Below are 55727 nucleotides of genomic sequence, written 5' to 3' on the forward strand. Positions count from 1 at the left end.
AGGCCCTGACTCCCACCACGCGCCTGGGCGGGCATCTGGTCAGCGGTCATGTCGACGGTGTCGGCGAAGTGGTCTCGCGTCAGGAAAACGCCCGTGCGGTGGAATTCCGCATCCGTGCGCCCAAGGAATTGGCCAAGTACATCGCCCACAAGGGCTCGATCACCGTCGACGGTACCAGCCTGACGGTGAACGCCGTGGACGGCGCCGAGTTCGCCCTGACTATCATTCCGCACACGCTGAGCGAAACCATCATGGACGACTACCGTCCCGGTCGCCTGGTCAACCTGGAGGTCGATCTGCTGGCGCGTTACCTGGAGCGTCTGCTGCTGGGCGACAAGGCCAGCGAGTCGAGCCATGGCGGGATCAGCGAAAGCTTTCTGGCCGCCAACGGCTACCTGAAATCCTGAACAGCGCGCTGTTCTGAACACAAGGGGGTGCCGCGTGGCGCTCAACACGATCGAAGAGCTGGTGGAAGACATTCGCCAGGGCAAGATGGTCATCCTGATGGATGACGAAGACCGCGAAAACGAAGGCGACCTGATCATGGCCGCCGAATGCTGCAAGGCCGAGCACATCAACTTCATGGCCCGCCACGCGCGCGGCCTGATCTGCATGCCGATGACCCGCGAGCGCTGCGAGACGCTGAAACTGCCGCTGATGGCGCCGCGCAATGGCTCGGGCTTCGGTACCAAGTTCACCGTGTCCATCGAAGCGGCCACGGGCGTGACCACCGGCATTTCCGCCGCCGACCGTGCGCGCACGGTGCAGGCTGCAGCTGCACGCGAGGCCCGCGCCGAGGACATCGTCAGCCCTGGGCACATCTTTCCGTTGATGGCGCAGGCGGGCGGCACCCTGGCCCGCGCCGGCCATACCGAGGCCGCCTGCGACCTGGCGCGCATGGCCGGCTTCGAGCCCAGCGGCGTGATCTGCGAGGTGATGAACGACGACGGCACCATGTCGCGGCGCGCCGAGCTGGAAGTGTTCGCAGCCCAACATGACATCAAGATCGGCACCATCGCCGATCTGATCCACTATCGGATGATCCATGAACGTACCGTTCAGCGGATTGCCGAGCAGCCGCTGGACAGTGAGCTGGGCCAGTTCAACCTGGTCACCTACCGTGATTCGGTGGAGGGCGACGTGCACATGGCGCTGACCCTGGGCACCGTGTCGGCGGACCAGCCGACCTTGGTACGGGTGCACAACATGGACCCGCTGCGCGACTTGCTGATGGTCAAGCAGCCCGGCCGCTGGAGCCTGCGGGCCGCCATGAGCGCGGTTGCCGAGGCCGGCAGTGGCGTGGTGCTGCTGCTCGGCCACCAGCAGGATGGTGACGTGCTGCTGGCCCATTTGCGCGAAAGTGCAGGGCAGGCCACGGCGAAAACACCGACCACCTACAGCATCGTAGGCGCCGGTTCTCAGATCCTGCGCGACCTGGGCGTGCGCAAGATGCGCCTGCTCAGCTCGCCAATGAAGTTCAATGCGATATCCGGATTCGATCTGGAAGTTGTAGAATACGTGCCCTCCGAATAAACACAGGCTGCAAGGGTTGCGGCGGCGATACGCTGGCCGGCCCGTGATGTGCAGCCTCGATGTTCGTGATCCATTATCCGCAGAGGCCGCCTCCAGGCGGCCTGGCTCTTTAAGATGAGACAGACCCGAATGACCCTGAAGACCATCGAAGGTACCTTCATTGCCCCCAAAGGTCGCTACGCCCTGGTGGTTGGCCGCTTCAACAGCTTCGTCGTCGAAAGCCTGGTGAGCGGTGCCGTCGATGCCCTGGTTCGCCATGGCGTCAGCGAAAGCGACATCACTATCATCCGCGCGCCCGGTGCGTTCGAGATCCCGCTGGTGGCGCAGAAAGTCGCCCAGCAAAGCGAATACGCCGCGATCATCGCACTGGGCGCAGTCATTCGGGGCGGCACGCCGCACTTCGAATACGTCGCCGGCGAGTGCACCAAGGGCCTGTCCCAAGTGTCGATGGAGTTCGGCGTGCCGGTCGCCTTCGGCGTGCTGACCGTGGACACCATCGAGCAGGCCATCGAGCGCTCTGGCACCAAGGCAGGCAACAAGGGCGCCGAAGCCGCGCTGTCGGCCCTGGAAATGGTCAGCCTGCTGGCGCAGTTGGAGGCCAAGTGATCAACGACGAAAGCGATCGCTTCAATCCACGCGATCCCAAGCCTGCAGACGCCGGCAAGCCTTCGCGCAGCGCCAAGCGTCGCGAAGCCCGCCAGTTGGCGACCCAGGCCCTGTACCAGTGGCACATGGCCAAGCATTCGTTGAACGAAATCGAAGCGCAGTTTCGCGTCGACAACGACTTCAAGGACGTCGACGGCGAATATTTCCGCGAAATCCTCCACGGTGTGCCGGCCAACCTCGATGAAATCGACGGCGCACTGGCACCGTGCCTGGACATCGCCATCGACGAACTCGACCCGGTCGAGCTGGGCGTGCTGCGCCTGTCCACCTGGGAACTGCTCAAGCGCGTCGACGTGCCGTACCGTGTGGTCATCAACGAAGGCATCGAGCTGGCCAAGGTGTTCGGTTCCACCGACGGTCACAAGTTCGTCAACGGCGTGCTCGACAAGTTGGCGCCGACCCTGCGCGGTCCGGAAGTAGCAGCGCACAAGCGCTGATCGCCGACATGCAGCCCATGGGCGAGTTCGAGCTGATCCGACACTATTTCGCAGCGGCGGCCTGTGCCCGGGCTGGCGAGGGTGTCGCCCTGGGCATCGGCGACGATTGCGCCTTGCTGGCGCTGGCGCCTGGCGAGCAGATGGCGGTATCCACCGACACGCTGGTTGCCGGCGTGCACTTTCCCGAAGGTGCCGATCCCTTGCTGTTGGGTCAGCGCGCCCTGGCCGTTGCAGCCAGCGACTTGGCCGCCATGGGCGCCAGCCCCTTGGGTTTCACCTTGGCCCTGACCTTGCCCAGCGTTTCGGCGCAGTGGCTGGAAGGGTTCGCCAGCGGCCTGGATGCCATGGCCGAGCGCTGTGCGCTACGCCTGGTTGGCGGTGACACCACGCGTGGCCCGCTGAGCCTGACCCTGACCGTGTTCGGCAGCCTGCCCCAAGGCCTGGCCCTGACCCGCAGCGGCGCCCGGCCAGGTGATCTGCTGTGCGTGGGTGGCCGCTTGGGCAACGCCGCAGGCGCCCTGCCGCTGGTCCTGGGCCAGCGTCGCGCCGCGCCGGACGTGGCCGGGCCCTTGCTGGCTCACTACTGGTCACCCTTGCCCCAGTTCGTACTGGGTCAGGCATTGCGCGGCAGGGCCAGCGCCGCGCTGGATATCTCCGATGGACTGTTGGCCGACTGTGGCCATATCGCCACGGCGTCGAAAGTCGGCCTGCGGGTGGAACGCGAGCGGCTGCCGGTGTCCAATGCCCTGCAGTCGCTGCTTGGCCTGGAAGGTGCCTGGGCGGCAGCCCTGAGCGGCGGTGATGACTATGTACTGGCTTTCACCCTGCCGCCTGAAGAAGAAGCCACCCTGCGCGCCGAAGGTGCGGTGTTTTTCGTCATCGGCCAAGTGAATGCTGGCGAGGGCGTCACGCTGGTCGATCGTCATGGCCAGGACATCACCCCGACGATCCGGGGCTACCAACATTTTGCGGAGACACCGTGACAGACCATCCCAACCAGGTTCCAGCGGAGTTCGTGCCCCCTTCGGTGTGGCGTAATCCATGGCATTTCCTGGCCTTCGGTTTTGGCTCCGGAACCTTGCCCAAGGCGCCGGGTACCTGGGGGTCGATGGTCGCCGTGCCGTTCATTCCGCTGTGGCAGATGTTGCCCGACTGGGGCTATTGGCTGATGCTGGGCGTAAGCATGCTGTTCGGCATCTGGCTGTGCGGCAAGGTTGCCGACGACTTGCGCGTGCACGACCACGAAGGCATTGTCTGGGACGAGATGGTGGGCATGTGGATCACCCTGTGGTTGGTGCCTGAAGGGTGGGTGTGGCTGCTGGTGGGGTTTTTGGTATTCCGCTTCTTCGACATTCTCAAGCCGTGGCCGATTCGCTGGATAGATCGCCATGTGCATGGGGGTGTGGGTATCATGTTCGACGACGTGCTGGCCGGGGTGTTCGCCTGGTTGGCCATGCAGTTGCTGGTGTGGGGCTGGAGCTTTATGTGAACCGGCTTCGTGCGAATCGGTCTTGAGGACACGGCAGATGGGTCGGTGGCGATGGTTGCTGGGGACAGCGGTTTTAGCGTGCTGGGCAGCCAGTGCAGGCGTGTTACCGCAGCGTGCGCACATCGATCTGGTCAGCGAGGCCTGGGAAGACTATACCAATGCCGATGGCAGTGGCCTGGCCTGGGATGTGCTGCGTGAGGTGTTCCAGCCAGCGGGCGTTGCCGTGGTCACCCGCACCGAGCCCTATATCCGTTCGGTTGGGCTGGTCCAGCAGGGCCAGGCCGATGCCTGGGTCGGTTCCTACCAGAACGAGACGCACGCCCTGTACCCGCGTTGGCACTACGACACCGACCATATCTATGCATTGAGCCTGGCCGACAAGCCTCAGGTCGATTTCTCCAGCCTGGGCCGCTATCGCCTGGCCTGGGTACGCGGTTACCAGTTTCAGAAATACCTGCCCGACGCGCGGACCTATAACGAAGTCCAGCGCCGAAATGGCATCCTGCCGATGCTTGAACACGATCGTGCCGATTACTACGTCGATGCCCTGACCGAAATCGAAGTGATCCTGCGTCAGGCAGCCGATCCCGGTCGTTTCAAGCGTGTACACGTGGCCGAGTTGCCGCTGTACCTGGGGTTCAGCGACAGCCCGCGCGGCCGAGCGCTGCTCGCGGTCTATGACCAGCGCATGGAGCAACTGGTCAAGGCCGGGCAGCTGCGTGAGATCTACCAGCGCTGGGGCCAACCCTACCCATTCGACCCTCCGCGGCCAGCGCCTTGATCATCCGCTGAGCAGGCCCGCAGAGCTGCTGTTACAATACTGCCCTTGTCAAGTTCATCAAGAATCAGGAGCACCCGGTGCCCGTCGTTTTTGTCGCTGCTTCTCAGCTTCCTACGCCTTTCGCTTTGTTCACCATGCATGGTTTCCTCGATGAGGCCACAGGCCGCGAGCATGTCGTGCTCAGCCTGGGCGATGTGGCTGACGGTGCGCCCGTATTGGGGCGTCTGCATTCGGAATGCCTGACGGGGGATGCGCTGTTCAGCCAACGCTGTGACTGCGGATCGCAGCTCGAGGCCGCGTTGCAGGCCATTGCCCGGGAAGGCCGTGGCGTATTGCTGTACCTGCGTCAGGAAGGTCGGGGTATCGGCTTGCTGAACAAGATCCGCGCCTATGAGCTGCAGGACGGCGGCGCCGATACGGTCGAGGCCAACGAGCGCCTGGGCTTCGCTGCCGATCAACGCGACTACGGCATGTGCGAACCGATGCTCGAGCATCTGGGTGTCAAGGCCCTGCGCCTGATGACCAACAACCCGCGCAAGGTCAAGGCCTTGACCGACATGGGCATCAACGTTGCCGAACGCGTGCCGCTGCACACTGGGCACAATCCGCACAACAAGTACTACCTGGCGACCAAGGCCGGCAAGCTTGGCCACATGATGGGCAACGAGCATCAGGGCGAAGTGGTGGGAACGATCCGCAAGGGTAGCGAAGGGGTGTAGCGCGCGTGCAGGGCTGACGGCGTCAGCTCTGCACGGTAAGGTCGTCAGCCTTGCAGAAAGCGCTGACGCAGGGTGATGGCCGCTTCGATGCCCACCGCATCCAGCCCGCATTCGGCCAGCATCTGCGCCGGCTTGGCGTGTTCCACGTAGGCATCCGGCAGGCCCAGGTGCAGCACCGGCTTGAGCACGCCTTCGCGAGCCAGGAACTCACTGACCGCCGAACCGGCGCCACCCATGATGGCGTTCTCTTCCAGGGTAACCAGCAGATCGTGGCTGTCGGCCAGTTCACGCACCAGTTGCTCGTCCAGCGGCTTGACGAAGCGCATGTCGGCGACCGTGGCGTCCAGCTTTTGCGCCACCGTCAGGGCCTCGGCCAATTGCACGCCGAACACCAGAATGGCGATTCCACGACCCTGCCGACGTACCACACCCTTGCCGATCTCGATGCTGTCCAGCCCTGGGTGGATCACCGCGCCCGGACCATTGCCGCGCGGGTAGCGCACAGCTGCCGGGCCCGGATGATGGTGGCCGGTGCTGAGCATCAGGCGCAGCTCGTTTTCGTCGCTGGGCGTCATCACCAGCATGCCGGGGATGCAGCGCAGGTACGAGAGGTCGTAGCTGCCAGCGTGGGTCGGGCCGTCTTCGCCCACCAGGCCGGCGCGGTCGATGGCGAACAGGACGTCGAGGTTCTGCACCGCCACGTCGTGGATCAGTTGATCGTAGCCGCGCTGCAGGAACGTGGAATAGATCGCCACCACCGGCTTGGCGCCTTCGCAGGCCATGCCAGCCGCCAGGGTTACCGCATGCTGCTCGGCAATGGCGACGTCGAAGTAGCGCTCGGGGAAACGCTCGCTGAAGGCGACCAGGTCCGAACCTTCCTTCATGGCCGGGGTGATGCCGACCAAGCGAGGGTCGGCCTCGGCCATGTCGCACAGCCATTGCCCGAACACGCCCGAGTACTTCGGCCCGCTGGCCTTGGTCGGGGCTGCGACGGGTGCGTCGAGAGGGTCGAGCTTGGTGATGGCGTGATAGCTGATCGGATCGACTTCGGCCGGGGCGAAGCCCTTGCCCTTCTTGGTGACCACGTGCAGGAACTGCGGACCCTTGAGGTCGCGCATGTTGCGCAGGGTGGCGACCAGCGTCGGCAGGTCGTGGCCGTCGATCGGGCCGATGTAGTTCCAGCCCAGTTCTTCGAACAAGGTGCCGGGAACCAGCATGCCCTTGGCGTATTCCTCGGTGCGGCGGGCGATTTCCCAGGCACCGGGCAGGCGCGAGAGGACCTTCTTGCTGCCTTCGCGCATGCTGGTGTAGGTGCGGCTGGAAAGAATCTTGGCCAGGTAGTTGGACAGGCCGCCGACATTGCGCGAAATCGACATGTCGTTGTCGTTGAGGATCACCAGCATGTCGGCGTTGACTTCCGGCGCATGGTTGAGCGCTTCGAACGCCATGCCTGCTGTGAGCGCGCCATCGCCGATCACGGCAATCGCCTTGCGCCCGCTGTTTTGCAGGCGCGCGCCGATCGCCATGCCCAGCGCGGCACTGATGGACGTGCTGGAATGACCGACGCCGAAGGTGTCGTATTCGCTTTCGCTGCGGCGCGGGAAGGCGGCGATGCCGTCCTTCTGGCGCAGGCTGGCCATGCGTTCGCGGCGACCGGTGAGGATCTTGTGCGGATAGGCCTGGTGGCCCACGTCCCAGACCAGACGATCGTCGGGCGTGTCGAAGACGTAATGCAGGGCGATGGTCAGCTCGATGACGCCCAGGCCGGCACCGAAATGCCCGCCGGTCTGGCCGACCGTATAGAGCAGCTCCTGGCGCAGTTCGTCTGCCAGTGTTTCGAGCTCGGCTTCGCCCAGACGGCGCAGGCCGGCAGGAGTGTCAGCACGGTCGAGCAATGGCGTCGCCGGGCGTTCGCGGGGGATCTCTTGAAACGTCGTGGGCATCAGGCGAATCGTTATGAGTTTTAAGAATGAAGCAGTTTACCTGATGCGGCGTCGGCTGCGCACGCGCTCGTCAGTTGCATGGCGTCACAATGTCAGTTGCGGCGCGTCACAATGTAGCGTGCCAGCTCGCGCAGCGGCTCGGCTGCGGCATCGAAAGGCTGCAAGGCGTGCAAGGCCTGGTCGCGCAGCTCCAGGGCATAGAGCTTGGCCGCTTCCAGACCAAGCAGGGCTGGATAGGTGGGTTTGTTCAAGGCGATATCGGCACCTTGGCGTTTGCCCAGGGTGGCCGTATCGCTTTCGACATCGAGGATGTCGTCCTGCACCTGGAAGGCCAGCCCCACTGCCTGGGCGTAGTCCTGCAGGCATTCGAGCTGCGCGGATTCGGCACGTGCGCTGGCCAGCGCGCCGAGGCGTACGCTGGCTTCGATCAAGGCGCCGGTCTTGTGCCGATGCATGAATGCCAGCGCGTGCTGGTCCAGTTGCAGGCCTACCGAGCCCAGGTCGATGGCCTGGCCGCCGACCATGCCGGCCGGACCGGCGGCCTGGGCCAGTACCTGGACCATGCTCAGCCGGATGGCATCGCTCTGCGGGCTCAGGAGCGGGTCGAGCAGCGCGGTGAAGGCCAGGCTCTGCAGGCCGTCGCCGGCGAGGATTGCGCAGGCTTCGTCGAACGCCTTGTGGGTGGTCGGCTGGCCCCGGCGCAGGTCGTCGTCGTCCATGGCCGGCAGGTCGTCGTGCACCAGCGAGTAGGCGTGAATCAGTTCAACGGCACAGGCCGCACCGTTAGCCTGGCGCGCGTCGGCGCCCAGGGCCTCGCAAGCGGCATAGGCCAGCAGCGGGCGGACTCGCTTGCCACCGTTCATGACGCTGTAGCGCATGGCCTGGTACAGCCGGGCCAGTTGCGCCGAGGGCGGCACGAACAGACCTTGCAGGGCGCCATCCACGCGCTGTTGGCAGAGAGCCTGGTAGGCAGCGATCATTCAGGCTGTTCCGTTTCGAAGGGTTCTTCGGTGAGTTCGCCGTCCTTTTCCAGCAGGACCTGCACTTTCTGCTCGGCCTGGGCCAGGGCGCTCTGGCAGTCGCGGGTAAGGCGGATGCCGTTCTCGAAGGCGCTCAGCGAATCTTCCAGCGAGAGCTCGCCGTTCTCCAGGCGTTCGACCAGCGTTTGCAGGTCGGCAAGGGATTGTTCGAAATCCAGGGAGGCTTTTTTGCGGGCCATGGCAGCGGTCTCGGCGAGAGGGATTGAAACCGGGCGACGTTAGCAGACAGGCGGCCGTGGGGCAAATGGGAGCGCCGCCACGGCGCTTAGCGCCTACAGCCTCTGGACCTGCTCGTCGGGGACGTGCATCACCGCGCGATAGCTCACGCGGCCTTTTCGCAGTTGACGGATGGCATGGTTGACGTCTTCCAGCGGCCAGGATTGCACCCAGGGTCGCACCTGGCGCGCCGCCGCGAAGGCCAGGGTATCGAGGATGTCCTGGCGACCACCGACATTGGCGGTGGTGATGCTCAAGGTCTTGTACATCATGGCCGCAATGTCGAATGTCACCGGCGGGGGCATGCCGGCAAAACACAGGACGCCGTGGGGCCTGAGCATGGCGACGATGGCCGACCAGTCACAGGCGACCGCGCTGGTCACCAGAATGTAGTCCAGGGCATTGTTCACCTGATGGCACTCGACGCTCTGGCTCAGGTCGACGAAACGATTGGCGCCCAGGGTCAGGGCGTCGCGCTGCTTGTGTGCACTGCTCGACAGGGCGGTGACGCGACAACCGCGCTTGGCTGCGAACTGGACGGCCAGGTGCCCCAGGCCACCGATACCGACGATGCCCACCGCCATGCCGGGCCAGGTGGCGCGCTTGAGTGCCGTGTAGACGGTAACGCCAGCGCAGAGCAGGGGCGCGGCGTGTTCACTGCTCAATTCATCCGGTATGGGAAACACGAAGCGGCTGTCGCAGTACATATAGTCGGCCAATCCGCCGCGCTCACCGTGGGTGCAGGTGGCGATCAGGCAGGGGCAGTGCTGCTCTTCGCCGCGTAGGCAGAATTCGCAGGCCAGGCAGGCGCTGCGGTACCAGCCAACGCCCACACGCTGGCCGAGGCGCAGGCCGGCGACGTTTTCACCCACGGCGCTGATACGGCCGATCACTTCATGCCCGCACACCTGCGGGTAGACGCTGGCATCGCCCCAGTGGCCGTCGATCAGGTGCAGATCACTGCTGCACAGGCCGCAATGGGTGACCTGGATTTCCACGTCCATGGGTTTCAAGGGCGGGCTTTGGTAGCTCAGCGTCATCAGTTCGCGCTGGGATTGCGCGGCCGCCCAGGCGGTGACCAGGCGCCCGCTCATCGACAGGCCTGCTCAAGGGTACGAAGCAATTGCCGGGTCAGCCGTGCGGCCCACTGCGGGTTGAGGCGAATCGGCGAGGTGCGGGGAAATTCCAGATCGTTGGCGGGCGCGGTGGCGGCCAGGTCGTCGAGCATCATCGGCAGGATCAGGCGGGTCTTGGCGATGATCGGGTGCTGCCGGGTGTCGTTGTCCAGGCGCAGCCGCCAGCGTGCCAGTGGCACTGGTGCGAAGCTGCCCGGGGCGAGATTGTCGGCCACCCAGCCGCAAAGGATCTGCCAAGGCAAGGCACCGTGTGGATGACACAGGTTCGAGGTTCGGCCCAGCCTGTCGGCGGGTGCCTGGAGCGCCAGTTGCACCATGATCTGCGCTGCAACGTCGACGGGCGTCAGGTTGACACCGCCGTCGAGGTCGGCCGGCCAGCATCCCAGTAGTATGCAGGCGCCCAGCAGCAGGCAGACGTAGTCGTTGTCGTTGACGCTGCTGTGCTCGACGTCGAGCGGCGCGGCCAGGTCGCCACAACGGGCGATGATGACGGGCAGGCCATGCTCGCGCGCGGCATTCAGCGTCATGGCTTCGGCCACCTGCTTGCTCTCCTCGTACCCGGTCCTGGCGCTGCCGCCTCCGGCCAGGGCGGACACCAGCAGCAGTGGCATCGCACCGTCGAGGGCCAACTGGACGATCTGCGCGGTGCCTTCGACATTGCACGGCACTAGATTGGCATAGGGCTTGATCCAATTGACCTCGGCCCCGGCGTGAATCACGCAGTCGACGCTGTCCACGAGGCCTCGGTAGGCGGCTGGCGAAAGGCCCAGGTGCGCGGCCGCCAGGTCGCCGCATTCCATCTGCAACTTGCCCAGCCACTCCAGGGAGACACCGGGCGGGACCAGGCCGTGACGTTGCAGGTTGGCCAGGCAGCGTCGTCGTGCGTCGGGCAGGTCCTTGGCGCGAACCAGGCAGACGACCTGCTCGACCTCGGGATGGCGGGCGAGGGCGGCCATGAGGAACGCGCCGAAGAAGCCCGTGGCGCCCGTCAGCAGGATGCGCTTGCGCGGTTGGGTGCGGTAGCCGTGGAGAATTTCTTCACCGCGTTGCGGCCCGCGGACAAACGCATACCGCGCTGCCTCCACCGCCACTTCGCGCAAGGTCGATGCCACAGGCAACCCGGCTTGGGCGCGCTCGATGGCCAGCGCCATGCCTTGCAGGTGCGTGTCGTCGAGCAGTGCAGCGAGGGAGAGTTGCACGTCGAAAGTGTGGTTGAGTTCGAGCAGCAATTCGCTCAATTGCAGGCTGCCGCCGCGGTCGAAGAAATCATCGTCTTCGTGCAGGGCGGGAATGTCATCGCCCAGCACCCCTTGCCATACCGTCGCAACCCGAGCCTGGGTGCCGCTTAGCTGTGCCGGCTTTTCAGGCAGTGGCACGGCTTGGCCCAGGTGTGCGGTGCTCAACGGCTCGCGTTTCTGGTTATGGCCGGCCTCCAGCCGAGCCACGGCATAGTAGGCGCTGGGCACGGCGAAGAACGGCAGGTGCAAGGCGGCCCAGGTTCGCAGCTCGGTGGCCGAGGGCGGGTGCGCAGGGTTGGCGGGGACCACGTAGGCCAGCAACTGGCGGGCGGCGCCTTCGTGACGGCTGCCCAGGTGGGTCTGGGCGACCAGCGGGTGGCTGTTCAAGACCTGCTCGACGTTTTCCGGATGCACCTTGTAGCCGCGTATCTTGAGGTGGGCGCTGTCGCGGCCAAGCAGTCGCAGCCGGCCGTTGCCCAGCCAGACAACGCGATCGCCGGTATCGAACAGGCCGCTATGGGCGGGCGCACGGTCGTTCGGCTGGCCAAGGTAGCCACTGAACAGCCCCGGCGTACGCAGGTGCAAGTGGCCCGCAGCGCGGCAAGGCACTGGCTGGCCTTCCAGGTCGAGCACCTGCGCCTCTACGCCCTTGATCAGTTGCAGGGTGCCGTCGTCATGCTTGAGCGCAACGTCGCCTGCTTCGTTGGAGCCGTACAGGTCGACCAGACGGCAGTCGGGTAGCAGCGCCCGGACCTTGGCGCGCAGGGCCGCCGACAGGTTTTCGCCGCTGCTCCAGAGTACCTGCAGGCCTGCGCAGCGGGCCACGAAGCGGATGTCTTCGCGCACCAACCCTTGCAACAGTGACGGCGTGATCATGATCTGCTGCAGTCTGTTGTCGGCGATGAAATCCATCAGCCGAAGCGGGTCCAGCACCACGTCGTCGGCGATGACAACGGTGGTGCATCCACTCAGTAGCGGGTAGTACAGGTAGCCGGTGAGCCAGGCATTGAAGCCTACTCGCTGTCCGGGTTGCAGGTAGGTCTGCCACAGCCCCAGGGAGTCGAGCATGGCCGACGGCGCCATCAGCGCTACCTTGGCCGGACCGCTGGTGCCCGAGGTCAGCAGGCCATAGGCGACCCCTGGGCGCGTGGGCGTCCACGCCGGGCTGTCGACGGCGGCTGGCCGGGTGAACTGGGTTTCCAGCAAGCGCGGTTGGGCGGTTGGCAGTTGTCGAGCGGTGTCCTGATCGCACAGCACCAGGCAATCGCCCAGGCGCGCCAGGAGTTGCTGACAATGATGAGCGCTGTACCAGCTCGGTACTTCAAGATAAGGGCGGCCAGCCAGGGCGGAGGCCGTCATGGCCACCACCGTGTGAACGTTCTTGCGTTTGAACAGCACCGTCCAGGCATCGGGCGCCAAGCGGGCCTGCAAGACCCTCGCCAGTTGCTGCGCCTGATCGTGCAGTTGGCGCAGGGTAAGGCTGTGGTGCCCGTCGCTGACCGCGATGTGATCCGGATCGGCGGCCACGGCCGTGCTGAACGTGTCCAGCCAGTCGGGAGTGGCCGCCGTGGCCTGGTTGAAATGATTGAAGGTGACCCAGTCATCGCGACTGCGCTCGCGCAGGCGCTGCAATTGCAGGGCACAGGCCTGCGCGGCGGGCAGGGGCGAGGGACCTGTGCGGCCTTGTGCATCTAGCAGGTGGAAGCCGGTTTCGCTCAACAAACCGATCACGCAGCTTTGCGCTACCAGCGTATCGATGGCCGGCTGTTGCGCCGCCGCGCTGGTTTCACAACTGGCCAGCAGCAGTGGCTGGCCACCCAGCCCTCGCAGTTCAGACAGGCTCTGGGCGTCTGTGGAAGTGAAGCTCGACGTATCGAGGGCGTGGCAGTTCGCGTAGGGGAATTGGGCAACCCGCCACAGCAGATGGCTCAGATCCTCGTCACCGCGGTGCAACAGCACGATGTCCAAGGTCGCCGCGGGCGCGTGGTACAGGCTACGCAGCATACCGACCGCACCACCCGGTCGATATCGAGCGGCCTGCAAGGCGAAGAATCGATAGATAGGCTGGGCCCGAGTGGCGCATTCTTCGATCACGACGGGGTAGGTCCGGTCGGGGTGGTGCACCGCTGCGAAGCCGGTCGAGCGCTGCGCCTCCTCGTGCCAGCCTTTGAAAAACTGCCAGGCGGCTACCTCTTGCGCTTGCCATTGCAGCATGCTCGCACTGAACGGTACGCCCAGAAAATCGCACAGGGTGCTCAAGCCGCCGGTGCTGTCCTGCATCAAGTCATGATCGCTTTCCAAGGCCAGCAGACTTTGGGCCGGGCAGACCCGATGCACGCGCCAGTACAGCGCCAGCAGTTCGTCGAAGCCCGACTCGTCGGGGTCGAACCAAGTGCCTTCGCCCTGGGTGCCGACTCGGTACAGCGACTGCATGACTGCCTCTGGCTCGCGAACCAGGAACACGTGCTTGAACTGCTGCAACCAGCCATCGCTGATTTGGGCAAAATCGCAGAACCAGGCGATTTCCTTGCTCAGCAGCACGGACTTGTCGGCAGGCAGTGCGCCATGGGCCAGTGCCTCCAGCGCCTGGCCGTAGGTCGGCACAGGCTCGCGATTGCCGGTCCTGCGTCGGGTGTCGAGTACGTTGCGATATTTCTCGGGCCAGTGTTGCAGCAAGAACGGTTCGCTAAGCCGTTCGTGCAATACGTGCACGGCGGGGTGTTCCATCACACAACGTTCCAGCGCGGTGGAGCGGCTTCTGGAGACAGCCCAGATGATCACTCGCAGCGGTCGCATCAACATGTCCAGCTCCTTGGTTAACTACGCAGCACCCAGAACCCGGATGCAGCAATCAGGCCCATGCCCAAGACCATGCGGGCATCGGGGACCTCACTGAAAAGGGCAAAACTCCAAAACATCGCAAAGGGCAAATAGCTGTAATCGAAAGTGCCCACCACCGCGCTTGGGCCTATCTGATAGGCCTTGGCAACGCCGATGCTCATCAGCACCATCAGTACCGCCAGCAGCCCCATCAGTAGCCATTGCGCCGGCCCCATCGCTACCCACTGCGAGGCCAGGAAGTTATACGGCAATGACGGCTGCGCAGGGCTCGGCAGTCCATGACTCAACAGTGCCAGCGCACCGACCAGGCACAGGCACACATTGAGATTGAGTGCCAAGGACAGCGCGCAGTGGCTGCTGCAACGAGCCCGGGTCACGATAGCGGCCACCGCGTAGAGCAAAGCGGCCAGCATCGGTAGCAGCGTCATGCCGGAAAAATCCCCAGCCGTCGGACGCAGGATGACCAGAACGCCGACGAAACCCAGGGCGATGGCCAACCAGCGGCGTGGACTCACGGGTTCGCGCAGCACCAGCGCCGACAGCAAGGCAATGAACAGCGGCGCGGTGTAGAGCGCCAGTGCAGCCAGACTCAGGCTCATGTGCGGCAGCGCAGCGTAGAAGGCGATCCACATCAGCGTCAGGGAGGCACTGCGCAGCAGAGTCCAGCGGTCGCAGACCAGGCTCCGCCAGGGGCTACCTTGCTGCGCCAGGCCCAGCCACAGCAGGAGCAGGACGATGGCGATCGCCGAACGAACCAGGTACAGCTGCCATACCGTGAACTGACTACTGCCCAGCTTGACCAGTGCATCGGAGGCCGATACCAGGAATACGGAACCTGTGATCAGCGCAGCGCCTGAGCGTCTATCCGGGAGGTGCACTCGCTGTTCCATGCCATTCACCCGTGCGGTCAGGCTTTGCATGATGCGCTAAAAGGTGACATGGTTTGAAACGACCATTTCGTCGGCCAGGGCAACTTCAGGTTATGGAAAACCTCCGCCGTAAATTACCGCCGCTCTCCAGTCTGATTCCGTTCGAAGCCGCTGCACGGCTGCAGAGTTTTTCTCGGGCGGCGCAAGAGCTGCACCTTACCCAGACGGCCATCAGCCGTCAGATTCGCTCGCTCGAGGAAAACCTGGGCGTGCAATTGTTCGATCGCAAGAGCCGAGGGGTTTTCCTGACCGAGTCGGGCGAAAGCTTTCGCCTGACGGTCACCCAGGCATTGTTCGACATCGCCCGGCAGGCGGAGAAGCTGCGCGAGCACCGGGCGGCGCCTTCGCAGGTTGTGCTGTCGTCGCAGCTTGTCGAGGCGTTCTACCTGTTCATGCCGGCCTTGTCGGGCTTTCACCAGCAGCATCCGCACATCGAGCTCAAGCTGCATTCCACGCTGGTCGCCATCGGCGATGACCAGGCACGTTTCGATGTGGCCGTGCAGACCCTGGGCCGCGCCAGCGCCGACCATGTGCTGCTGTTCAGTGCGCCCGACGACGTGTTCCCCGTGTGCAGCCCAAACTACTTCAAAACCATCTCCAAATGGCTGACTCTGGATGGCCTGCCCAAATGCCGTCTGCTGCATTACGAGTCGCCATCGCAGGACTTCGTGGTCTGGGACCAATGGCTGCAAAGCGTCGGTGCGGGGTTTCGCGTTGGTCGTCAGGGCATGTGCTTCAACAGTTTCCCGGTCATGATGCAAGCGGCCGTGGAAGGGCACGGCATTGCCTTGGGGTGGGGCATGACCACGCGGCAGATGCTGGCCGACGGCAGGCTGGTGCGTGTGCTGGACAAACGCCTGTCCATGGCCGACGCGCTGGGCGTCTACAAGTGGCATGCCAATCCGCTCTCGCCGGCTGCCCGGCTATTGGTGCAGTGGCTGCAGCAGCTTTTGCTGGACACCAAGCCTGTGCTGGAACTGGAAAGAGTATCGGCCTGACGTTCACGTCAGCGCATTGCGCAGCGACAGGCAGCCCAGCAACGCTTGCACACAGCGCGCGCCGCTCATGGTGGCGGTGGTCAGCCTGACCTGGGGCGCCGGGGGCGACTCGTAGGCAGCATCGACACCGGTGAAACCGCTCAATGCGCCGCTGCGCGCCTGCCGATACAGCCCCTTGGGATCGCGCGCCTCGGCCGCTGCTACAGGGGTGTCGACAAAGACTTCGACGAAAGCGTCGCTGCCGATGATCTGCTGCGCCAGCGCACGGTGTGCAAGGTACGGCGAGATCAGCGCGGCCAGGACGATGCTGCCCTGATTGCAGAACAGACGCGCGACTTCAGCGGTGCGGCGTACGTGTTCCAGGCGGTCGGTATCGCTCATGCCAAGGTCTTTGCAGAGTCCGCGGCGCAGCTCGTCGCCATCGAGCACCACGCACGAGTAACCCAATGCCTCGAGCTCCGCCTGCGTGGCCCGGGCGATGGTGGTCTTGCCGGCGGCCGGGATGCCGGTCAGCCACAGCACCGTGGGGCGCGTGCTGACCAACTGCCGGTGCGGCAGTCGGAAAGTACCGTAGGGGGATCTAGGCATCGCGTGCTCCGTTGCCGGCCAGTGCCGCCAGCACCCTTTTCTGGATGTCGTGTACGGCATGTTCGCTGAAACCGCTGCGCGACGCATCCACCATCAACCGCCCCCCGCTGTAACCGTGGCTGTGCAGACCCTTCTGGACACTCTCGCACAAGGGCAAGTCCTCTTCGCGAACCACCGCAACGAAATCGATGACCGCCTGCTCCTCGGTGTCCGGATGCGGGCCCTGGGTGAACCACTGCACACGCTGCTCGCAGCGTTGCGGGCCCAGCGGTACGTGATGCAACAGGTTCATGTAGCCCCCCGGATAGACTTCGATGCACAGGTTCGGCCAGACGTACCAGGCGCCGAACTCGCCGGTGCGCGGCGCGTCAGGGTTGGTTGCGTAGCCTTGTCGTTCACCCTGATCGGCACTCAGGTGGGCGTGAAAGCCTGGATGCAGGTCGATGCGGTAACTGCTCAAATCCAGCGTCTGCTGCGACAGGCTGGGGTGACAGCCAGGGCAGTGATAGCACTCGGAGTAGTTTTCCACCGAGACTTTCCAGTTCGCCTGTATCCCGTAGGTATGGCTGTAGCTGTGGTAGAGCGCTTCGGGCGTGGGCGAGAAACTGCGCAGTTGCGCTTCAAGCCCGTCGAGCTGACTGGCCAACGGCAAGGCGCCCGGGTCCAGATTGACGAACACCAGCCCGCACATGACCTCCAGGCGTACGGTGGCAAGGTGGGCACGTCCAGAATCGAAGCCTGCCACGTCGCAGCTGTGTCGAGCGCTCAGCAAGCCGCCCGCGTGATCGTAACGCCATGCGTGGTAGGGACAGGTGATTGCCCCGCGCAGTTGCCCACAGCCTTCGAGCAAACGGTGCGCCCGGTGCTGGCAGACGTTGTGGAAGGCCCTGAGCTGGCCGTCCTGGCCGTGCAGCACCAGCACGCTCTGCTCGCCGATATCGCAGACCCGGTAGGCCCCCTCGATGGCCAGTGTGGAAGTGTGACAAACGTACTGCCAGGTACGCTGGAAAATATGCCGCAGCTCTTGCGCGTAGTACTCGGGGTCGAAGTAGAACGCCCCCGGCAGCGTGTACGAGCGCTCGGCATCGGGGTGAAAATCGCCGGCGTCCGGAGCCAGCAAAACAGGGTCCGCACAGGGCTCACTCATACATGGCCACCGCGTCGCCCAGGGTGTCCGGGCACAAAGTCAGGCCAAGTCCCGGCGTGTCATCCAGGCGCGCGGTACCGCGGCTTACCTGCACGCCTCCCTGGGCCGTGACGATGCTGTGGTGGCGGCATGCATTCCAGCTGGCGCGCAGGTAGTGGTGGGGGGTGGCCATGGCCAGGTGCATGGCCGCCGTGTCGGCGATCTGGCTGCCGCCCACGTCTTCGATGTTCATCTGAATGCCTTATTGGATGCAGTAGTCGCGCAGGTGCCGGGCCTTGGTCAGCCCGCCGACCCGGGCGATCTTCAGCCCGATGGCTTGGGCGGTATTCAGCGCACAGGCGCGATACAGGTCGCTGGCCCCGTGAATGCATTCATCCAGGATCAGTGGCTGCCGGGTCAGGTTGCGCACATGCTGGCACTGTTCCAGGGTTTCGCAGGGTTGCTCGAAATGAACTTCGTAGTCCCTGACGGCGTTCATCACGGCCACTGCCTGGGCCGGTAGCCAGGCGCGGTTGGCGTCGAAGGTCAGGTGGTCGCCGCGGACGCGTTCGGCCAGCAGGCTTTGAATCCGCGACAAGTCGGCAGGCACCCCCGAGCCGACCTTGCACGAATGGGTGCGGTAGCCTTCGGCATGCGCCAGGTGCATGTCGGCGACCATCTGCCGCGGCGTTGCGGTGGGGATGCTGCTCTGCAAGATCAGCTCGGTGTTCAGGCGCCCGCCCAGCAGCGCGTGGACGGGCAGGTTGCAGTGGCGCCCGAGAATGTCCCAGCAGGCCATGTCCACGGCGGTCTTGACGTAGGGGTGGCCGGGCAGGGCCTGGTCCATCACCTGGTTGATCGCATTCAGGTTGAGCGGGTTGCAGCCCAGCAGGTGCGGCGCCAGTTCGGCCAGTCCGGCGCGCACGCCCAAGGCGAACGCGGGCAGATAGGAAGCGCCCCACGGGCAGCTTTCGCCGATCCCGAACAACCCCTGGTCGGTCTCGATCACCACGATGGTGCTGTCCAGTGCGGTGTAGTGCAGGCGCCCGCCGCACAGTGCGTAGGGCTTGTCCAACGGCAGGTCCACTTGGTAGATGCGCAGGCGGCTGATCTTCATGATGCGTGCCTCACGGGGTCGAGGATGGCTGCGGTATCGAGGTCCATGCCTTGCAGGATGGGCAGGTGCAGCGAGTGCATCAGTCCGGAAAAATCACGCAGCGGTGCCAGGTGAGGGGCGTAGCTGGCGTGGTGGTCGTCGACCCAGCTGGCGCCGCAACTGCGACTGATGACCTGGTCGAGCAGCGACGGCTCCAGGCCCATGGCGCGTCCCAGCTGCAACGCTTCCTGGCGAATGCGCTGGTTGACCAGCGCCATGACTTCCAGCAGGCACTGGGCGTAGCGGCCGCATGCGGGGTGGCTGAGCGGGTAGCGAAAGCGTTCCGGCAGGCTGGGCTTGCGCCGTCCACGGGCGTCGACGACAAAGGTGCCGGGGTGGCGATAGGTGCGGTCGGCGCCATAAGGGGAGGGCGCGGTGAATCCGTCGATCAGCAGGCGTCGCTGGTTTTCCGTTTCCATCAATGCCACCACCTTGAGGTGGTTGGCCCGCGCCGGGTAAACCTCGCCGGCCTGCTGATAGCGCTCTGCAATGCGTCGACCCAGCGGCAGGGCAACGCCCAGTTCGTCGGCCAGCGCCACGGTCAGGGCCATGTCCTTGACGGTGATTTCCAGCGTGCAGGAGTGGTCGTAGCTGCCGTCGAGCAGCATCGGCGTGACCTGGTCGACGACGAAACAGTTGGCCCGCGAGACCTTCGCCACGTTCCACAGCCAGCGCAGGTCAAGGCCCTGATGCTGTGCCACCAGCAGCTGCTCGCCCCACGCCAGCGTCGCACAATAGAACAGCAGGTTGGTCAGCAGCTTGACCGACTGGCCGTGGCCGATGGCGCCGACGTGGAACGTGTACTGGCCCATCGCGTCCAGCACCGGGCGCGCAATGTCGTAGGCCTCTTTCATTCCGCCGACATAGAAGCAGACGTTGTTGAAGTCCACGCCCATGTGCGAGAGGTTGCTGACGGGGGCCTCCAGGCTCATGACGCCGCGCTGGCTGGCCCGTCGGGCGATGTCCAGGGTGTTGTGGTAGTCGGTGGTCGAGGTGTCGATCCACACCGCGCCGCTGGCCAGGGCGGCCAGCGCGCCGTGGTCGCCCAGCATCGTGTCGCGCACATGGCAGGGTAGCGGCAGGCAGGTGACCAGCACGGTGCAGCCCTTGGCTGCGGCGGCGGGGGTCGATGCCCATTGCGCACCCTGAAGCCGAACCCAGCGCTCGCAGCCGGGGTCATGATCGTGCACGGTGACGTCGAAGCCATTTTCCAGCAGTGCACGAATGAACGGGCGGCCCATGTTGCCCGCGCCGATAAAGCCGATAGAAAGGGTCATGAACGATTCCTTGTAGGTTTAGACCAGTTGGCGGGCCCTTCCAGCGCCCTGTTTGCGGACCCAGATCGAGTCGAAGTTCTCCAGCATCACCTCGGCCGTGGAGAAGCTCGGCCCGCCGCCGATGGGGGTGATGATCGCGTCGATGTCCGGGTAGATGAAGAACGCCAGGGACACCCGGGCGCTGGGCTGGTAATGCACCACCTCATGCGCGGTGCTGACCAGACGCCCGCACGTCCAGCGTTGCAGCAGGTCACCCAGGTTCACTAGCACGGCGCCTTCCAGGCATGGCACGTCGCGCCACTGGCCGCGGGTATGCACGCGTAGCGACGGCTGCGGAAGGGCTTGCTGGATCAGCACGGTAAGGAAACCATTGTCGGTGTGCTTGCCAGCCGTTCCTGCGCCGGCGGGGTAATAGGACGCGCGCTGGATCAGGGTCGGCTGAGCGAAGTGCGGGTCGAACGCCTGCGGCGGCAGCGCCAGGGCGGTGGCGATAGCGCGGCGCAAGTCCGGGAACAGGTGTTCCATGACCTCGTCCTGCAAGGCGTAGGCACAAGCGTTGAGGCCGGGCGCCAGGTGCTCGTCGGGCAGTACGCTGGGGCCGGCGAAGGGCGCACCGCCGGGTCGGTCGATGCCCCAGTCCAGATGCTGCTTGTTGTCCGGGCCCGCATCGGGGTGCAGGGTCTCGCCGTACGCCCCGACGTAACCGCGGGCGGTGTGTGGATAGCCACGCTGGCGGTCGTGGCCGAAGCGCTGCTTGACCGACTCGGGCAGGGCGAAAAAAGCCTGGGCAGCGGCCAGATACTGCTCGATCAGTGCGGTTGAAAGGTCATGGTCCACCAGATAGAAAAAGCCATCGTGTACGCAGGCTTCGTGCAACTGCGCCAGTGCCGACGGCTCACACGCCGCCAGTTGCGCGAGGGAAATGACCGGAAGCACCGGTGTGCCTTGAATACCGTTCATGCGACGTGCAGGGCCAGGTAGTGTGCCCGTGCGTTCTGCAGGTAGCGCGCCGACATCCGGGTCTGCAGCACGCTCAGCCCCTGCTCGCGCCACAGGGCTTGCAGCAATGGCTCGAACCCCGCCGTGTCGTAGTAGGCCTCGCGAATGCTCAGCACCACCACGCCACCGGGCCGGGTCATGGCCAGCAGACCGCGCAGTGCAGAGGCGGGCAAATGCCCGGGAATGAACGCGCCGCAGCACACCACCGCATCGAAGCGCTGGAGCAGCTCACGCGGCAGGGGCTGAGTCAGGTCAATCTAGCTGTACAGATGCTGGTAGGCCTGGCTGGCATGGGCCTGGTCGATCATGGGCGCCGACAGGTCACAGCCACTGATCTGCCGATAGCCGCGTTCATGCAGGGTACGCCCGACCAGGCCGGTACCGCAGCAGGCATCGAGTACGTGGCTGTCGTGGCCGACATTGGCCTGCTGGGCCACGGCATCCAGCAGATCGACGACCATGGCCGGTCCGCAATAGGCCTCGGCTTCGACATCGGCGTCGTAGTGGCGAGCCCAGTGATCGTAATAGCGCTTGAGGTTGTGCGTGCTGTGGTGCGCCAGCGCATCAGCGATCGAGCGGGTGCTCGAGGTCTGCGGCGCCAAGGCCGAGGATGTGACGGAGTTGGCTGCATTCATGATTCGAGTCTCGAAGAAAAACTGTTGGGCGATGTTGCTGTCGTAAGAGTTAGCAGCGCCGCCAGACAGGGTCAATCGAGGGAAATGGCCTGGATTTGAAAAGAAATTTACGGCCTCTGGTCGATGCTTCGTGGTCGCGCGCTGTCGTCATCGCCCATGACTCGACCCCTTGCCGCTGCACCCCGCAGGCATGCAGCGCAAGGTCTGAAAATTCCTGTACAGCGCGTCGCGATCCTCACGTACGCACGGTCAATCCATGATTTTTTTGGCGGGCACGCCGACAATTTAATCGTGGCTTGCGCAGGGGGCATTTGCCGCAATGAACCTTGATGACCATCGCCAGATTTTGCGCTAACCTCTGCGACGGCCCGTGCTGCCCGCCGCTCGCTCCGCAAGGAAAGGTGAAAGCACCCTGAATACCGCCCTCATACCTCTCTTGATCGTCGAGGTCTGGCAACGCGAGCACCAGCATGCATCGACTCGGGAGTTGTCATGTTTTCAAGCGAGCAAGCCAAGCAGATGGCCAAGACGTTGCGCGTCGAACTGCAGGCGCAAGGTCACGACGTATCGCATTCCAGTGCCCTGGAAATGGTCGCCCGGCAGTTGGGTCACAAGGACTGGAACACCGCATCGGCCAGCTTGCTGCCGAGCACCCCGTCGCCAATCGGCTTCGACAAGGCCATACCCATCCTGCGGATCTTCGATGAAGCCAAGGCGCGCGAGTTCTACCTGGACTTTCTAGGCTTCAAGGTCGAGTTCGAGCACCGTTTCGAAGCTGATTTGCCCTTGTACCTGGGCGTGGCACGAGGGAGTCTGCACCTGCATCTATCCGAACATCATGGCGATAGCTCGCCAGGCTCGACCGTGTTCGTGCCGATGCAGGGTGTGGAAGCGTTGCGCGACGAACTGCTGGCCAAGCGTTATGGCTATGGGCGCCCGCAGATCGTCGATCAGGGGTGGGGACGGGTATTGGAAGTGTATGACCCGTTCGGCAACCGGATTCGCTTCTGCGAAGGGTGATGTTGGCCTGGTCTAGGCCGTGATTTCGAGAAACCTGCGGACCCGTTCGGTATCCGGGTTGCTGAAGAATTTCGCCGGTGGCGCCTTTTCGATGATCCGGCCCTTGTCCAGAAACACCACTTGATCGGACACGGCGCGGGCGAACTCCATTTCGTGGGTGACCACGATCATGGTGTAGCCCTCGCTGGACAGGTTCTTCATCACCTGCAACACCTCGCCGACCCGCTCGGGGTCGAGCGCCGAAGTGGGCTCGTCGAACAGGATCACCTCCGGGCTCATGGCCAGGGCTCGGGCAATGGCTACCCGTTGCTTCTGGCCGCCGGAAAGGGTGAAAGGGTAGGCCTCGTGCTTGTCGGCCAGGCCGACCTTTTCCAGCAGTTCCACGGCGATGGCACGCGCCTGGTCCTTGGGCATGCGCTTGACGTAGATCGGTGACTCCATGACGTTCTGGATCACGTTCAGGTGCGGCCACAGGTTGAAGCCCTGAAACACCATGCCGGTACGGGCGCGCAGGGTGGCCAGCTCTTTGCTGGTCATCTTGCGCCGCGTCTGTTCATTGATGCCGATGCGCTGCCCGGCGATGTGGATGCTGCCCCGATCCGGCTCCTCCAGCCAGTTGATGCAGCGCAACATGGTCGACTTGCCCGAGCCCGAAGAGCCGAGCACGCTGACCACTTCTCCTTTGTTCACCACCAGATCGATGTCGCGCAACACCTCGACGCCGTCGAAACTCTTGGACAGCTTGCGAATATTGACTGCCGGGATGGCGATGCTGGGTTCAGACATGGTCGAATCCTCTTCTGGCGCCGAAACGGCCGGCGCGCTTGAGCGCCAGCTCCAGGCCGATGCTGATCAGCCAATACATCACGATCACCACCACGAACGCCTGGGTCGGGATGAAATAGGTGGACTGCACCGAGTTGGCGGCGGCAGTGAGTTCCTGCACGGTGATGATGGTCAGAAAGGCGGTGTCCTTCAGCGCAATGATCAACTGGTTGCCGAGCAAGGGGCGGGTCTTGATCAGCAATTGCGGGAGAGTGATGCGCAGATACAGACGCAGCGGGGTGAAACCGTGCGCCTTGGCGGCCTCGATGTAGCCTTCGGGCAATACCAGGCGGCTGCCGCGCAGGATCTCGGCGAAGTACGCTGCATGGTAGATCACCAGGGCCAGCAGGCCGGCGGTCCAGGCGCTCATGCGCAGACCCAGTTCCGGCAGGCCGTAATACAGCAGATAGGCGAGAATCAGGAACGGCAGGGTGCGCATCAGGTTGATCCAACCGCGCACGACTATGGACAACCGGTTGCGCTCCTCGAGCAGGAACACCCAGGCGCAGCCCAGTACGAAGGCGCAGATGATCGACAGTGCGAACAGCCCCAGGGTGGCCAGCAGGCCATCGAGGAACAATGCTCGCGCCTCCCACAGAATGGTCCATTCAGTCATGTCGATAATTCCTCACATGGCCAGCCGATTGGCTTTTCGTTCCGCCAGCCCTTGCAGCTTGAGCAGTACGCCAATGATCAGCATGTACAGCACGGCGGCGGCGAGGATGGGCGGCAGCGGATCGTAGGTCACCGCCGAGATGCGGTTGGTGACGCGGGTCAGGTCGACGATGCCGATCACGGCCACGGCCGGGCTGCCCTTGATCAGAAACGACATCTCGTTGACCAGGCCGGGCAGGCTGGTGGTGATCATTTGCGGCAACATGATGCGGCGAAAGAACACGCCACCGGTCATGCCACAGGCCAGCGCGGCCTCGCGCTGGTCGCGGGAGAAACTGAGGAAGGCGGCGCGCCAGATTTCCGCGTTGAATGCGGCGGTGTTCAGGGTCATGGCGACGATGGCGGCCGTGTTGCGGTTCATGTTGATGCCGAACACTGGCGCCGAAAGGAACAGGAACAGCACCAGGGTCACCAGCGGCGTGGCCCTGGCCAGGCTGATATAGAGCACCAGCAGTTGCTCGACGAACGGGACCTTGGCCAGGCGAATCAGAGCGATGACCAGACCCAGGACGACACCGATGCCGATGGCGATGCCGCACAGCCACAGGGTGGTCCAGGCACCTTCGAGCAAGAGTAGCCAGGCTTGTGTGTTCATGGCAGGCATCCTTGGCTGGGGTTTTTACGTTGTATGTCTTGGCCTCTTCGCGGGCAGAGCCCGCTCCCACAGGGATGAGTGATAAGCCGCGTAGACCTGTGGGAGCGGGGCGGGCGGCGAGCCATCTACCCGCGAAGAGGCCCGCACTGACACAACCCGATCATTCCGGCGATCACTTCATCCCCGCCAACGTGTGGAATTGCTCGACGTTGGTGATCGGTTCCTTGGGCATGTCCGGGAAGGCTTCGCCGAACCACTTGGTCTGCAACGCGGCCAGGCGGCCGTTGGCGCGGATCTGGTCCATGAAGCCGCTGAGGAATTTGAGCAGCTCCGGGCTGTTCTTCGGTACCGGCCAGGCGGCGAAGCCGGCGCCGGATACGGCAATGCCCTTGGCGAATGTGTCGCCGCGGGTCTTGACCAGGTCGTTCACCGAGATCAGCGCGTTCACCGCGTAGTCCAGGCGACCGTTGGCCAGGTCGGCGTAGATTTCCGGGTACGACGGATACTCCACCACCTTGCCCATCTCGCAACCCTTGTCCTTCATCATTTTCTTGAGCTCGGGCAGGCGTGCCAGCAGGGCGCTGCCGGCCTGCACGCCGACGGTCTTGCCGCACAGGCTGGCGATATCGCTGAGGCGCTTGTCATCGGCACGCTTGACGTAGAAGTGTTGGGCGGACGCGAAAGGCGGGGCGAAGTTGAACACGCGCAGGCGCTCGTCGGTGACCAGGGCGCCGGTGAAGGCCACGTCGTACTGACCGGAAGAAACCGACGCGAGCAGGCCGGTCCACGGCAGGATGTCCTGCTTGACGTCGACGTTCTGGGTTTTGGCGTAGGCCTTGAGGTCCTCCAGCAGCTCCTTGTGGAAGCCTTCGGGTTTGCCATCGACGATGTAGTTGAACGGTGCGTAATCATCCTCGGTGGCGACACTCAGAACACCTTTGCTCTTCACCTCGGCGAGATCGGCGTGGGCGCCGAACGAGGCCGAGAGTACCAGCGTGGCCAGGCTCAACTTGCGCAGCAGGCCCAGGGATGTGCCGGTCATCGAACGCTTGCTGGGTTGCTTCATGGATGCTGCTCCCGAAGGTTGAAGTAGGTCTGAGCGTTTCTCTGGACGGAGGCGTTCAGTGGCATGGCCTCAACCTTAGTGAGGCGTCTTGGGGCAGCGATAGGGGCAGTTGCGCACATTCGACTGGCCAGTTGCGTGCGCAAAAAAGCATGGCGCGCTATTTGCAAAGTCCATCGATCGGCATGGGTGCCAACAGCTTGGCTCGCCCTGGAAACCGGGCGGGTTCAGGACAGGTGAAAGCGCTTCGCCGCGGATCAATCCGCGGCGGGCCATCGCGGAGCGAGAGCATGATCGATCACGTCTTCTACCTGGATTTCGACCAACAGCGCGGTTTGCAGGAGCAATTGCGCGAGTCTCTGGTCTCGGCGATCCTGGGCGGGGGGTTTCCGCCCGATGAGCCTTTGCCGTCGTGCCGCAAGCTGTCCCAGCAACTGAGTATCTCGCGCAATACCGTGGCGTTGGTCTACGAAAGCCTGCTGGACAACGGCTATCTGGTAAGCCGCCCTCGCAGTGGTTACTACCTGCATGCCGACTACTGCGGCGGCGATGCGCACAATGCCTGGCCGTCGTTCAGCCGTCACCGTCCGGTTGGCTACAGCGATACCTGCGATGCGGAGCGCGCTCCGGATTGGGCCGGGCGCCTGAAGATGCTCCCCAGTTTGAAGCACGGGGTCTTGCGGCCCGGTGACTGGAGTGGCTTCAGCTATCCGTTCATCTACGGACAACCCATACGGGATCTGTTCCCTTTGGAGCGCTGGCGCGAGGTGTCCCGCAATACCCTGCGCAGCGAACGCGACCAAGGCTGGCTGTGCGATGGTTTCGACCGCGACGATCAGATGCTCATCGAGCAGTTGCGCACCCGCGTGCTGCCCAAGCGGGGTATCTGGGCCAGCTCCGACGAAATCCTGCTGACCCTGGGCTCGCAGAACGCGCTGTACCTGCTGGCCACGCTGCTGATGACGCATGGCGTCAAGGTCGCCATCGAGAACCCTGGTTTTCGCGACGCCCTGAGTATCTTCGAATTGCAAGGCGCCCAGGTGCACAAGCAAGACATCGACACACAGGGGCTGGTGGTGGACGCTCGCCTGGACGACTGCGACTACCTCTATGTGACGCCGGGCCATCAAGTGCCCACCGGCATCGCCATGAGTGCCGCACGACGGACCCGTCTGCTGCAGCAGATTCGCCAGCACGACCAGATCCTCATCGAGGACGACTACGACGCCGAACTTAACCTGGACCCTCATCCGCAGCCCGCGCTCAAGGCCAGCGACAGCAGTGGGCGAGTGATCTACCTGAGCAGCTTGTCGAAAGCGTTTTCACCGGGGCTGCGCCTGGGCTACATGGTGGCCGATGCCGAATTGATCAGCGAACTGCGGGCACTGCGCCGCTTGATGTACCGGCACCCGCCGTTGAACAACCAGCGCATGCTGGCCGAGTTTCTGGCTCAGGGTCACTACGATGCGCACCTGCGCCGCTTTCGCGAGGAGCATGGGCGGCGCCGGGCGTTGATGCAGGACGCTGTGAGCCGCCGTCTGAGCAGTTGCCAGCACCTGGGCAGTGACGGTTCCAGTGCATTCTGGCTCAAGGCGCCGGCCGGCGTGGATACCCAGAAGCTGGCGTGGGCGGCGGCGCAGAAGAGCATTCTGATCGAATCGGGAGCACAGTTCTTCTTCAACCCCGCACCGCCCGGGAATTTCATGCGGCTGGGGTTTCATGCCATCGATGCCGACAAGATCCTGCCAGGAATAGAGCAGTTGGCCGGGGTGCTGGAGGGGGGCTGATCAACGCATGTAGCCGCCCGAAAACTCACCGATCACCTCATCGAAAATCCCCAGCGCTTCCTCCACCTGGGCGGCATTGACGATGCACGGCGGCACCACGTGCAAGCGGTTCTCGACGATGAAGGTCAGCAATCCGCGCGCCTGGAACGCCGCCTTCATCTGGCCCATCAGCGGAGCGGCCAGCGGCGTCTTGAGCTTTCTGTCGCTGATGAACTCAAGCGCCCAGAACAGGCCGATCCCGCGGGCCTCACCGATCAACGGGTACTTCGCCGCCAGCGCCTGCAAGCCCGGGCCGAGGACTTCATGGCCGATCTGCCGGGCGTTGTCGACGATGCCTTCCTCGGCCATCACATCCAGTGTCGCCACGATGGCCGCCATGGCCAGCGGATGTCCGGAATAGGTCAGGCCGCCGGGGAAGAAATGGTGATCGAAATACTCGGCGATCGGTTTGGAAATCATCACCCCACCGGCGGGTACGTAGCCTGAGTTGACCCCTTTGGCGAAGCAGATCAGGTCCGGCACGATGTCGAAATGGTCCAGCGCCAGCCAACTGCCGGTGCGCCCGAAACCGGCCATCACTTCATCGAGAATCACCAGAATGCCGTACTCGTCGGCCAGCGCGCGCACGCCCGCCAAGTAACCCTTGGGTGGCACCAGGATGCCGGCCGTGCCGGGTATGCTTTCCAGCAGTATGGCCGCAATGGCAGCCGGGCCTTCGCATTCGATGACCCGGCGCAGGTGCTGCAGCGCGCGTTCACATTCTTCCTGCTCGTTGGTGGCATGAAACTCGCTGCGAAACAGGTACGGATTGAAGAAATGCACATGGCCGCGGGCGAATTCATTGGGCACTCGCCGTGGATCGCCTGTGGCGACGATGGCCGCGCCGGTGCTGCCATGGTAGGAGCGGTAAGCGGACAGAATCTTATCGCGGCCGGTGAACAGCCGCGCCATGCGCATGGCATTCTCGTTGGCATCCGCGCCGGCATTGGTGAAGAACACTTTGCCGAAGTGGCTCGGCGCCCGCGCCAGGATGCGCTTGGCCGCCTCACCGCGCATCAGGTTGGCGGTGGCCGGAGCCACCGTGACCAGGCTGCTGGCCTGCTCGACGATGGCCGCGATCACTTTTGGATGCTGATGGCCGATGTTGGTGTTGACCAACTGGCTGCTGAAGTCCAGATACTCGCGCCCATCGTAGTCCCATAGCGTGCAGCCCTGGCCACCGGCGATCACCAGCGGGTTCAGCGCGCCTTGGGTCGACCAGGAATGGAACACGAATTCACGGTCCAGGGCGTACACGTAGTCGTTGGAAACGGGCGTGCTCATGGGTTACCTCTGCAGGATCGTAGTCAGCCAAGGCTGGTGAAGGGGGCCGTGTTGCACGGCGGCGGCCCACGATAGGAACAAACGCTGCCGTGCTCGTAGGGCCAGATGGGCTGAAACAGTGGGTCAGGCCACTCGACTGGCCCAGGCAAACCGCTCAACTGTCCCTTGGCCCAAGGCTGGATTTGGCTACGCTTGGCAGTCTCCCTCCAGCTTTTTCAGGACCCGAGACCATGGCTCACAGTTTCGATATCCACCCAGCTACCCGTCCCCTGACGCAGATGGCCGGTCTGGACAGCCCAGAGATCCGTCAAGCGCGCATCGACCTGGCAGCCTGTTTTCGCATGGCGGCGAAACTGGGTATGGCCGAGGGGATCTGCAACCACTTTTCCTTTGTGCTGCCCGGCCATCCGCAGTTGTTTCTGGTCAACCCGTTCGGCCTGGCGTTCGCCGAAGTCACCGCGTCCTCGTTGCTGATCTGCGATTTTCAGAGGCGCGTCCTGGCCGGTGAAGGCCAACCGGAGGCGACGGCGTTTTTCATCCACGCCCAACTGCATCGCCTCAACCCGCGTGCTACCGCTGCGTTCCACACCCATATGCCCAACGCCACGGCGCTGTGCATGCTCGAAGGCGACCCCTTCGTGTGGGCTGGGCAAACAGCGTTGAAGTTCTATGAGCGGATGGTGGTGGACGAGCACTACAACGGCCTGGCCCTGGACGATGCCGAGGGCAAGCGCATTTCGCGCGCGGCCGGTGAGGCGGATATCGTCATGCTCAAGAATCACGGCCCGCTGGTACTCGGCCCCAGCATCGCCGAAGCGTGGGATGACCTGTACTACCTGGAGCGGGCCGCCGAAGTGCAACTCAAGGCCATGGCCAGCGGCCGTCCGCTCAAGCCCGTACCCCACGCCATCGCCAGCGCCGCGTGCCGGCAGATGCTGGTCGGCAACGCCGAAAGCGCGCGTCTGCACCTGGACAGTGTCAAGCGCAGCCTGGCGGGCAGCGGTTACGACCTGTAGATGCAGCGAGTTATCATGAAGAGGCTGGAATCGATGGCGACCCGAAGGACGCTTTCGCGGCCGATGACCGCTCCTACAGGGGTGTACGGTGTTTCGTAGGAGCGGTCTGTGGCCGCGAAACAGGCGCTGCGCAGTTTCTTGCGGGCATTAAAAAGCCGGCTTATGGCCGGCTTCTCGTCGACGATCTTGCCTTACTTTTGGTAAGCCGCAACCGCCTGCAAACTGTTGACCAGCCTGAGCTGGTGAGGGCCAAAGAATACGCACGGGCGGGTGCCTGTGCAAACCTCTTTTTCCCTTTAGCGCCAAATGTCTTCACTGCGGCCATGAAAAACCCCGGCCTTGGCCGGGGTGTTGGGTACAGCGACGGATCAACCTTTGTAGGCGGCGACCGACTTGGTGATTTCGGCGCGGGCGGCGTCTGCGTCGCCCCAGCCTTCGATCTTCACCCATTTGCCTTTTTCGAGATCCTTGTAGTTCTCGAAGAAGTGCTTGATCTGTTCCAGCAGCAGCGGCGGCAGATCGGTGTATTCCTTGACGTCCACATACAGCTGCGACAGCTTGTCGTGCGGTACGGCGATGACCTTGGCGTCGCCGCCGCCGTCGTCGGTCATGTGCAGGATGCCGACCGGACGGGCGCGGATGACTGCACCTGGGGTGACTGGGTAAGGGGTAACGACCAGCACGTCGAGGGGGTCGCCGTCATCGGCCAGGGTGTTGGGAATGAAGCCGTAGTTGGCCGGGTAGAACATCGGCGTGGCCATGAAACGGTCGACGAACAGGGTGTCGCTGTCCTTGTCGATTTCGTATTTGATCGGCGCGTGGTTGGCCGGAATCTCGATGGCGACGTAGATGTCGTTCGGCAGGTCTTTGCCGGCTGGAATCTTGCTGTAGCTCATTAGGCGTTGCCCCCGTGGTTTGGGCCAGTCTGAAGGCCGTACAGGCCGAAAATGTGGGCGCGATTATAGGCACATTGTAGGAACGCATGCCATACGCGCCACGGTCCGGCCCCGGCCGTGTGCAGCGGCTGTCGACGCGGCTTGCGCCGCTGCTACAGGGGGCCGTGTTCATCCACGCAATGCAGGCCATCGCATTTCCCAATGCCGCGTTTGCCGGCAATCACCTTCCCTGTAGCCGCGGCGCAAGCCGCGTCAGGGCGTTACGCAGGTCGGGGGCAGGGCCGAAAGCCGCTGCAGCGGATCCTGGCGATAAAACAGGCGCAGCTGCTCATAGACCAGCGGGTAGGCCTGATGCAGCAAATCCGGGGCGGTGAAGAAATACTCACTGGTAACGGCGAAGAACTCCGCCGGATTTTCCGCGGCATACGGGTCGATGGTCGTTTCCGCATCGGGATCGGCATCGAGCTGGCGATTCAAGTCGTCGTAGGCATGCTGCATGGCGCTGGCCCAGTCGCTCACACGCATGTCGCCGTGCAGCGGCGGCAGGCCGTTGGCGTCGCCGTTGAGCATGTCGAGCTTGTGCGCCAGTTCGTGGATGACCAGGTTGTAACCATCCCAGCTGCCACTGGCCATGACCCCCGACCAGGCGAGAATGACCGGCCCCTGTTGCCAGGCCTCGCCACTGTGCTCGCCGTCCCACTGGTGCTCCACGCCGCTGGGATCGCGGTAACGCTGCGGGCTGACGAAATCGTCGGCATACAGGACGATTTCGTGAAAGCCCTGATACCAGTCCAGATCGCCCAATTGCAGCAACGGCAACTGCGCTTGTGCCGCAAGGTGAAGGCGGGCGCGATCGTCGAGTTCGACACCGGGCAGGCAGGTCAGGGCCTTGGCCTGCAGGAACAGCACGCAGGCCTCGCGCAGGTGCTGGTCCTGCTGTGCATCGAGGCCATCGAGAATCGGCAGATCGCCGCGCACCGTTTGCCACAGCGATTCATCGATGCGGTGGCGGTGCAGGGTCCGCTGTCGCCGCCAGGCCTTGTAGGACCACATGTTCTCAGCGCGTAGGCGCGGTGCGGCTCGTGCGGCTGCGCAGCACACCGACGATCATGGGCAGCAGCGAAATCAGGATGATCGCCACGATCAACAGGGTCAGGTTCTGCTTGATGAACGGCATGTTGCCGAAGAAGTAGCCCAGGGTCACCAAGCCACAGACCCACAACACCGTGCCCAGCACACTGAAGCCCAGGAAGCGCGGGTAGTGCATCTTGCCGACACCGGCCACGAACGGGGCGAAGGTGCGCAGGATCGGCAGGAAGCGCGCCAGGGTCACGGTCTTGCCGCCGTGGCGAGCATAGAAGGCGTGGGTCTGATCCAGATAATCGCGACGGAAGATCTTCGAATCCGGATTGCTGAACAGCTTGTCACCCACCGTACGACCGACGATGTAGTTGGTGCTGTCGCCCAGGATGGCGGCGGTCATCAGCAGGCCTGCGAGCAGGAACGGGTCCATGCCGCCACCGGCCGCGACGGCACCGGCGATGAACAGCAACGAGTCGCCGGGCAGGAAAGGCATCACCACCAGGCCTGTTTCGCAGAAAATCACCAGGAACAGGATCGCGTAGACCCAGGTGCCGTACTGGGTCACCAGCATGTTGAGGTACACATCCAGGTGCAGGATGAGGTCGATGAAGCTGAATTCCATGGGGGTACCTGTGCTGATCCGGACTTGAAGAATCCGCGCAGTATACCGATGGGTGAGGCACGTTTGTTGGCTCAGCGCGCCAGGGCGGTGCAACCGACGAACGGTCATGTGCCAGACAGTGAAACATCACAGGGATAAGTGCAGCGGCGGGCGCCGGGGCGTCGCGCCGCTGACGTCCGGCTAGAAGAAGCCCAAGGGGTTGATGTCGTAGCTGACCAGCAGGTTCTTGGTCTGCTGGTAATGGTCCAGCATCATCTTGTGGGTCTCGCGGCCCACGCCGGATTTCTTGTAGCCACCGAACGCGGCATGGGCCGGGTACAGATGGTAGCAGTTGGTCCACACTCGGCCGGCCTTGATCCCGCGGCCCATGCGCCAGGCCCGGTTGATGTCACGGGTCCAGACCCCGGCACCCAGGCCGAACTCGGTGTCGTTGGCGATGGCCAGGGCCTCGGCTTCGTCCTTGAAGGTGGTGATACTGACCACCGGGCCGAAGATTTCCTCCTGGAACACGCGCATCTTGTTGGTGCCCTTGAGCAGAGTTGGCTGGATGTAATAGCCAGTCGACAGGTCACCTTCGAGTTTCTGCACCTGGCCACCGGTGAGCAGTTCGGCGCCTTCGCCCTTGGCGATTTCCAGGTAGGACAGGATCTTGTCGAACTGCTGTTCCGACGCCTGGGCGCCGACCATGGTGTCGGTGTCCAACGGATCGCCGCGCTTGATCTGCTCGACTTTCTTCATGACCTCTTTCATGAAGGCCGGGTAGATGGACTCCTGGACCAGCGCGCGGGACGGGCAGGTACACACCTCGCCCTGGTTGAAGAAAGCCAGCACCAGGCCCTCGGCGGCTTTTTCGATGAAGGTCTGCTCGGCCTGCATGATGTCTTCGAAAAAGATGTTCGGCGATTTGCCGCCCAGCTCCACCGTCGAAGGAATGATGTTCTCGGCAGCGCATTTCATGATGTGCGAGCCCACCGGCGTCGAGCCGGTGAAGGCGATCTTGGCGATGCGCTTGCTGGTGGCCAGCGCTTCGCCGGCCTCCTTGCCGAAACCCTGGACCACGTTGAGCACTCCCGGCGGCAGCAGGTCGCCGATCAACTCCATCAGCACGGTGATGCCCAGGGGCGTCTGCTCGGCCGGCTTGAGCACCACGCAGTTGCCGGCGGCCAGTGCCGGGGCCAGCTTCCAGGCGGCCATCAGGATCGGGAAGTTCCAGGGGATGATCTGCCCGACCACGCCCAGCGGTTCGTGGATATGGTAGGCCACGGTGTTGCCGTCGATTTCGGCTGCGCTGCCTTCCTGCGCCCGCAGGCAGCCGGCGAAGTAGCGGAAATGATCGGCTGCCAGTGGAATGTCGGCGTTCAGGGTTTCGCGAATGGCCTTGCCGTTGTCCCATGTTTCGGTGATGGCCAGGGTTTCCAGGTTCTGTTCGATACGGTCGGCGATCTTCAGCAGGACCAGCGAGCGAGCCTGTACCGACGTAGTGCCCCAGGCATCGGCGGCGGCATGGGCGGCGTCCAGCGCCTTGTCGATGTCGCGGGCGTTGGAGCGGGGGAATTCGGCGATGGGCTTGCCGTTCACCGGCGAGGTGGTGGTGAAGTAGTTGCCGTCCACCGGCGCGACGAACTCACCGCCGATATAGTTGCCGTACTTGGCCTTGAATTCGACCTTGGCGCCTTCGGTGCCCGGGTGTGCGTAACGCATGGGGAGTCTCCTGCTGTTGTGATTCTGTGGAGGACGCGCGATAGCGCCCCATAAGCGTAGAACAAAGGCGAGCGCGGTGCTTTGAAACCGTTGTGCAGTCATGGACCGCAAGCGGGTGATCGCCAATCAAAGGATGAGATTTTTCCTACCCTACGCTACCCTGCCTCGACGTTTTAAGAGGCCAACCATGCACATTCACATTCTCGGTATCTGCGGCACCTTCATGGGCTCTCTGGCGGTGCTCGCCAAGGAACTGGGCCACCGTGTCACGGGCTCGGACGCCAATGTCTATCCGCCCATGAGCACCCAGTTGCAGGCTCAGGGCATCGAACTGACCCAGGGCTACGACGCCGCCCAATTGGAGCCTGCGCCCGATTTGGTGGTGATCGGCAATGCCCTGTCGCGCGGCAATCCGGCGGTCGAATACGTGCTGAACAAGGGCCTGCCCTATGTGTCCGGTCCGCAGTGGCTGGCCGACCATGTGCTGCAGGGGCGCTGGGTGCTAGCCGTGGCCGGTACCCACGGCAAGACCACCACCAGCAGCATGCTGGCCTGGGTGCTGGAGCATGCCGGCATGGCGCCGGGCTTCCTGATCGGCGGTGTGCCGCAGAATTTCGCGGTGTCCGCCCGCCTGGGGCAGACGCCGTTCTTCGTGGTCGAGGCAGACGAATACGACAGCGCGTTTTTCGACAAGCGCTCCAAGTTCGTCCACTACCGTCCGCGGACCACGATCCTCAACAACCTTGAGTTCGATCACGCCGATATTTTCCCGGACCTGGCCGCTATCGAGCGCCAGTTCCATCACCTCATCCGCACGGTGCCCAGCGAGGGCCTGGTGATCCACCCTACCACCGAGCCGGCCCTGGGCCGTGTGATCGAGATGGGCTGCTGGACACCGGTGCAGACCACGGGCGAGAACGGCCAGTGGCAGGCGAATCTGCTCAGCGCCGATGGCTCGCGCTTCGAGGTGTCGTTCGAAGGTGTGGTGCAGGGCACGGTGGATTGGCCGCTGACCGGCCAGCACAACGTGGCCAATGCCTTGGCAACCTTGGCCGCCGCCCGTCATGTAGGTGTGGTTGCGCCGTTGGGTATCGAGGCGCTGTGCGCGTTCAAGAGCGTCAAGCGGCGCATGGAATGGGTCGCTGAAGTGCAGGGCGTCACCCTCTACGACGACTTCGCGCACCACCCCACGGCCATTGCCACGACGTTGGACGGCCTGCGCAAGCGCATCGGCGACGCAGCGCTGATTGCCGTGATCGAGCCGCGTTCCAACTCCATGAGGCTTGGCGCCCACCGCGACGGCCTGCCCGACAGCGTCCGCGACGCCGATCAGGTGATCTGGTACGCGCCACTGAACCTGGGCTGGGACCTCGCCGCGACGGCGGCGCAGTGCCCGGTCCCGGCGGTCGTGGCCGATTCGCTGGAAGCCATCATTGAGCGGGTCAAGGGCCAGGCTCGGCCCGGCACCCATGTGGTGATCATGAGCAACGGCGGCTTCGGCGGCCTGCATCTGAAACTGGCAGAGGCCCTCAAATGAGCGGCCCGCAGCGCATCACCCTGGCCATGACCGGCGCCTCGGGCGCGCAGTATGGTTTGCGCCTGCTCGACTGCCTGGTGCGCGAGGACCGCGAGGTGCATTTCCTCATTTCCAAGGCCGCGCAGCTGGTGCTGGCCACCGAGACCGACGTCACCCTGCCGGCCAAGCCGCAGGCCATGCAGGCCTTTCTCAACGAATACACCGGGGCGTCCGCCGGACAGATCCGCGTGTATGGCAAGGAAGACTGGATGTCGCCGGTGGCCTCGGGTTCCGGCGCGCCGAGTGCGATGGTGGTGGTGCCGTGTTCGACCGGCACCTTGTCGGCCATTGCCACCGGCGCCTGCAACAATCTGATCGAGCGCGCTGCGGACGTAACGCTCAAGGAACGCAGGCAGTTGATCCTGGTGCCGCGCGAAGCACCGTTCTCGACCATCCACCTGGAGAACATGCTCAAGCTGTCGCAGATGGGCGCGGTGATCCTGCCGGCGGCACCGGGCTTCTATCACCAGCCGCAGACCATCGACGACCTGATCGACTTCGTCGTCGCGCGGGTGCTGAATCTGCTCGATATTCCCCAGGACATGCTGCCGCGGTGGGGTGAGCACCACCACGGCAGCGACGACTGAGGCGCGAACGGCAAGCTATTTGCCCAGGCGCCGCAACTCGTCCGATTCCACCACGCGCACGCCGTCCTGCTCCTCGAGCGCCAGGCGCCACAGCGCGCGGGCCAGTTGCAGCGCTTCGATGCCGTGGTACTTGCCCGGAATCAGTTTCGACAGGGGGCCGGCAATGCGCTCGGCCAGGCGCGCCTCGACGCGGTCGCCGAGCAGCAGCGATGGGCGGGCGATGGTCAGTTGCGGCCAGCCCTGCGCACGCAGCGCCTCTTCGGTTTCACCTTTGACGCGGTTGTAGAACACCGAGGATTGCGGGTCGGCGTCGATGGCGCTGATCAGCAGAAAGTGCCGCGCCCCCAGTTCCAGGGCGCGCTGGGCATAGGCGACGATGAGGTCGTGATCGACTTGGCGAAACGCCTCCTGGGAGCCGGCCTGCTTGATGGTCGTGCCCAGGCACGAGAAGGCGATGTCCACCGGCCCTTGCAAGTCTGCCAACAAGGGCAGCAGCGGCCCCACCGGGTTTTCCAGGTGCGCATGCTCGGCCAGGGGGCGGCGGGTCGGTGCCAGGACTCGCTGCACGGTCGGCTCGGCGAGCAGGCGATCGAGCAAGTGCTCGCCGGTCAGGCCCGTGGCACCGGCGAGAAGGATGTGCTGCGGCGTCAAGTACATGCAATGTCTCCCTTGATACAGGCAGCGTGAAGCGGATGCCCTATGGCTTGTCGTCAGGTGCGGCGGTGTCGAGCAACGCGCGCTTGGCCTGCTGATGGCGCAATCGCTGCCAATGCGCGAGCACCCCTTTGGGCGCCCAGATCTGAGGCTGCGAGGCCTCGTAATTGTCGGCGATCTCCCGTTCGGCAACGTGCCGGCTGGCAAGTTCGAACGCCTGCTGCAGGTCGTCTGTCTGGTTGAAGGCCTGGGCGAACAGGGCGTCGCCGAAATAGGTGAAGTCGGCTTCTTCGGAGCAACCGAAGGACACACGATCGGCACGCGAGGCGGTCATGATCAGGGTTTTCTCGTCCCTGAGCGCAGGAATGAACCCGCCCGAGTAGCAGGCCGAGATGACCACCACCTTGTCACGGCCCTTGAGCGGTGCCAGCACGGCGGCCAGCTCATCGGCCGGCAGGTCGCCCAACTGCAGGCGAGGCTGGTCGAGCACCAGTTCATGCTCGCTGGTACCGTGGCTGGTCAGGTAGATGAACACCAGGTCTTCCGGACCGCTGCGCGCGGCCAGCGTCTGGACGCTGCGGCTCAGGGTCTCGCGGCTGGCCATCAGCCGATCGGCCAGGTGATCGCGATGGTTGGCCAGGGTGATCTGCCCCACGGCACCGAAACGATTGGCCAGCAGGCCGGTGACGTAGTCGGCTTCGCGCATGAACACGCTTTGTTTGCCGTCACCGCCCAGTGCCAGGCTGTACAGCTCGATGGCAGCGGTGGAGGGCGGAACGGCCGCAAGTGCCTGCTCCAGCAGTTGGCCCTGGTTGAGCAGGCCCAGTTCCAGCGGGTCGGGCAACAGGTGACCCTGAGCGTCGCGAATGCGCTGGCCGTTGAGCCAGTAGCCGACCTGGCTGCTGCCATCCTTGAGGGTCAGGGTACCCTGGCCTTGATAGGTGTCGTTCTCGAAGGTGCCGCTATAGATGCTGCCGTCGGCCAGCGCCAGCCAGCCTTTGCCGCTGAAGCGCCAGTCGGCGAACTCGCCCTTGTAGTGGCTGCCATCGCTGGCGAACATCTCGCCCTTGCCGGTGAGCACGCCGTCCTTGAAGGTGCCGATCCACACGTCGCCCGCGGCATTCTCGTAGCGGCCTCGGCCGTGCAGCTGGTTGAGATGAAAGTTGCCGATGTACTGGTCGCCGTCGGCATTGCTGAACGTACCGTGGCCTTCGAGCAGGCCGTTGACGAAGGTGCCAGTGAACTGATTGCCCGCCGCATCGCTGCGCGTGCCTTCGCCATTGGGCTTGCCGTGGGCGAACCAGCCCTGGTATTGGCTGCCGTCGTCCAGTTCGATGTGGCCTTCACCCCAGTACTGGTCTTGCTTGAAGCCGCCGCGGTACGACACGCCCGCTTCCTTGAAGGTGCCCTCACCCTGGCGTCGACCCTTGACGAAGCCGCCGGTGTAGGTGGTGCCGCGGGCGATCAGGGTGCCTTGGCCATGGAACAGGCCGTGGTCGAAGCCGCCGGTGTAGACCTCGCCGTTGCGTCCGTGCCACTGGCCCTCACCCTGCCACTGGCCGTCCTTGAACTGCCCCGCGTAACCGCTGCCGTTGGGGTAGTCGACCCGCCCCTGGCCCTGCAGCAACCCATTGACCAGCTCCCCGCGATAACGGCCGCCGTCGGGCAGTCGCGCATCGGGTGGCGACAGCGGCTCGCCATCCCCGCAGGCGGAGATCAGCAACGAAAGGGCGAGGGGCACGAGAGGGCGCATGACGGGGTCCGGGCGAGTGAGGCGCCGAGTATGCCGCAGATGCGAAGGCGGAAAACAGATGCAGGCTGCTTTTCGGATAAGCCCTACATGAAAGTCGGCCAACGGTCAGGTCACCTTTGGAGAACTGCCTGGATCGCACCCGGCCACGGGGGTGCGCCATCTTGCATCACCCAGGCGCAGGCCAGGGGTGCTTATAATACCGGGCTTGCGAAGGAGACCTCCCAATGTTGCTACGCGGTTTGACCTGGCTGGTCCTGTTCCAGCTGTTGGGCACGGCCCTCAATCATTTGATTCTGCCCGTTCTGCCCGGCCCGATCATCGGTTTGGTGCTGCTGCTGATCTACCTGATGGCCCGTGGCGAAGTCGGCGAGCCCCTGAGCCTGGCGGCCAACAGCCTGCTGCGCTATCTGCCGCTGCTGTTGGTGCCGCCTGCCGTGGGGGTGATGGTCTACGCCCAGCAGATCGCCGAGGACTTCTGGGCCATCGTCGGCTCGTTGGTGATTTCCGTGACGGTCTCCACGGTTTTCGTCGGCTGGCTGATGCAACGCCTGATTCGTCGTCGCCGGCACGATGCCCCGGTGCAACCATGATGCTGGACTGGCAGGGCGCGGTGCAGGCCGTCATCCATCATCCGCTGTTCGGCATCGGTATCACCTTGGGCGCCTATCAACTGGTGCTGGCCGGCTACGAGAAGACCCGCTGGATCTTCCTGCAACCGGTGTTGCTGTCGATGCTGCTGTTGGTCGCGGTGCTGGTCGTCTGCGGCATCAGCTATGCCGAATACCGCAAGAGCACCGAGATTCTCGGCATCCTGCTGGGGCCGGCTACCGTGGCCCTGGCGGTACCGCTGTTTCTCAACCTGCGACGGATTCGCCAGCTGCTGTGGCCCACCTTGATCACCCTGGGCCTGGGCGGCCTGTTCGCGACCGCCTTGTGCTTGTTGCTGGGCCGGTGGCTGGGAGCCGACCACATGATCCTGATGACCATGGCGCCCAAGTCGGTCACCTCGCCGATCGCCATGCTGGTGGCGGAGCAGATCGGCGGCGTCGCGGCGCTGGCGGCCGTGTTCGTGCTGATCACCGGCGTCATCGGCGGAATCTTCGGCCCCGGCCTGCTGTCCCTTCTGGGCGTCGATCATCCGGCGGCGCGCGGTATGGCATTGGGCCTGAACGCGCATGCCGTAGGTACGTCGGTGGCGTTGCAGGAAAGTGAAGAAACCGGCGCCTTCGCGGCGCTGGCCATGAGCCTGATGGGCGTCGGCACGGCGGTTTTCCTGCCGCTGGCCATCAGCGCATTCGCGTGAGGACACAAGCCATGACATTGCCGCTCTTTCCCCTCAACACCGTGCTGTTCCCAGGCTGCGTGCTGGACCTGCAGCTGTTCGAGGCGCGTTATCTGGACATGATCGGTCGCTGCATGAAGCAAGGCAGTGGCTTTGGTGTGGTTGGTATCGTCGACGGCAGGGAAGTCGGTCAGGCCCCCAGTGAGCATGTCCTGGTAGGTTGCGAAGCGCTGATCACCGATTTCCAGCAGCAGGACAATGGTTTGCTGGGCATTCGCGTGCAGGGCGCGCGGCGCTTTCAGATCCAGAGCACCGAGGTGCAGAAAGACCAGTTGCTGGTGGCCGAGGTCAGCTGGCTGGACGAGCAGGCAGACCTGCCGTTGACCGAGCAGCACGGCGATCTCCAGGCCCTGTTGCTGGCACTGGCCGAACACCCGATGGTGGCCTCCCTGGGCATGACCGCCGGCGCGCAAGGCCAGCAATCGCTGGCCAACCAACTGGCCTATCTGCTGCCGTTCACCGAGCAGGAGAAAACCCGGTTACTGGCTCAAAGCGACCCGGGCCTGCGCCTGGCGGCGATCCAGGCGTTGCTCGACCGGCTGCAGGGTGAAGCCCTGACCTGACGCCGGCTTGCGGGCGCTCATCGCGCCCTTGTTACATGTAGCGATACTGTTCCAGTGCCATGGGCAATCCGTGCACGGCAAAGAACCCCAACAGCAAGGCGCACGCCGGCACTACCAGCCACCACACGTGCAGCGGCATGGCCGGCAGCGGCTTGCGATATTCCACGGCCGCCAGGCACGAGGCGCAGACGAAGCAGGCGAGCATGGTTCCGGCCATGATGTCGGTCGGCCAATGGGCGCCCAGGTAAACCCGCGACAGGGCAATCGACAGCGCCGGAATGCTCGCCAGAATGACCCACACCAGGCGCATGCGTGGTGTCTGTCTGCGCCCGGCCAGTATCGCCAGGCTGAGGAAGAACGCGAAGGCCGCGGAGCTGTGCCCGCTGGGCATGCTGAAAGTGGTCAGCGGTTCGAGCAGCACGTCGGGCCGCTGCCGCGCCACCAGGTGCTTCAGCGAGCCATTGAGCAGCGCGGTGATCAGCATGGTCGAGCAGGCGAACAACGCGGGACGCCATTGGCGGGTGATCAGCAGCAAGGTGACGAGCAGGCTGGCCACCATGAGTTGAGTGCGGAAGTCACCGATGCGTGTCACCAGCACCACGAAGGTTTCTGCCGCTTCGCTGCGGTGCTCCTGGACCAGGGCCTTGAGGCCATTGTCCAGGGCGCTCAAGTGCGGGAAGCCGAAGAACAAGGCAACCAGCATGATCAGCGAGGCGAGGGCGATCAGCATCGTGCCGCGCTCGCGGTTGCGCCACGTAGCGTGCAGGCTCAGGCCCATCAACAGGGCGATACAGGCAACGACGATGCCGGCCTGCGGCCAGAAGTCATCGGGCAAGGGCAGGCGGAAGGCCGCACCGGTCGCCCAGCCTGGCAGCAGGTAGGCGACCGACCAGCCGGCCGCCGCCACCAGGCTGACCAGGATGAAGCGCGGCAAGGGCATGTCGAGCATGCCGGCGACCATGGGCAGCATCGGCCGCAGCGGGCCGATGAAGCGACCGACCAGCAGGCTGGCAACCCCGTAGCGCTGGAAATAGCTCTCGGCGGTTTCCAGCCATTGCGGGTGTGTGCGCAACAGCGGCAGGCCGCGGATGTTCTGGTGGAAGCGCCTGCCCAGGCCGTAGGAAATGGCATCGCCCAACAGGCCCCCGGCGTAGCCCAGCAGTAGGGTTTCGCTGAGCGACAGCGCACCGTTGCCCGCCAGCACCGCGACGGCGAACAACACCACTGTGCCAGGTACGACGATCCCGGCGATCGCCAGGCATTCGATGCAGGCGATGGCGAAGATCGCCACGCCCAGCCATTGCGGATGCAACGTCAGCCAGCCCGTCAGACTGTCCAGCCATTCGCCCATGAGTCAGGTTCCTTGAAAGATCGAGAAATAATCGCGGCCTTCTATCTGGCCGCGACGCAGGGGGTTGCGCGTGCAGAAGCGGGCATAGCCGGCCTCCACGAAGCGGTACGGCAGGTGCTCGTCGCGGCCCAGCGGAATGCCCAGGCGCGTGGTCTGCAGAATATGGGGGACGCGGGCGCCGACGTCGTCGACGAACAACTGCTCGATGTCGAAACGCTGGGCATCCCACACCGGTACCTTCAAGCCCAAGGCTTTGCACAGCAGGGTCTGCCCGGCGCACAGGCGCTGGGCCGGACGCGGCTGGCCGCTCGCATCGGGGTTGTTGAGCTGCATCTGGGCGAAGGCGTTGTCGTCGGTATGGGCATCGAGCCAAGGGTAGGCGGACTTGATCAGCACCGCATTGCCCGGCCCCTGGGCACTGAAGTTCAGCGAGTCGCCGCCGCGGGCGTAGTACATATAGATGTGGCCGCCGTCCAGGAACAGCGCGCGGCGTTTGTGGGTATAGCCCAGCGATGCATGACTGCCGCGATCCGTGACGTAGTACGCCTCGGTTTCGATGATGCGCGCCGACAACCAGTAGGGCCCCTGGCGGTGGCGAATCACCTTGCCCAGCAACGCACGGGCCAGGGATTGCGCGTCGGTGTCGAAAAAGGCATCGGGCAAAGGGTTGAACATAACGGGGTCCATTCGGTGTCGCGGTGGATGATAGCAATTGCACATCGGTGAAGCCCGTGGACATATGTTTAAAGAGGTGTTTTCGACCATCCGCCCGTCACCGCTGTTAGTGGGCGTACGTGACAGCTATAATCAGCCGCTTTCCTCTTTGCCAAGACCACAGAGACCATGACCGAGTCCGTTCTTGACTACATGACCCGCCTGGGTCGCGCCGCCCGCGAAGCCTCGCGGGTCATTGGCCGTGCCAGCACCGCGCAGAAGAATCGCGCCCTGCAGGCGGCGGCCAGTGCCTTGGACAGCGCGCGCGCCGAACTGGTTGCCGCCAACGAACAGGATTTGGCATCGGGTCGTGCCAATGGCCTGGACGCAGCCATGCTCGAGCGCCTGGCGCTGACCCCTGCGCGCATCGACGGCATGATCGTCGGCCTGCGCCAGGTGGCCAGCCTGCCGGACCCGGTCGGGGCGATTCGCGACATGAGCTACCGGCCTTCGGGTATCCAGGTCGGCAAGATGCGCGTGCCGCTGGGTGTGGTCGGCATCATCTACGAGTCGCGGCCCAACGTGACCATCGACGCCGCCAGCCTGTGCCTGAAGTCGGGCAATGCCACGATCCTGCGCGGCGGCTCCGAGGCGATCCACTCCAATCGCGCCATCGCCACCTGCATTCAGCGCGGCCTGGCCGAAGCCGGCCTGCCTGCCGCCGTGGTGCAAGTGGTCGACACCACCGATCGCGCCGCGGTCGGCGCCTTGATCAGCATGCCCGAGTACGTCGACATCATTGTGCCGCGCGGCGGACGAGGGTTGATCGAGCGGGTCAGTCGCGAGGCCAAGGTGCCGGTGATCAAGCACCTGGATGGCATCTGCCATGTGTTCGTCGACGCCGGGGCCGATTTGGCCAAGGCGCAACGCATCGCCTTCAATGCCAAAACCTACCGCTACGGCATCTGCGGGGCCATGGAGACGCTGCTGGTCGACCAGTCGGTGGCGGCCAGCTTCCTGCCACCGATGGCCGCGCAGTTCCGTGACAAAGGCGTCGAGCTGCGCGGCTGCCCGCGCACCCGCGATCTCATCGAAGCGATCCCGGCCAGCGAAGAGGACTGGAACACCGAGTACCTGGCGGCCATCCTGTCCATTCGTGTGGTCGACGGGCTGGACCAGGCCATTGAGCACATCAATCAGCACGGCTCGCATCACACCGATGCGATCGTGACCGAACAGCAGGGTCACGCCCGGCGTTTCGTCGCCGAAGTCGACTCGGCCTCGGTCATGGTCAACGCACCCACCTGTTTCGCCGATGGTTTCGAATACGGGCTGGGCGCCGAGATCGGCATTTCCACCGACAAGATTCACGCCCGCGGTCCGGTTGGGCTGGAAGGCCTGACCTGCGAGAAGTACGTGGTGATCGGCGACGGCCAGCTGCGCGGCCAGGAGCCGGTCTGAGTTGACCGCACCGAACCGGCCCGGTCCCCACGCTGTACACTCCCGCGCTGCGCGTCGAATCGGCGTGCTGGGTGGTACCTTCGACCCGGTGCACATCGGTCATCTGCGCGGCGCCGTGGAGGTGGTCGAGGCACTGGGTCTGGACGACTTGCGACTGGTGCCTAGCGCCCGGCCGCCGCACCGCGACCAGCCGCAGGTCTCTGCCGAGCAGCGCCTGGCCATGGTGCGTGCCGCGGTGGAGGGGCTGGCGCCCCTGAGCGTGGATGACCGCGAGCTGGCGCGCGACAAACCGTCGTACACCCTCGACACCCTGGTGTCGATGCGCGCTGAGCTCGACCCGCAAGACCAGTTGCTCCTGCTCCTGGGCTGGGATGCCTTTTGTGGCTTGCCCTCCTGGTACCGCTGGGAAGAACTGCTGCAACACTGTCACATCGTCGTGTTGCAGCGACCTGATGCGGACACCGAGCTGCCGGATGCCTTGCGCAACCTGGTGGCGGCGCGTTCCATCAGCGACCCGCAGGCCCTCAAGGGGGCCTGTGGGCAGATTACATTCGTCTGGCAGGCACCGCTCGCGGTGTCGGCCACCCAGATCCGTCAACTGCTGGCCAGCGGCAAGTCGGTGCGTTTCCTGGTGCCCGACGCAGTATTGGCCTACATCGAGGCGCACGGGCTGTACCGTGCGTCCAATTGAACTGAACGAGTTTTATATGAGCAATAAGCAAGCAATCCCCGCTGAAGAAATCGTCGAGCTGACCAAGCTCGCTCTCGAAGACGTCAAGGCCCAGGACATCCTGGTCATCGACGTGCGCGACAAGAACAGCATCACCGATTTCATGGTGATCGCCACCGGTACCTCCAACCGCCAGATCAGCGCCATGCGCGAGAAGGTCCGCGAGCTGGTCAAGGCCAAGGGCGTCAAGCCGCTGGGTGAAGAAGGTGCGGGCGACAGCGATTGGGTCCTGCTCGACCTGGACACCGTCGTGGTGCACATGATGACCGCCGCCGCGCGTCAGTTCTACGACCTGGAACGCCTGTGGCAAGGTGCCGAGCAGAGCCGTGCCGCCAGCGCTGCGCACCATACCCCCGGCCACGAATAAGTTCGGGTCATGCGTCTGCGCCTGATCGCGGTAGGTTCGCGCATGCCCAAGTGGGTGGAAGAGGGCTGGCATGAATATGCCAAGCGTCTGCCCGCCGAGCTGGCGCTGGACCTGGTCGAAATCCCGCTCAATACCCGTGGCAAGAATGCCGACGTCGCCCGCTTTATCCGTCAGGAAGGCGAAGCGATGCTGGCCAAGGTCGGCCCGGGCGAGCGCATCGTCACCCTCGAGGTGCACGGCAAGCCCTGGAGCACCGAGCAGCTGGCGGTGGAACTGGACCGCTGGCGCCTGGACTCGCGCACGGTGAACTTCATGGTCGGCGGCCCCGAGGGGCTGGCGCCGGAAGTCTGCGCCCGGGCCGAGCAGCGCTGGTCGCTGTCGCCGCTGACCTTGCCTCACCCGCTGGTACGGATACTCATCGGTGAACAGCTGTATCGCGCCTGGACCGTGCTGTCCGGGCACCCTTATCACAAATAGGCCGTAAACCAGCCGATGTCCCAGCCGATTCGCCTCAAGGACCACGAGAAAGACGCGCGCACCGTGCGCAGCCGCGTCGTGGTCGGTGCGGCGGCGATCCTGGTGCTGATCTGCGTGCTGATCGCGCGCCTGTATTTCCTGCAGGTGATCCAGTACGAATATCACTCCACGCTTTCGGAAAACAATCGGGTCCACGTGCAGCCGATTCCGCCCACGCGCGGGCTGATCTTCGACCGCAACGGCGTGGTCGTGGCCGACAACCGACCCAGCTTCAGCCTGAGCATGACCCGCGAGCGCTCCGGCGACTGGCGTCAGGTGCTCGACACCATCGTCGAGGTGCTGGAGCTCAGCGAGGAAGACCGGCAACTGTTCGAGCGCCGCATGAAACAGGGGCGCCGGCCGTTCGAGCCTGTGCCCATCCTGTTCGAACTCAACGAAGAACAGATTGCCCGGGTTGCGGTGAACCAGTTCCGCCTGCCCGGTGTGGAAGTGGTTGCGCAACTGGTGCGCCATTACCCGCAGGGCGCGCATTTCGCGCACTCGGTGGGTTATGTCGGACGCATCAACGAGAAGGAACTCAAGACCCTGGACCCGGTGGACTACAGCGGTACCCACCATATCGGCAAGACCGGCATCGAGCGTTTCTACGAGCCGGAACTGCATGGCACGGTGGGGTACGAGGAAGTCGAGACCAACGCCCGTGGCCGCGTGCTGCGGGTGCTCAAACGCACCGATCCGAAACCGGGCAAGGACATCGTCCTGAGCCTCGACATCAAGCTGCAGGAAGCGGCCGAAGAGGCGCTGGGCGGTCGGCGCGGTGCCATCGTGGCGATGGACCCACGCACCGGCGAAGTGCTGGCCATGGTCAGCCAGCCCAGTTTCGACCCCAACCTGTTCGTCACCGGCATCGGCTTCCAGGCCTACGCCGACCTGCGCGATTCGATCGATCGACCACTGTTCAACCGCGTGTTGCGCGGCCTGTATCCGCCGGGTTCGACGATCAAGCCTGCGGTAGCGATCGCCGGTCTGGATTCAGGGGTAATCAATGCCGGTTCACGGGTGTTCGACCCCGGCTTCTATCAATTGCCCAACTACGACCACAAATACCGCAACTGGAACCGCACCGGCGATGGCTGGGTGGACCTGGACACCGCCATCATGCGTTCCAACGACACCTATTTCTATGACCTGGCGCACAAGCTGGGCATCGACAAGCTGGACAGCTACATGGGCCAGTTCGGCATCGGCCAGAAGGTGTCCCTCGACATGTTCGAGGAGTCGCCGGGCCTGATGCCTTCTCGCGAATGGAAGCGCAAGACCCGTCGCCAAGCCTGGTTCCCCGGCGAAACGCTGATCCTGGGCATCGGCCAGGGCTACATGCAGGCCACCCCGCTGCAATTGGCCCAGGCCACCGCTCTGGTGGCCAACAAGGGCAAATGGAATCGTCCGCGGCTGGCGCGGACCATCGAGGGCGCGCCGCCGGTGGACGAGAATCCGGTGCCCGACATCGTGCTGCGCAACCCGTCCGACTGGGGCAAGGTCACCCATGGCATGGAGATGGTCATGCAGGGTGCCCGTGGCACCGCGCGCAAGGCGGCCATCGGCGCCAAGTACCGAATCGCCGGCAAGTCCGGTACGGCCCAGGTCGTCGCCATTCGCCAAGGTGAAAAGTACGACCGCAGCAAGGTCCAGGAACGCCATCGCGACCATGCCCTGTTCGTCGGCTTCGCGCCTGCCGACAACCCACGCATCGTAGTGTCGGTGATGGTCGAGAACGGCGAGTCCGGCTCCGGCGTCGCCGCGCCGGTGGTGCGTCAGATCATGGATGCCTGGCTGCTCGGCCCCGACGGCCAGTTGAAACCCGAATACGCCAGCGCCACGGGCGCGGAGATCACCGCCCTTGAAGAGTAATTTCGATCGCATCCTCTCCAGCGAGGATGTGATGCGTCGCCGTGCGACGTTCCTGCAACGCATCCACATCGACGGCCCTTTGCTGATCCTGCTGCTGACCCTGGCCGCCGGCAGTCTGTTCGTCCTGTATTCGGCCAGCGGCAAGAACTGGGACCTGCTGATCAAGCAGGCCACTTCGTTCGGCCTGGGCCTGGTCTCGATGTTCGTCATCGCCCAGCTGGAACCGCGCTTCATGGCGCGCTGGGTGCCCCTGGCCTACGTGACCGGGGTGATCCTGCTGGTGGTGGTGGACGTCATGGGCCACAACGCCATGGGCGCCACACGGTGGATCAACATTCCCGGGGTCATCCGCTTCCAGCCTTCGGAGTTCATGAAGATCATCATGCCGGCGACCATCGCCTGGTATTTGGCCAAGCGAACCCTGCCGCCGACCCTCAAGCACGTGGCGGCCAGCCTGGCCCTGATCGGCATTCCCTTCGTGCTGATCGTGCGCCAGCCGGACCTGGGTACGTCGCTGCTGATCCTGGCGTCAGGTGCTTTCGTGCTGTTCATGGCCGGACTGCGCTGGCGCTGGATCGTCAGCGTGCTGGCCGCAGCGGTGCCGGTGGCAGTGGGCATGTGGTTCTTCATCATGCACGATTACCAGAAGCAGCGAATCCTGACCTTTCTCGACCCCGAAAGCGATCCGTTGGGGACCGGCTGGAACATCATCCAGTCCAAGGCGGCCATCGGCTCGGGCGGCGTCTTCGGCAAGGGCTGGCTGCTGGGCACCCAGTCACACCTGGATTTCCTGCCCGAAAGCCATACCGACTTCATCATTGCGGTACTGGGCGAGGAGTTCGGCCTGGTCGGCATCTGTGCGCTGCTGCTGATCTATCTGTTGCTGATCGGCCGCGGGCTGGTGATCACCGCACAGGCTCAGACCCTGTACGGAAAGTTGCTGGCTGGCAGCTTGACCATGACTTTTTTTGTTTACGTTTTCGTCAATATCGGTATGGTCAGTGGCCTGCTGCCGGTGGTGGGGGTACCGTTGCCATTCATTAGCTACGGCGGAACTTCGTTGGTGACCCTACTGTCAGCGTTTGGCGTTTTGATGTCGATCCACACCCATCGCAAGTGGATCGCACAGGTTTGAATAAGGTGAGCAATTGCATGCAAGTAATGCGTAGCTGGGCAGCTCGAAACGTTCCCTGGATTGGCCTGATGGGCCTGTTGGGGTCGGCACAGCAAGCCAGCGCCGGCGACTACGGTGGCTCACCGCAGGTGACCCAGTTCATTGGCGAAATGACCCGCGACTACGGCTTCGCCAGCGAGCAGTTGAACGAAGTGTTCAGGGAAGTCGAGCGCAAGCAGTCGATTCTGGACGCCATTTCGCGTCCCGCCGAACGGGTCAAGCCGTGGAGCGAATACCGGCCCATGTTCATCACCGATGCGCGTATCGCCCGCGGTGTCGACTTCTGGCGCCAGCACGAAGCAGTGCTGGCCCGCGCCGAGCGCGAATACGGCGTGCCGGCCCAAATCATCGTCGCGATCATCGGCGTCGAAACCTTCTTTGGCCGCAACACTGGCAATTACCGGGTCATCGACGCGCTGTCCACCCTGAGCTTCGACTACCCGCCGCGAGCGCCTTTCTTCCGCAAGGAGCTGCGCGAGTTCTTCCTGCTGGCGCGCGACGAGCAGCTCGATCCGCTGACGCTCAAGGGCTCGTACGCCGGTGCCATGGGCCTGCCGCAGTTCATGCCCAGCAGCTTCCGCGCCTATGCAGTGGATTTCGATGGCGATGGCCACATCAACATCTGGACCAACCCCGATGACGCCATCGGCAGCGTGGCCAGCTATTTCAAGGAACATGGCTGGGTTGCCGGTCAACCGGTGGTCAGCCGTGCCAGCGTTTCCGGCCCGCAGGTCGACGACGGCTTGAGCCCGGGCATCGACCCGGTCAAGAATGTCGGGCAGTTGCGAGCGTTGGGTTGGTCGAGTCATGATGCGCTGAGTAACGACCTGCCGGTGACTGCCTTTCGCCTGCAGGGCGCCGCAGGCCCGGAATATTGGCTGGGCCTGAAGAATTTCTATGCAATCACTCGCTACAACCGCAGTGTGATGTACGCCATGGCCGTGCACCAACTGTCGGAATCGCTGGTTCAAGCACGGGGCGTCAAGTAATGCGGGCAATGCCGATACGTACATCATCAGCCATCGCGGCCTGCGCGGCACTGGGCCTGTTGCTCGCCAGCTGCTCGTCGACCCCGCCGCCGTCGCGTACCGTGAAGCAGTCGGGCCCGACCGTGAAAGCCATGCCCGGCCTGAACATCAACCGTGCCCACAAGGACGGTGCGCCATGGTGGGACGTCGACGTGTCGAAGATTCCCGACGCCGTGCCGACCCTGCACACCGGCCCGTACAAGGCCAACCCCTATACGGTGCTGGGCAAGACCTACTTCCCGATCGCCGAGTCGCGCCAGTATCAGGCCACCGGCACGGCGTCCTGGTATGGCACCAAGTTTCACGGCCAGAACACCGCCAACGGTGAGGTCTACGACCTGTATGGCATGAGCGCGGCGCACAAGACTCTGCCGCTGCCCAGCTATGTGCGCGTTACCAACCTGGACAACAGCCGCAGCGTGATCCTGCGGGTCAACGACCGCGGGCCGTTCTATTCCGACCGCATCATCGACCTGTCCTATGCGGCGGCGAAAAAGCTGGGTTACGCCGAAACGGGTACGGCGCGAGTCCGCGTCGAAGGCATCGACCCGCAGGAATGGTGGGCGCAACGCGGCCGTCCGGCGCCCCTGGTGCTGAACCAGGGTCCGGTGGTGGCGCAGGCCCGGCCCAACATCACGCCGTCGGCCGGTACGGTCGAGCAATATACGCCACCGCCGCAACAACACGCGGTCGCCACGCTGCCGGTGCAGATGGACGCAAAAAAAAACGGTTCTGCACAAGCGTCTGGCCTGTATCTCCAGGTGGGAGCGTTCGCCAACCCCGACGCTGCGGAACTGCTGCGTTCCAAGCTGAGTTCGATGGTCAGCGCGCCGGCCTTCACCAGCCAGATCGCAGTGAACCAGCAGACGTTCTATCGGGTGCGCCTGGGACCGATCAATTCCCAGGGTGAAGCCCAGCAGATACAAGACAACGTGCGCATGGCCAACCTCGGCGTGCCCAAGTTAGTGACACTGGATTGAACCGCGCCGCCTGCGGGCGGCGCTGCAATGAACGCCCGGCAACGGGCGTGCGACACCGGGCCGACCGCCCACAACAAGACTGCCCGCAAGGGCATGTGCCCATCAGCAATTTCGAGAGACGGATGAACATCACCACATTTGCCAAACGCCTGTGCCTGCTTGTACCGCTGATCATTGCCCCTGCCGCTTGGGCGGCAGATCAGATGATGCCAGCGCCGCCGCAACTGGCTGCCAAGTCCTACGTGCTGATGGAAGCTTCCAGCGGTAACGTGCTGGTTGAAAACAACGGCGACCAGCGTCTGCCGCCTGCCAGCCTGACCAAACTGATGACCGCGTACATCGCGACCCTGGAAATCCGTCGTGGCCAGATCGGCGAGAACGACCCGGTCACCGTCAGCGAAAACGCCTGGCGTACCGGCGGCTCGCGGATGTTCATCAAGGTCGGCACCCAGGTGTCGGTCAGCGACCTGTTGCACGGCATCATCATTCAGTCGGGCAACGACGCCTCGGTGGCGCTCTCCGAGCACATCGCCGGCAGCGAAGACGCCTTCGCCGACATGATGAACACCACGGCCGGCAAGCTGGGCATGACCAACAGCCACTTCATGAACCCGACCGGCCTGCCCAACCCTGAGCATTACTCCACCGCCCACGACATGGCGGTACTGGCCCGCGCGATCATCCACGAAGACCCGGCTCACTATGCGATCTACTCGCAGAAGGAGTTCTTCTGGAACAACATCAAGCAGCCCAACCGCAACCTGCTGCTGTGGCGTGACAAGACCGTCGACGGTCTGAAAACCGGTCACACCGAAGAAGCAGGCTATTGCATGGTGTCTTCGGCCGTACGTGACGGCATGCGCCTGATCGCCGTGGTCTTCGGCACCAACAGCGAGCAGGCCCGCGCTGCCGAAACCCAGAAGCTGCTGACCTACGGTTTCCGCTTCTTCGAAACCCAGACCTTCTACCAGAAGGGCACGGAGCTGGCCAAGGCACCAGTGTGGAAGGGCGACATCCGTGAAATCAAGGCGGGCCTGGCCGAAGACCTGACCATGACGCTGCCCAAGGGCCAGTTGAAGAACCTGGCCGCGAGCATGACCATGAACCCACAGCTGACCGCGCCTATCGCCAAGGGCGACGTGATCGGCAAGGTCGAGGTGAAGAACGGTGACAAGATCGTTCAGACCACTGACCTGATCGCTTTGGACGATGTACAGGAAGGTGGTATTTTCCGCCGCGTATGGGATAGCGTTCGTCTATTCTTCTACGGCTTGTTCAACTGATACCGCGACCCTGCGCCCTCGCCTTTGCAACAGGCGAGGGCGTTGTCGTTTTCACGGTTTACCCGAGGCCGTCATCGCCATGACCGATACCGAAGTAAAAGAACCGAAAATCGAATTCCCCTGCGCCGACTACCCGATCAAGATCATCGGCGACACCGGCGTGGGCTTTCGCGCCACAGTGGTGGAGATCGTCGAGAAGCACGCTACCGTCAATCACGACAAGAACGCCGAGCGCCAGAGCACCAACGGCAACTACACCACCCTGCAGTTGCACATCCTGGCTACAGGCCAAGAACAGCTCTACAACATCAACAGTGAGCTGCGCGCCACCGGCATCGTCAAAATGGTGCTCTGATGCCGCAATGCCTGGGGTTTCGCGAACTCGGCCTGATGCCTTACGAGCCGGTGTGGCACGCGATGCAGCGGTTCACCGATCAGCGCGATGCAGACGCCACCGATGAAGTCTGGCTGGTCCAGCATCCAGCCATCTTCACCCAGGGCCAGGCGGGCAAGGCCGAGCACCTGCTGGTGCCTGGCGACATCCCGGTGGTGCAGGTCGACCGCGGTGGCCAGGTGACCTACCATGGCCCTGGCCAACTGGTGGTGTACCTGCTGCTGGACGTGCGCCGGCTGGGTTACGGTGTGCGCGAGCTGGTGACGCGCATGGAACACACCTTGATCGATCTGCTGGCCTCCTACGACGTGCCGGCCGCAGCTCGCGCGGATGCCCCCGGCGTCTACGTGAATGGCGCGAAGATCGCCTCGCTTGGCTTGCGTATCCGTCGTGGTTGTTCGTTCCACGGCCTGGCGCTGAATGTCGACATGGACCTCGCGCCCTTTGGGCGGATAAATCCATGTGGATATGCCGGCCTGCCGATGACGCAGATGTGCGATCATGTCGCACCCCTTGAATTTGCCGAGGTCAGTGCAAGGCTGCGAGCGCAGCTGGTCAAGCACCTCGACTATGTTGAGCAGACGACCCTTACGGGCGGAATCGACTGATATGACTACCGCGACAGAAGCTGTGCAAACGCTGATCCCCCTGCAGAACCTCGCCGAGGGTGCGCCCAAGGCCAACGCCCCGCGGCCCAAGGTCGAGGCGGGCGTCAAGCTGCGCGGTGCCGAAAAGGTCGCGCGCATCCCGGTCAAGATCATCCCCACCGAAGAGCTGCCGAAAAAGCCCGACTGGATTCGTGTGCGCATTCCGGTGTCGCCTGAAGTCGACCGCATCAAGCAGCTGCTGCGCAAGCACAAGCTGCACAGCGTCTGCGAAGAGGCCAGCTGCCCCAACTTGGGCGAGTGCTTCTCCGGCGGTACCGCAACGTTCATGATCATGGGCGATATCTGCACCCGTCGCTGCCCGTTCTGCGACGTCGGCCACGGTCGTCCCAAGGCGCTAGACGCTGACGAGCCGATGAACCTGGCCGTCGCCATCGCCGATCTGCGTCTGAAGTACGTGGTGATCACCTCGGTAGACCGCGACGACTTGCGCGACGGCGGTGCCCAGCATTTCGCCGACTGCCTGCGCGAGATCCGCAAGCTGTCGCCCGGCGTGCAGTTGGAAACCCTGGTGCCCGACTACCGCGGGCGTATGGACGTGGCCCTGGCCATCACGGCGCAAGAGCCGCCGGATGTGTTCAACCACAACCTGGAAACCGTGCCGCGTCTGTACAAGGCCGCGCGTCCGGGTTCGGACTATCAGTGGTCGCTGACCTTGCTGCAGAAGTTCAAGGAGCTGGTGCCCCATGTGCCGACCAAGTCCGGCCTGATGCTGGGTCTGGGCGAAACCGACGAGGAAGTGATCGAGGTCATGCAGCGCATGCGCGAGCACAACATCGACATGTTGACCCTGGGCCAGTACCTGCAGCCATCGCGCAGCCACTTGCCGGTGCAGCGTTTCGTGCACCCGGACACCTTCGCCTGGTTCGCCGAAGAAGGCCACAAGATGGGCTTCAAGAACGTCGCCTCCGGGCCGTTGGTGCGTTCCTCGTACCACGCCGATCAGCAGGCTCACGAAGCCAAGATCAAGCTCTGACATCTGCCGGCTCAGGGCAGGCACCGCCTGCTCTGAGCCGGACCCACGATTGCGGAGTCATTCCCATGCGATTACCCCCACGCCTGCCCGAACACGGCACGATCGCCCTGATTGCGCCCGCCGGCCCCATTGAACTGGATATCGAAGCAGCGTGCGCCTGGGTCCGAGCGCGCGGTTACACGCTGCGCATCTACCCCGGTGTGTCCCTGGCCCAGGGTTACCTGGCCGGCAGCGACGAAGCCCGCCTGCAAGACCTTCACGACGCGTTTTCAGACCCTGAGGTAGATGCGATCTTCTGCCTACGCGGCGGTTACGGCACACCCCGTCTGCTCGACAAGATCGATTTCGCGCTGCTGGCGCAACATCCCAAGCCTTTCGTGGGCTACAGCGACATCACTGCGCTGCACTTGGCCATCGCTCGCCATGCCGGGTTCGTGACTTTCCACGGGCCGTTGTTCAAGTCCGATCTGCTGACGCAGAAGCAAGCGCCTACCGAGTCTTCGTTGTGGCAAATGCTGCGCGGCGAGCTGAGGGCACGGGACCTGTTGCGGCACCCTCCAACGTGGCCGCTGACCACGATACTGCCTGGCCAGGCCCAAGGCCGCCTGATGGGTGGCAATCTGGCGATGATCAGTGCCACGCTGGGCACGGCGTATGAGCTGCCCAGCGACGACATCGTGTTGTTCATCGAGGACGTCAACGAGCCGCTGTACCGCGTGGATCGGTTTCTGAATCACCTGCGCCTGGCGGGCAAGTTGCGTGGTGTGCGTGGCGTGATCGTCGGAGACTTCGCCGGCATCGGCGTCGAGCAGATGACGCCGTTGCTGCTAGACACGTTCCAGGCCGAAGGCATTCCTGTGCTGGCCGGATGGCGCAGTGGCCATTGCGACCCGAACCTGACCCTGCCCCTGGGTGTGCAGGTCAGGCTCGACACCACCGAGCAACAGCTCTGGTTGGAGCAGGACGTAGTGGCCTAGGCGACGCCAAGGCCACATAGACCTGTTACTGCTGCGTCCGCAGCGCCTCAAGCAGCTTGTGGGTCGGATAGCCGTCGGCTGGCCAGCCCATGCTTTGCTGAGCGCTGCGGATCGCCTTGCGGGTATTGGCGCCAATGATGCCGTCCGGCGCACCCGCGTCGTAGTTGCGCGCACTCAGCAGGCTCTGCAGTTCGATGCGCTCGGTACGCGTAAGCGGCGTGTCATCCTTGGGCCAAGCGCCCTGAATGTAGCCCGACCCTTGCAGGCGCTGCGCCAGCAGACTGACGCCCAATGCGTAGGACGAAGAGTTGTTGTACTTCAGGATCGCGCGGAAATTGTCGAACACCAGGAATGCCGGGCCACGGTAGCCGGCCGGCAGAAGCAGCGCCGCCGATGCGTTCTCGCTGCCTGCCGGGACCGCGCTGCCTGGCAAGGCTGCAACGCCCAGGCGCTGCCATTCGCTGACCGGCT

General features: G+C 64.0%; 56 protein-coding genes and 1 pseudogene (2 of these 57 only partly in view). 30 read left to right on the top strand and 27 right to left on the bottom strand.

What is annotated here, in order from left to right:
* From LT40_RS18575 to ribA, 8 genes are all read left to right on the top strand, one after another.
* Positions 1 to 407, top strand: the 3' portion of a protein-coding gene (locus tag LT40_RS18575) for a riboflavin synthase (RefSeq protein ID WP_043192581.1). Its footprint begins 256 nt before the window's first position; only the last 407 of its 663 coding nucleotides appear in the window; the start codon falls outside the window, past its left edge; its stop codon occupies positions 405 to 407.
* Positions 408 to 441: 34 nt separating this feature from the next.
* Positions 442 to 1533 (top strand): bifunctional 3,4-dihydroxy-2-butanone-4-phosphate synthase/GTP cyclohydrolase II, encoded by a 1092-nt coding sequence (ribBA, locus tag LT40_RS18580; protein ID WP_043192583.1) that lies wholly within the window; start codon positions 442 to 444, stop codon positions 1531 to 1533.
* A gap of 129 nt (positions 1534 to 1662) precedes the next feature.
* Complete coding sequence (gene ribH / locus LT40_RS18585) at positions 1663 to 2139, top strand: 6,7-dimethyl-8-ribityllumazine synthase (protein WP_043192585.1); 477 nt, start codon at positions 1663 to 1665, stop codon at positions 2137 to 2139.
* Positions 2136 to 2636 (top strand): transcription antitermination factor NusB, encoded by a 501-nt coding sequence (nusB, locus tag LT40_RS18590; RefSeq protein ID WP_043192587.1) that lies wholly within the window; start codon positions 2136 to 2138, stop codon positions 2634 to 2636. Before ribH ends, nusB begins: the two co-directional genes overlap by 4 nt.
* 17 nt (positions 2637 to 2653) lie before the next feature.
* Positions 2654 to 3619 (top strand): thiamine-phosphate kinase, encoded by a 966-nt coding sequence (thiL, locus tag LT40_RS18595; protein WP_043193825.1) that lies wholly within the window; start codon positions 2654 to 2656, stop codon positions 3617 to 3619.
* Positions 3616 to 4125: a phosphatidylglycerophosphatase A family protein gene (locus tag LT40_RS18600; protein ID WP_043192588.1), complete on the top strand. Its 510-nt coding sequence runs from the start codon at positions 3616 to 3618 to the stop codon at positions 4123 to 4125. The genes thiL and LT40_RS18600 overlap by 4 nt, the downstream gene beginning before the upstream one ends.
* Before the next feature lie 37 nt (positions 4126 to 4162).
* Positions 4163 to 4906, top strand: a complete 744-nt coding sequence (locus LT40_RS18605; protein WP_043192590.1) for a substrate-binding periplasmic protein — start codon at positions 4163 to 4165, stop codon at positions 4904 to 4906.
* Between the two features lie 77 nt (positions 4907 to 4983).
* Positions 4984 to 5625, top strand: a complete 642-nt coding sequence (gene ribA / locus LT40_RS18610; protein ID WP_052393470.1) for a GTP cyclohydrolase II — start codon at positions 4984 to 4986, stop codon at positions 5623 to 5625.
* A 44-nt stretch (positions 5626 to 5669) separates the two neighbouring features.
* On the opposite strand, the gene dxs is transcribed toward ribA, so the two are convergent.
* The 6 genes from dxs to LT40_RS18640 form a co-directional block, all read right to left on the bottom strand.
* Entirely contained in the window at positions 5670 to 7568 is a 1899-nt protein-coding gene (dxs, locus tag LT40_RS18615; RefSeq protein WP_043192592.1) for a 1-deoxy-D-xylulose-5-phosphate synthase, read from the bottom strand.
* Between the two features lie 92 nt (positions 7569 to 7660).
* A complete protein-coding gene (locus LT40_RS18620; RefSeq protein ID WP_043192594.1) occupies positions 7661 to 8548 on the bottom strand; it encodes a polyprenyl synthetase family protein in 888 nt (295 codons plus the stop codon).
* Positions 8545 to 8787 (bottom strand): exodeoxyribonuclease VII small subunit, encoded by a 243-nt coding sequence (locus LT40_RS18625; RefSeq protein WP_043192596.1) that lies wholly within the window; start codon positions 8785 to 8787, stop codon positions 8545 to 8547. The genes LT40_RS18620 and LT40_RS18625 overlap by 4 nt, the downstream gene beginning before the upstream one ends.
* 93 nt (positions 8788 to 8880) lie before the next feature.
* Positions 8881 to 9918 carry an NAD(P)-dependent alcohol dehydrogenase gene (locus LT40_RS18630; RefSeq protein WP_043192598.1) on the bottom strand — a complete coding sequence of 346 codons (1038 nt, stop codon included), beginning with the start codon at positions 9916 to 9918 and terminating at the stop codon, positions 8881 to 8883.
* Positions 9915 to 14000, bottom strand: coding sequence for an SDR family oxidoreductase (locus tag LT40_RS18635; protein ID WP_043192600.1), 4086 nt, complete (start codon positions 13998 to 14000; stop codon positions 9915 to 9917). Before LT40_RS18635 ends, LT40_RS18630 begins: the two co-directional genes overlap by 4 nt.
* Before the next feature lie 14 nt (positions 14001 to 14014).
* On the bottom strand, positions 14015 to 14959 hold the full coding sequence (locus tag LT40_RS18640; RefSeq protein WP_237749267.1) for a DMT family transporter: 945 nt from the start codon (positions 14957 to 14959) through the stop codon (positions 14015 to 14017).
* 62 nt (positions 14960 to 15021) lie between these two features.
* Here LT40_RS18640 and LT40_RS18645 point away from each other — a divergent pair, with 62 nt between their 5' ends.
* Positions 15022 to 15966 carry a LysR substrate-binding domain-containing protein gene (locus tag LT40_RS18645; protein ID WP_043192603.1) on the top strand — a complete coding sequence of 315 codons (945 nt, stop codon included), beginning with the start codon at positions 15022 to 15024 and terminating at the stop codon, positions 15964 to 15966.
* Positions 15967 to 15969: 3 nt separating this feature from the next.
* Here LT40_RS18645 and cysC read toward each other — a convergent pair whose 3' ends face one another.
* The 7 genes and pseudogenes from cysC to LT40_RS20995 all read right to left on the bottom strand — a co-directional run bounded on the left by cysC (position 15970) and on the right by LT40_RS20995 (position 21747).
* Complete coding sequence (gene cysC / locus LT40_RS18650; protein ID WP_052393471.1) at positions 15970 to 16554, bottom strand: adenylyl-sulfate kinase; 585 nt, start codon at positions 16552 to 16554, stop codon at positions 15970 to 15972.
* A complete protein-coding gene (locus LT40_RS18655) occupies positions 16547 to 17701 on the bottom strand; it encodes an aromatic ring-hydroxylating oxygenase subunit alpha (RefSeq protein ID WP_084139844.1) in 1155 nt (384 codons plus the stop codon). Before LT40_RS18655 ends, cysC begins: the two co-directional genes overlap by 8 nt.
* Positions 17694 to 18797: pseudogene (locus LT40_RS18660) on the bottom strand (mandelate racemase/muconate lactonizing enzyme family protein). The gene LT40_RS18655 and the pseudogene LT40_RS18660 overlap by 8 nt, the downstream one beginning before the upstream one ends.
* On the bottom strand, positions 18794 to 20113 hold the full coding sequence (locus LT40_RS18665; RefSeq protein WP_052393472.1) for an NAD(P)-dependent oxidoreductase: 1320 nt from the start codon (positions 20111 to 20113) through the stop codon (positions 18794 to 18796). The pseudogene LT40_RS18660 and the gene LT40_RS18665 overlap by 4 nt, the downstream one beginning before the upstream one ends.
* A gap of 18 nt (positions 20114 to 20131) precedes the next feature.
* Positions 20132 to 21073, bottom strand: a complete 942-nt coding sequence (locus LT40_RS21455) for a 2-oxoglutarate and iron-dependent oxygenase domain-containing protein (protein WP_043192607.1) — start codon at positions 21071 to 21073, stop codon at positions 20132 to 20134.
* Positions 21070 to 21252: a hypothetical protein gene (locus tag LT40_RS20990; protein ID WP_148308583.1), complete on the bottom strand. Its 183-nt coding sequence runs from the start codon at positions 21250 to 21252 to the stop codon at positions 21070 to 21072. Before LT40_RS20990 ends, LT40_RS21455 begins: the two co-directional genes overlap by 4 nt.
* A gap of 117 nt (positions 21253 to 21369) precedes the next feature.
* Entirely contained in the window at positions 21370 to 21747 is a 378-nt protein-coding gene (locus LT40_RS20995) for a class I SAM-dependent DNA methyltransferase (protein ID WP_148308584.1), read from the bottom strand.
* 492 nt (positions 21748 to 22239) lie between these two features.
* On the opposite strand from LT40_RS20995, the gene LT40_RS18680 reads away from it, so the two are divergent.
* Positions 22240 to 22767: a glyoxalase superfamily protein gene (locus LT40_RS18680; RefSeq protein ID WP_043192609.1), complete on the top strand. Its 528-nt coding sequence runs from the start codon at positions 22240 to 22242 to the stop codon at positions 22765 to 22767.
* A 12-nt stretch (positions 22768 to 22779) separates the two neighbouring features.
* On the opposite strand, the gene LT40_RS18685 is transcribed toward LT40_RS18680, so the two are convergent.
* The 4 genes from LT40_RS18685 to LT40_RS18700 form a co-directional block, all read right to left on the bottom strand.
* A complete protein-coding gene (locus LT40_RS18685; RefSeq protein WP_148308585.1) occupies positions 22780 to 23553 on the bottom strand; it encodes an amino acid ABC transporter ATP-binding protein in 774 nt (257 codons plus the stop codon).
* The gene (locus tag LT40_RS18690; RefSeq protein WP_043192611.1) at positions 23546 to 24208 is read right to left on the bottom strand and encodes an amino acid ABC transporter permease; all 663 of its coding nucleotides are present in this window, start codon (positions 24206 to 24208) and stop codon (positions 23546 to 23548) included. The genes LT40_RS18685 and LT40_RS18690 overlap by 8 nt, the downstream gene beginning before the upstream one ends.
* A 12-nt stretch (positions 24209 to 24220) precedes the next feature.
* The gene (locus LT40_RS18695; RefSeq protein WP_043192613.1) at positions 24221 to 24862 is read right to left on the bottom strand and encodes an amino acid ABC transporter permease; all 642 of its coding nucleotides are present in this window, start codon (positions 24860 to 24862) and stop codon (positions 24221 to 24223) included.
* Positions 24863 to 25034: 172 nt separating this feature from the next.
* Positions 25035 to 25928, bottom strand: a complete 894-nt coding sequence (locus LT40_RS18700; RefSeq protein ID WP_084139845.1) for a transporter substrate-binding domain-containing protein — start codon at positions 25926 to 25928, stop codon at positions 25035 to 25037.
* A gap of 287 nt (positions 25929 to 26215) precedes the next feature.
* Here LT40_RS18700 and pdxR point away from each other — a divergent pair, with 287 nt between their 5' ends.
* Positions 26216 to 27712 carry a MocR-like pyridoxine biosynthesis transcription factor PdxR gene (pdxR, locus tag LT40_RS18705; protein ID WP_043192615.1) on the top strand — a complete coding sequence of 499 codons (1497 nt, stop codon included), beginning with the start codon at positions 26216 to 26218 and terminating at the stop codon, positions 27710 to 27712.
* Here pdxR and LT40_RS18710 read toward each other — a convergent pair whose 3' ends face one another.
* Positions 27713 to 29035, bottom strand: coding sequence for an aspartate aminotransferase family protein (locus LT40_RS18710; protein ID WP_043192617.1), 1323 nt, complete (start codon positions 29033 to 29035; stop codon positions 27713 to 27715).
* Positions 29036 to 29265: 230 nt separating this feature from the next.
* On the opposite strand from LT40_RS18710, the gene LT40_RS18715 reads away from it, so the two are divergent.
* Positions 29266 to 30051: an aldolase gene (locus LT40_RS18715; RefSeq protein ID WP_043192619.1), complete on the top strand. Its 786-nt coding sequence runs from the start codon at positions 29266 to 29268 to the stop codon at positions 30049 to 30051.
* 368 nt (positions 30052 to 30419) lie between these two features.
* On the opposite strand, the gene ppa is transcribed toward LT40_RS18715, so the two are convergent.
* The 4 genes from ppa to exaC all read right to left on the bottom strand — a co-directional run bounded on the left by ppa (position 30420) and on the right by exaC (position 34353).
* Entirely contained in the window at positions 30420 to 30947 is a 528-nt protein-coding gene (gene ppa / locus LT40_RS18720) for an inorganic diphosphatase (RefSeq protein ID WP_043192620.1), read from the bottom strand.
* Positions 30948 to 31199: 252 nt separating this feature from the next.
* Positions 31200 to 32000, bottom strand: a complete 801-nt coding sequence (locus LT40_RS18725; RefSeq protein WP_043192621.1) for a M90 family metallopeptidase — start codon at positions 31998 to 32000, stop codon at positions 31200 to 31202.
* A gap of 4 nt (positions 32001 to 32004) precedes the next feature.
* Positions 32005 to 32652, bottom strand: a complete 648-nt coding sequence (locus tag LT40_RS18730; RefSeq protein ID WP_043192622.1) for a DedA family protein — start codon at positions 32650 to 32652, stop codon at positions 32005 to 32007.
* 180 nt (positions 32653 to 32832) lie between these two features.
* Complete coding sequence (gene exaC, locus LT40_RS18735) at positions 32833 to 34353, bottom strand: acetaldehyde dehydrogenase ExaC (protein WP_043192624.1); 1521 nt, start codon at positions 34351 to 34353, stop codon at positions 32833 to 32835.
* Between the two features lie 187 nt (positions 34354 to 34540).
* Between exaC and mpl the strand changes: the two genes are divergently transcribed.
* Positions 34541 to 35890: a UDP-N-acetylmuramate:L-alanyl-gamma-D-glutamyl-meso-diaminopimelate ligase gene (gene mpl, locus LT40_RS18740; RefSeq protein WP_043192626.1), complete on the top strand. Its 1350-nt coding sequence runs from the start codon at positions 34541 to 34543 to the stop codon at positions 35888 to 35890.
* Positions 35887 to 36516 (top strand): flavin prenyltransferase UbiX, encoded by a 630-nt coding sequence (gene ubiX, locus LT40_RS18745; protein WP_043192628.1) that lies wholly within the window; start codon positions 35887 to 35889, stop codon positions 36514 to 36516. Before mpl ends, ubiX begins: the two co-directional genes overlap by 4 nt.
* A 15-nt stretch (positions 36517 to 36531) precedes the next feature.
* On the opposite strand, the gene LT40_RS18750 is transcribed toward ubiX, so the two are convergent.
* Positions 36532 to 37173, bottom strand: coding sequence for an oxidoreductase (locus LT40_RS18750; protein ID WP_043192630.1), 642 nt, complete (start codon positions 37171 to 37173; stop codon positions 36532 to 36534).
* Between the two features lie 40 nt (positions 37174 to 37213).
* A complete protein-coding gene (locus LT40_RS18755; protein WP_043192631.1) occupies positions 37214 to 38923 on the bottom strand; it encodes a C13 family peptidase in 1710 nt (569 codons plus the stop codon).
* A 224-nt stretch (positions 38924 to 39147) separates the two neighbouring features.
* On the opposite strand from LT40_RS18755, the gene LT40_RS18760 reads away from it, so the two are divergent.
* The 3 genes from LT40_RS18760 to LT40_RS18770 are packed head-to-tail and all read left to right on the top strand — an operon-like array spanning position 39148 to position 40828.
* Positions 39148 to 39513, top strand: coding sequence for a CidA/LrgA family protein (locus tag LT40_RS18760; protein ID WP_043192633.1), 366 nt, complete (start codon positions 39148 to 39150; stop codon positions 39511 to 39513).
* Positions 39510 to 40226: an LrgB family protein gene (locus LT40_RS18765; protein WP_043192634.1), complete on the top strand. Its 717-nt coding sequence runs from the start codon at positions 39510 to 39512 to the stop codon at positions 40224 to 40226. Before LT40_RS18760 ends, LT40_RS18765 begins: the two co-directional genes overlap by 4 nt.
* A gap of 11 nt (positions 40227 to 40237) precedes the next feature.
* A complete protein-coding gene (locus LT40_RS18770) occupies positions 40238 to 40828 on the top strand; it encodes an LON peptidase substrate-binding domain-containing protein (protein WP_043192636.1) in 591 nt (196 codons plus the stop codon).
* Between the two features lie 31 nt (positions 40829 to 40859).
* Here the strand turns inward: LT40_RS18770 and LT40_RS18775 are convergent, their stop codons facing one another.
* Positions 40860 to 42179: a bifunctional DedA family/phosphatase PAP2 family protein gene (locus tag LT40_RS18775; protein WP_043192638.1), complete on the bottom strand. Its 1320-nt coding sequence runs from the start codon at positions 42177 to 42179 to the stop codon at positions 40860 to 40862.
* A 3-nt stretch (positions 42180 to 42182) separates the two neighbouring features.
* A complete protein-coding gene (locus LT40_RS18780; RefSeq protein WP_043192640.1) occupies positions 42183 to 42854 on the bottom strand; it encodes a DNA-3-methyladenine glycosylase in 672 nt (223 codons plus the stop codon).
* A 168-nt stretch (positions 42855 to 43022) separates the two neighbouring features.
* Here LT40_RS18780 and LT40_RS18785 point away from each other — a divergent pair, with 168 nt between their 5' ends.
* From LT40_RS18785 to LT40_RS18845, 13 genes are all read left to right on the top strand, one after another.
* On the top strand, positions 43023 to 44294 hold the full coding sequence (locus LT40_RS18785; RefSeq protein WP_043192642.1) for a glutamate-5-semialdehyde dehydrogenase: 1272 nt from the start codon (positions 43023 to 43025) through the stop codon (positions 44292 to 44294).
* Position 44295: 1 nt separating this feature from the next.
* Entirely contained in the window at positions 44296 to 44985 is a 690-nt protein-coding gene (gene nadD / locus LT40_RS18790) for a nicotinate-nucleotide adenylyltransferase (protein WP_052393475.1), read from the top strand.
* Between the two features lie 16 nt (positions 44986 to 45001).
* Positions 45002 to 45391, top strand: a complete 390-nt coding sequence (gene rsfS / locus LT40_RS18795) for a ribosome silencing factor (RefSeq protein ID WP_043192646.1) — start codon at positions 45002 to 45004, stop codon at positions 45389 to 45391.
* A gap of 9 nt (positions 45392 to 45400) precedes the next feature.
* A complete protein-coding gene (gene rlmH, locus LT40_RS18800; protein ID WP_043192648.1) occupies positions 45401 to 45868 on the top strand; it encodes a 23S rRNA (pseudouridine(1915)-N(3))-methyltransferase RlmH in 468 nt (155 codons plus the stop codon).
* Between the two features lie 15 nt (positions 45869 to 45883).
* Positions 45884 to 47779 carry a penicillin-binding protein 2 gene (gene mrdA, locus LT40_RS18805; RefSeq protein WP_043192651.1) on the top strand — a complete coding sequence of 632 codons (1896 nt, stop codon included), beginning with the start codon at positions 45884 to 45886 and terminating at the stop codon, positions 47777 to 47779.
* A gap of 31 nt (positions 47780 to 47810) precedes the next feature.
* Positions 47811 to 48914 carry a rod shape-determining protein RodA gene (rodA, locus tag LT40_RS18810; RefSeq protein ID WP_052393476.1) on the top strand — a complete coding sequence of 368 codons (1104 nt, stop codon included), beginning with the start codon at positions 47811 to 47813 and terminating at the stop codon, positions 48912 to 48914.
* 17 nt (positions 48915 to 48931) lie between these two features.
* Positions 48932 to 49942: a lytic murein transglycosylase B gene (mltB, locus tag LT40_RS18815; RefSeq protein WP_043192655.1), complete on the top strand. Its 1011-nt coding sequence runs from the start codon at positions 48932 to 48934 to the stop codon at positions 49940 to 49942.
* Positions 49942 to 50961 (top strand): septal ring lytic transglycosylase RlpA family protein, encoded by a 1020-nt coding sequence (locus LT40_RS18820; protein WP_043192657.1) that lies wholly within the window; start codon positions 49942 to 49944, stop codon positions 50959 to 50961. Before mltB ends, LT40_RS18820 begins: the two co-directional genes overlap by 1 nt.
* A gap of 122 nt (positions 50962 to 51083) precedes the next feature.
* Entirely contained in the window at positions 51084 to 52244 is a 1161-nt protein-coding gene (locus tag LT40_RS18825; RefSeq protein ID WP_043192659.1) for a D-alanyl-D-alanine carboxypeptidase family protein, read from the top strand.
* Positions 52245 to 52323: 79 nt separating this feature from the next.
* Entirely contained in the window at positions 52324 to 52599 is a 276-nt protein-coding gene (locus LT40_RS18830) for a DUF493 domain-containing protein (RefSeq protein ID WP_043192661.1), read from the top strand.
* On the top strand, positions 52599 to 53246 hold the full coding sequence (gene lipB / locus LT40_RS18835; RefSeq protein WP_043192663.1) for a lipoyl(octanoyl) transferase LipB: 648 nt from the start codon (positions 52599 to 52601) through the stop codon (positions 53244 to 53246). Before LT40_RS18830 ends, lipB begins: the two co-directional genes overlap by 1 nt.
* 1 nt (position 53247) lies before the next feature.
* Positions 53248 to 54279 (top strand): lipoyl synthase, encoded by a 1032-nt coding sequence (lipA, locus tag LT40_RS18840; protein ID WP_043192665.1) that lies wholly within the window; start codon positions 53248 to 53250, stop codon positions 54277 to 54279.
* A 65-nt stretch (positions 54280 to 54344) separates the two neighbouring features.
* Complete coding sequence (locus tag LT40_RS18845) at positions 54345 to 55256, top strand: S66 peptidase family protein (protein WP_043192667.1); 912 nt, start codon at positions 54345 to 54347, stop codon at positions 55254 to 55256.
* Between the two features lie 25 nt (positions 55257 to 55281).
* Here the strand turns inward: LT40_RS18845 and LT40_RS18850 are convergent, their stop codons facing one another.
* A protein-coding gene (locus LT40_RS18850; RefSeq protein WP_043192669.1) for a lytic murein transglycosylase crosses the window boundary here: on the bottom strand, positions 55282 to 55727 show its 3' portion. The gene runs 874 nt beyond the window's last position; only the last 446 of its 1320 coding nucleotides appear in the window; the start codon falls outside the window, past its right edge — the gene reads right to left on this strand; its stop codon occupies positions 55282 to 55284.

The organism is Pseudomonas rhizosphaerae (genome assembly GCF_000761155.1).
Taxonomy (GTDB): domain Bacteria; phylum Pseudomonadota; class Gammaproteobacteria; order Pseudomonadales; family Pseudomonadaceae; genus Aquipseudomonas; species Aquipseudomonas rhizosphaerae.

Bases quoted from the DNA above. Each gene is read 5' to 3' on its own strand.
- ribH (WP_043192585.1), top strand. From the start codon at position 1,663: ATGACCCTGAAGACCATCGAAGGTACCTTCATTGCCCCCAAAGGTCGC.
- thiL (WP_043193825.1), top strand. From the start codon at position 2,654: ATGGGCGAGTTCGAGCTGATCCGACACTATTTCGCAGCGGCGGCCTGT.
- LT40_RS18605 (WP_043192590.1), top strand. From the start codon at position 4,163: ATGGGTCGGTGGCGATGGTTGCTGGGGACAGCGGTTTTAGCGTGCTGG.
- dxs (WP_043192592.1), bottom strand. From the start codon at position 7,568: ATGCCCACGACGTTTCAAGAGATCCCCCGCGAACGCCCGGCGACGCCA.
- LT40_RS18620 (WP_043192594.1), bottom strand. From the start codon at position 8,548: ATGATCGCTGCCTACCAGGCTCTCTGCCAACAGCGCGTGGATGGCGCC.
- LT40_RS18625 (WP_043192596.1), bottom strand. From the start codon at position 8,787: ATGGCCCGCAAAAAAGCCTCCCTGGATTTCGAACAATCCCTTGCCGAC.
- LT40_RS18630 (WP_043192598.1), bottom strand. From the start codon at position 9,918: ATGAGCGGGCGCCTGGTCACCGCCTGGGCGGCCGCGCAATCCCAGCGC.
- LT40_RS18635 (WP_043192600.1), bottom strand. From the start codon at position 14,000: ATGTTGATGCGACCGCTGCGAGTGATCATCTGGGCTGTCTCCAGAAGC.
- LT40_RS18640 (WP_237749267.1), bottom strand. From the start codon at position 14,959: ATGCAAAGCCTGACCGCACGGGTGAATGGCATGGAACAGCGAGTGCAC.
- LT40_RS18645 (WP_043192603.1), top strand. From the start codon at position 15,022: ATGGAAAACCTCCGCCGTAAATTACCGCCGCTCTCCAGTCTGATTCCG.
- cysC (WP_052393471.1), bottom strand. From the start codon at position 16,554: ATGCCTAGATCCCCCTACGGTACTTTCCGACTGCCGCACCGGCAGTTG.
- LT40_RS18655 (WP_084139844.1), bottom strand. From the start codon at position 17,701: ATGAGTGAGCCCTGTGCGGACCCTGTTTTGCTGGCTCCGGACGCCGGC.
- LT40_RS18665 (WP_052393472.1), bottom strand. From the start codon at position 20,113: ATGACCCTTTCTATCGGCTTTATCGGCGCGGGCAACATGGGCCGCCCG.
- LT40_RS21455 (WP_043192607.1), bottom strand. From the start codon at position 21,073: ATGAACGGTATTCAAGGCACACCGGTGCTTCCGGTCATTTCCCTCGCG.
- LT40_RS20990 (WP_148308583.1), bottom strand. From the start codon at position 21,252: ATGACCCGGCCCGGTGGCGTGGTGGTGCTGAGCATTCGCGAGGCCTAC.
- LT40_RS20995 (WP_148308584.1), bottom strand. From the start codon at position 21,747: ATGAATGCAGCCAACTCCGTCACATCCTCGGCCTTGGCGCCGCAGACC.
- LT40_RS18680 (WP_043192609.1), top strand. From the start codon at position 22,240: ATGTTTTCAAGCGAGCAAGCCAAGCAGATGGCCAAGACGTTGCGCGTC.
- LT40_RS18685 (WP_148308585.1), bottom strand. From the start codon at position 23,553: ATGTCTGAACCCAGCATCGCCATCCCGGCAGTCAATATTCGCAAGCTG.
- LT40_RS18690 (WP_043192611.1), bottom strand. From the start codon at position 24,208: ATGACTGAATGGACCATTCTGTGGGAGGCGCGAGCATTGTTCCTCGAT.
- LT40_RS18695 (WP_043192613.1), bottom strand. From the start codon at position 24,862: ATGAACACACAAGCCTGGCTACTCTTGCTCGAAGGTGCCTGGACCACC.
- LT40_RS18700 (WP_084139845.1), bottom strand. From the start codon at position 25,928: ATGAAGCAACCCAGCAAGCGTTCGATGACCGGCACATCCCTGGGCCTG.
- pdxR (WP_043192615.1), top strand. From the start codon at position 26,216: ATGATCGATCACGTCTTCTACCTGGATTTCGACCAACAGCGCGGTTTG.
- LT40_RS18710 (WP_043192617.1), bottom strand. From the start codon at position 29,035: ATGAGCACGCCCGTTTCCAACGACTACGTGTACGCCCTGGACCGTGAA.
- LT40_RS18715 (WP_043192619.1), top strand. From the start codon at position 29,266: ATGGCTCACAGTTTCGATATCCACCCAGCTACCCGTCCCCTGACGCAG.
- ppa (WP_043192620.1), bottom strand. From the start codon at position 30,947: ATGAGCTACAGCAAGATTCCAGCCGGCAAAGACCTGCCGAACGACATC.
- LT40_RS18725 (WP_043192621.1), bottom strand. From the start codon at position 32,000: ATGTGGTCCTACAAGGCCTGGCGGCGACAGCGGACCCTGCACCGCCAC.
- LT40_RS18730 (WP_043192622.1), bottom strand. From the start codon at position 32,652: ATGGAATTCAGCTTCATCGACCTCATCCTGCACCTGGATGTGTACCTC.
- exaC (WP_043192624.1), bottom strand. From the start codon at position 34,353: ATGCGTTACGCACACCCGGGCACCGAAGGCGCCAAGGTCGAATTCAAG.
- mpl (WP_043192626.1), top strand. From the start codon at position 34,541: ATGCACATTCACATTCTCGGTATCTGCGGCACCTTCATGGGCTCTCTG.
- ubiX (WP_043192628.1), top strand. From the start codon at position 35,887: ATGAGCGGCCCGCAGCGCATCACCCTGGCCATGACCGGCGCCTCGGGC.
- LT40_RS18750 (WP_043192630.1), bottom strand. From the start codon at position 37,173: ATGTACTTGACGCCGCAGCACATCCTTCTCGCCGGTGCCACGGGCCTG.
- LT40_RS18755 (WP_043192631.1), bottom strand. From the start codon at position 38,923: ATGCGCCCTCTCGTGCCCCTCGCCCTTTCGTTGCTGATCTCCGCCTGC.
- LT40_RS18760 (WP_043192633.1), top strand. From the start codon at position 39,148: ATGTTGCTACGCGGTTTGACCTGGCTGGTCCTGTTCCAGCTGTTGGGC.
- LT40_RS18765 (WP_043192634.1), top strand. From the start codon at position 39,510: ATGATGCTGGACTGGCAGGGCGCGGTGCAGGCCGTCATCCATCATCCG.
- LT40_RS18770 (WP_043192636.1), top strand. From the start codon at position 40,238: ATGACATTGCCGCTCTTTCCCCTCAACACCGTGCTGTTCCCAGGCTGC.
- LT40_RS18775 (WP_043192638.1), bottom strand. From the start codon at position 42,179: ATGGGCGAATGGCTGGACAGTCTGACGGGCTGGCTGACGTTGCATCCG.
- LT40_RS18780 (WP_043192640.1), bottom strand. From the start codon at position 42,854: ATGTTCAACCCTTTGCCCGATGCCTTTTTCGACACCGACGCGCAATCC.
- LT40_RS18785 (WP_043192642.1), top strand. From the start codon at position 43,023: ATGACCGAGTCCGTTCTTGACTACATGACCCGCCTGGGTCGCGCCGCC.
- rsfS (WP_043192646.1), top strand. From the start codon at position 45,002: ATGAGCAATAAGCAAGCAATCCCCGCTGAAGAAATCGTCGAGCTGACC.
- rlmH (WP_043192648.1), top strand. From the start codon at position 45,401: ATGCGTCTGCGCCTGATCGCGGTAGGTTCGCGCATGCCCAAGTGGGTG.
- mrdA (WP_043192651.1), top strand. From the start codon at position 45,884: ATGTCCCAGCCGATTCGCCTCAAGGACCACGAGAAAGACGCGCGCACC.
- rodA (WP_052393476.1), top strand. From the start codon at position 47,811: ATGCGTCGCCGTGCGACGTTCCTGCAACGCATCCACATCGACGGCCCT.
- mltB (WP_043192655.1), top strand. From the start codon at position 48,932: ATGCAAGTAATGCGTAGCTGGGCAGCTCGAAACGTTCCCTGGATTGGC.
- LT40_RS18820 (WP_043192657.1), top strand. From the start codon at position 49,942: ATGCGGGCAATGCCGATACGTACATCATCAGCCATCGCGGCCTGCGCG.
- LT40_RS18825 (WP_043192659.1), top strand. From the start codon at position 51,084: ATGAACATCACCACATTTGCCAAACGCCTGTGCCTGCTTGTACCGCTG.
- LT40_RS18830 (WP_043192661.1), top strand. From the start codon at position 52,324: ATGACCGATACCGAAGTAAAAGAACCGAAAATCGAATTCCCCTGCGCC.
- lipB (WP_043192663.1), top strand. From the start codon at position 52,599: ATGCCGCAATGCCTGGGGTTTCGCGAACTCGGCCTGATGCCTTACGAG.
- lipA (WP_043192665.1), top strand. From the start codon at position 53,248: ATGACTACCGCGACAGAAGCTGTGCAAACGCTGATCCCCCTGCAGAAC.
- LT40_RS18845 (WP_043192667.1), top strand. From the start codon at position 54,345: ATGCGATTACCCCCACGCCTGCCCGAACACGGCACGATCGCCCTGATT.